The following is a 57,671-nucleotide window of genomic DNA, read 5'->3' as shown; positions in this document are numbered from 1 at the left end:
GGCGATGGGAGCTGCGGCGGCGACCCCGGCACCGACCGAGGTCAGTGTGGCGGCCCCGAGTGCGAGGCCGATCATCGTGGATCTGAGAACCCGCATGGTCCTACTCCTCCTGCTTGGTGATCTTGGACCTGACGGAGGCTAGGAGCACTCTCTCGGGACCCCTACCGAACTCGACTCGAAGCCCGGAGGGGGCCTGCTGCGGCGGCACGGCCAGTTCATCGGATCCGCCTGGTCCTCGTCCCAGACCGGTGCGGGACTCCCTGTGTACGGCTCGACGGGAGATCGCGGGCCTCGCGCAGCTCGCGGAGGTGCTCGCTGAGCGCTTCCCTGGCGGCCATCCGGGCCCCTCGTCCCGCCGGCCGGTCCCGCAGAACCGGCGACAGCGGCGCAGGAGGGGTGGGCCCGTTGCCGGTGCTCGCGCGCATCCGGCCGATCTGTACGGCGCGGATCTCGCCGAGGCGTCCCTGCCAGGGGCGCAGGCGGGCGCCGATGACCCGCAGGGGATCCCGGGCACCGGTGGTGACCGGTCCACGCGGTCGGTCGGGATGGTCGGGGTGGTGTTCGAGTGCGTGGCGCAGCCCAGCGACGGTCGCGCCGGCCTCCCACCACGGCTTGAGCAGCGACCGGGCACGCCAGATGTCGATCGTGCCCCGTTGTCGGCCTCCTAGGCCGAGAAGCGTGAGCAGGGTGAGGGTGGCCCGGTTCCTTGCACCGGGGGTGTCGGGGACGTTGTAGGGATGCCACTTGCTTGCTTTGGTGAGGCTAGACCGTCTGCCGCCCGACAAGGGCTTAAGACTCACGTAAGAAGTGGGGAGGTCGCCACTTTCATCCACAGTGGTCTGAGCTGGGTGTTCGTGTGCGTGGTCGGTCGGGGTGGTGAGCTGGGGGAGGGGGCTGTGGGTGACCAGGGCGTAGGTCGGTGTGCGGCCGGTGTCGGTGCCGAGGAACTCGGCGCTGGCCCCGGCTTCGACGACAACGAGCAAGCCGCGGTCGCGGGCCCAGGCCAGGACGCGGGACACGGTGCGGGCGGCGCGGCCGCCGGCGGCGCCGAGGCGGTCGGTGGTGAGCCCGGTGATCAGGCCGGTGTCCCAGTCCATGTGGCAGACCAGGCGGCGCAGGATCGCCGACCAGCTCGCGCGCTTGTCCGAGCGCCACTCCTCGTCGTCGACGAGGCGGGCGATGTAGCCGAGGGCCTCGGGCTGGGAGGTCAGCACCCGCCACTCGCGGTCGATGAAGTTGCGCCACCCGGGGTGCGGGGTGAACCCGCGGGCGTGTCGGGCGCGGGCGCGGGTGACACCGCGGGCGCGCGCTCGGGCGGTGGGCGGCAGAGCGCGGCTCGGGCGCCCGGGACCGCTGGATGAGCCTGAGGTCGAGCGCGCGGCGCGGCCGCGCGGCGCGCGACGAGGTGCGGCAGTGCGGCGGATGCCGAAGTCGCCGGCGGGCGGTTGCGCGCCGAGGGGGAGCTGGTGGAGCAGGCAGAGGTCGGAGGTGGGGCCGGAGGCCAGGGTGAACGCGCCGTGCTCGTAGCAGCAGATGCAGAACCCGGTCTCCGCCGCTGGTGAGCGGCGGTTTTCCGGGCACGACGAATTCGCCCCGTGTCTAAGGTGGTTGGCTCCCGGCCCAGGATGTATCCTGGACACGCGAAAGCGCCCCTTCTTCGCAGGTGGGGTAACGGCCCCGGTTCGCCGGGGCTACGGCATCAGGCGGGTGCAGGTCCGGCTGACGCGAGAACGATCCGAGGCGGTCTCCTGGCAGGGAGACCGTCTCGTTCTTTTAGGAGGCCTTGGTCAGGGGCTGCTCCGGGCGGTTGTACTGAACCGGGATCTGGCCCGGAATCTCGTTGCGGTAGCGCAGGCCCAGGTGGATCAGTGAGCCGGCGACGAGCGAGATGCTGCGGTCGCGTTCCCGGGCGATCTCGCGGACGACCTGGTCGTCGGTGAGGGGGATCCGGGCGGTGAAGTCTGTCGACTCGCTGGTGGGGACACGAAGAGGCAACTCGTCTGGGAGCTCGTCGACGTGCTGGAGCCCGATGTTGATGAGCTTCGCGGCAGTCTCGGAGACGTACCAGCCGAGGTTGGTGGCCAGCGTCTTGAGCGCAAGATCGTCGGCCAGCAGTACCCGTGGAAGAACCACTGCACGCGGGCCCTTCGACGGGCGCCCTGTTGGTCTTCTCGCCATGGCGGTGATCCTGCCCGGTTTTCTGAAACCAGAACAGCGCGACACGCCCGCCATCTTTCAGAAATTCTGACACCGGACCGGTGCAACATCAGGGCAGTGCGTCGGCCCTGGGGTGAGCGCCGCAAGCGTCGGCGGCAACGGACCTGTCAGCGCGGTCGCAGGCGTCGCTAGTGAAGGCGGGGTTGCTCGCCGCCTGCACCAGCGGCCGTTGCTACAGCTGCATCACGGCAGCGGCCGGGTGCTCTATCTCGGGTGCCTTCACGCCAGCGGGCGGCATCCCAGGACCGACATCTTGCACGAGTCCTCGAGGGCGGGGGTCAGCCCCTCGGTGTCAGATCCTCACCGCCGAGTCCGACCAGCGTGGCCGGCAGCGGTGGGCGGCCTGCGGGGTCAGCTGCGACAGGGTCGGATGGGTTCCGGCCGTACATCGAGGTCCAGGGGGTCCGGTACTGCACCGCGTGTTCGCCGTGGCCGTCGGTGGGGTGCCAGGTCGACACCGAGACCACCAGCGCCCCGCAGCTGCTGCAGGCACCGATCGCGGCCGACATGCGTTCGCCCGGGCGTAGCGGCTCGGCGAGGTGGCTCCACTCGATCGGCTCGAGGTCAGCCGGGTCTGCTCCGCTCGGCGCGATCGGGCCGGAGCCGATCAGGCCGTGGACCTGCGCGCCGGGGTGAGTGCAAGTGCTCATCGGGGTGCTCCTCGTCGTGGTGTCTTTCCCCGAGCCAGGGAGGTCGTTCCCCGGCGTTCCTGGGCGGTCTGGCGGGCAGGCCGCCCGTGGCCGGCTCCCCGGCCCGCGTTGTCGGGATGGGTCCTGCCTTGGTTGTGCTGATGTCCGCACGGTTCTACTTGGCTTCGGGTCGTCGGTGCAGCTCAGGTGCGGCGCCACCACCAGGGGAGTGACGGGTCGGCGGTGGGATTGTTCAGGGTCTTGTCCAGGAACCGGGCGTCGAGCTGGGCGATCTGGCGGCGGAGCGATGCGCGACGATGCCGAGGTAGGGCGTGCAGGGCCTGCTCGAGGACGTCTCGGCTGAACGGGCCGATGAACTGGACCCAGTCGTTGTTCTCTCGCTGGAGCGTGGAACGTGGCTTGAGGGTGACGCGACGCCACGAGAGAAGATCGGTGCGGACGCTGCCCGAGGTGAGCCGTGGTCGGTCGAGTCGGTCGAGCGCCCGGCTGGTCGAGAGCGAGACACCGCGTATCACAGTCGGGCGCGGCTCACGCTGGTTTCTCGCCCGTACCTGGGCTGGGCGCCTACGCGGCATGGGTTACGTCCGCGGAGGTGGTGTACGGGTTCGTCGCTGGTGAGCGGCGTGGCGTCGTGACGTGAGACGGCCACCGCGTGATCTTTCTCGAGTACCGACCAAGGAACTCCAGGAAGGACCACCACGATGGCCGCACCACACAGTGTGGACCCTGCCCAGCTTGTCGAGGAGTTCGCCTCGGCGGGTGTGTCGCCGGATCTGTTGCAGACGATGATCGCGACGACGGCGAACGCGTTGATGTCGTCGCAGGCCGATCAGCAGTGCGGGGCCGGCTATGGCGAGCGCAGCAGCGAGCGGACGAACCAGCGCAACGGCTACCGGGCCCGGGAGTGGGACACCCGAGCGGGCACGATCGAGTTGGCGGTGCCGAAGCTGCGCCAGGGCTCCTATTTCCCGGACTGGCTGCTGACCCACCGCCGCCGCGCCGAGCAGGCCCTGGTCACCGTCGTGGCCACGGCCTACCTACTCGGTGTCTCCACCCGGCGGGTGGAGAAGCTGGCCGAACAACTCGGGGTGAAGTCGCTGTCGCGTTCGCAGGTCAGCGAGATGGCCACCCACCTCGACGGGCAGGTCGCCGCGTTCCGCGAGCGCCCGCTCGACCAGGGCCCGTACACGTTCGTGTGGGTCGACGCGCTCACGGTGAAGGTCCGCGAAGACGGCCGGGTGGTCAACGTGCACGCGCTGCTCGCGACCGGGGTGAACGCCGACGGGCACCGCGAGATCCTCGGCCTGGATGTGGCCTCCAGCGAGGACGGAGCGGGCTGGTTGGCGTTCCTGCGCGGTCTGGTCGCCCGCGGCCTGTCCGGGGTCCAGCTCGTCATCTCCGACGCCCATCCCGGCTTGGTGGCGGCGATCGCCTCGGCGTTGCCGGGTGCGGCGTGGCAGCGGTGTCGCACCCACTACCTGCGTAACCTGCTCTCCCGTGTTCCGAAGTCGGCGCAGCCGCATGTCGCTACGCAGGTGCGCACGATCTTCGACCAGCCCGACGCCGACGCCGTCACAGCCCAGTACGGACGCGTGGTCGACACTCTCACCGCGCGCTGGCCCGACGCAGCCGAGCACCTCGACAACGCCCGCGATGAGCTGCTGGCGTTCACCGCATATCCGCGCGAGGTCTGGCGCCAGATCTGGTCGAACAACCCTCAAGAGCGACTGAACAAGGAGATCCGCCGTCGCACCGACGTGGTCGGGATCTTCCCCGGCCGCGACTCCCTGATCCGCCTCGTCGGCGCCGTCCTGGCCGAACAGAGTGATGAGTGGACCGAGAACCGCCGCTACATGGGCCTCGATCTACTGGCCCGCTCACGCATCCGCATCGTCACCACCGAAGCCGCACCGACCGGCAGCGAGGCACTCATGACAACCGAGGCAATAACCGCCTAGAATCCCGAACCAAGATCACGCGGAGTCGATCTCATACACCACTCCGCCGGACGTGACCGCGGCATGGACCTTACGGATCGGAGCCATGCCTCCAGCCTCCAGCCTCCCAGGATCCGGCAGTCGGGAGGAAGGTCAGGGGAGTCTGCCCTGTTCAGGGCCGTCTCCCGCGGGCGGATCTGCCTCGTTTCGGTCGTCGTGGGCGGCGCACCTGGTCACTTCCACCTGTGCGGCTGAGACACGCGATAATCTCCCGTTATCTGACCTATCCCGCGGCCACGGGCGCAGGTCCATGTCCAGGGAGGGCCCCGAATGAGCGTGGAGAAGGCCATCGACGCCCACCCGGGCACCGACATGGGCCCCGGTGCGGGCGCCGCGGCCGAGCCCAGGGTCGAGCTCGACACCGCGCTCGACACCGCGGTGCTGCCCGGTGGCGTCGCGGCCGCGTCCGCCCGTGCCGCGTCGCTGGCCGCGCTGGCCGCCCGCGCCGACGCCCACGCCACCGCCGCGCGGGCGCCGCGCACCCGCGCCGCCTATGCGGGGGACTGGGCGCACTTCTCCCGCTGGTGTGCCGCAGCGGGGCTACCGGCGTTGCCGGCGGCGGTGGACACCGTGCGGCTGTACCTGGCCGACCTCGAGGCCACCCGCACCGCGGACGGACAGGCGGTGTTCTCCCCGGCCACGATGGGCCGGCGCCTGGCCGCGATCGCCGCCGCCCACCACGACGCCGGCCACCCGTCCCCGACCCGCGACCCAGCCGTCGGTGCGGTGCTCACCGGGATCCGCCGCACCCGCGCCCACGCCACACACCAGATGCGCCCGCTCCTGCTGGAGGACCTGCGCACCGTGCTCGCGGACATGGAGTTCGGGACGTGGCCGGCCGGGTTGATCGGCGCCCGCGACGCCGCCGCGCTGCTGATCGGATTCACCGGTGCGCTGCGGCGCAGCGAGCTCGCCGCCCTCACCGTCGCCGACGTGTCTTTCCACCCGGTCGACGGGCTGCACGTGCACATCGCCCGGTCCAAGACCGACCAGACCAGTCGCGGCGCGACCGTGGTGCTGCCCTACGGCGCCCGGGCCGGGACCTGCCCGCCGTGCGCAGTGCTGCGCTGGATGGGGCTGCTCGCCGCCGCCCCGCACGGTCGCCCGGCACTGATGCGCGCGGTCCTGGCCACCCCGTCCTGGCCCGACCTGGGCCACCTGTTCCCGCACCCCGAACCCACCGCCGACAGCGCTGACGACAGCGCTGACGGCGTCGGCGCCTTCTCACCGGTCGACGCCGGCGCGGCGGGGTCTCCCGGGCAGACAGCCCGGTCGTTCCGGGCCCCGGTGCCTGCGCTGGCGGGGCACACACCGCTGCTGCGGGCGATCCGCCGCGGCGGCGCCCTCATCGACACACCGATGACCGGCGACGCCCTGCACGCCATGGTCCGTCGCCGCGCCGACGCCGCAGGCCTGCCGGGCCCGATCGGCTTCCATTCACTGCGCGCCGGGTTCGTCACCACCGCCCGCCGCAACGGCGCCGACCACCGTTCGGTGCGCCGCCAGACCCGCCACACCAGCGACGCCATGATCGAGACCTACGACCGCGACCACGCCCCGCTCGTGGGCAATGCCGTGACCCGGCTGGGCTTGTGAGCACTCGAGTCCGACGGCGAGCTGCTCCACAAGGCGTATCCGCACGGGCCTAGGGCGTGTCTCCGAAATAGGTGGGTCGGGGTGCGCGATGCTGTAGCGGTGTCGCGCACTGCGGTCCTGACCGACGTTCAGTGGGCCCGGCTGGCCCCGCTCCTGCCCTCGTCGGAGGGTCGTCGCGGGCGCCCGTTTCGAGACAACCGTCGAGTACTCGAGGGCATCATCTACCGATACCGGTGCGGCCTGGCCTGGCGGGATGTCCCGTCCGAGTTCGGGCCGTGGCAGACGTTGTGGAAGCGGCACCGCCGCTACTCCGGCGATGGCACCTGGGACCACGTTCTCGCGGCTCTGCTGACCGACGCCGACACCGCCGGGATCGTGGACTGGGCGGTCAGTGTGGACTCCACGATCCTCCGCGCCCACCAACACGCCGCGACCCTGGCCCGCGACACAGGGGGCAGGATCGAATTACACGAATCTGCTCGCCGAGCCCGGCGATCACGCCTTGGGTCGGTCTCGCGGCGGGCTGTCGACGAAGATCCACCAGCTCGTCGATGGTCACGGCCGGCCGCTGGTGGTCCTGCTCGGACCGGGCCAAGGCGGGGACTCGCCGATGTTCCCGCACCTGATGGCGCATCTGAGCATCGCGCGAGCGGGCCCGGGACGTCCCCGAACACGGCCGGAACGACTGCGCGCTGACAAGGCCTACTCCTCGCGCGCGATCCGCCGCCATCTACGCGAGCGGCGGATCGTCGCCGTCATTCCCGAGCCCGCCGACCAGCAAGGACACCGCAAACGGCGAGGGGCACGCGGCGGCCGCCCGCCCGCGTTCGACCGCGCCGATTACCGCAATCGCAACGTCGTCGAACGCGGGTTCTGCCACGTCAAGCAGTGGCGCGGGCTGGCCACCCGTTACGACAAGCTCGCGCTGACCTTCCGCGGCGGCGCCGTCCTGAAGGCGATCGTCACCTGGCTCCGCGCTTTAGGAGACACGCCCTAGGTTGAATTCGGTCAGGCCCGCCACCAGCAGGAATGCTGAAACGAACGCCGAGACTTCTCCCACGGTGGTCGGCGAGACGAACCGGGCTGCGAGTACCCAGCTCAACATCCCCGCGCCAGCGCTAAGCGCCGCGCTGATCGACAGTGCCAGCCCATCGGACCAGGAACGGTCTGGTCTGGAGGCGCCATCGGCATCCGACACTAGTCGTGGCATCGGTGCACTCCGCCACACCTCGCCGGTCGACGGTGTCGCCGCTCGGCGAACCGATGCTCTCGGCCAACATGTGCGGCTCGGTCCGGCGCCCGGCAATCGGCCACGTACCTTCTGCGGAGGGGATGAGGGAGCCTGCTTGTGGCTCTTCGTCGGAGCTGGACGGAAGTCACGTGTCGGCGTCGCTCACGTGCGAGAAGGCCTGCTGACGCCGGCCGTAGGCATGGGCCCAAAGCCGACCGCGATGATGAGCGCGGATATGACTGCGGCGTGCCGCCGCAGGGCCGTCATCACGCGGCTCGTACCGGGCCGCGTCCGCGGGGTTGGTTGTGTACAAGATCCCTCCGCGTGATGAGAAGCCAATCGGCGATTGTGCGCGGGGTAGAACCGTGGTCCATTCGCCACGGTTGCTGCTGTCCGGTCGATGAATCACTCCGGCGTGTCTGGTGACGATCCGTAACGAAGCGGCCGCTTACGGCTCTGCCAGGTACCGCTGTACTGTCCGGGCCACTTCGCCGGGTTCGGTGAAGACCACCGGCGAGGCCACTCGGCGTACTGATCCGTCGGGTCGCAGGACGTAACTGGTTGGGATGGCATTGGGCACCTGGAGGGCGGCCCACAGCGTGCCGCGCGTGTCGACGACCGAGGGGTAGCGGGCGTCGAGATCGGCGAGCAGGCCCAGGGCCGAGGTGGCGTCGTCGCGTACATCGATGCCTACCACGGGCACCGCGCCGGGTAGCTCGGCGTAGGCGTTGAGCACCGGGATCTCCTCGCGGCAGGGTGTGCACCAGGACGCCCACACGTTGAGGAGCGCCGGTCGCCCTGCCAGCGCAGCGGCCAGGTCGACCGTGCCGGGAGTACCGAGACACGGGACCGTGATGTCGGCCAGCGGCCCCCCGGGCGGCGGCCCGACGTCCCCTGGCGTCGGACATGGTGCCAGGTCCGCCCGGGAGCGTAGTGGAGCCAGCTCGGCGTCGGGCGGCATCGCGATGAACGGCTTTTCGCCCGTCACCCGCCACTGTGACGTCTGCGGGTCGCCGGATGCGGGGTCGCTGTCCTGCGGCCACAACGCCACGATCCCGACGATCGCCAGCACGACGACGACAATCGTCCACAGCAGCTCCGAGCGCACGCCGGTCCGCAGCATCTCAACTCCCGAAACCCAGCGGCGCCCCGGAAGAAGGCTGCACCGGCACCGCTGTCCGCGGCTGTGGGCGCTGGCCGGCGAGCACCGCACGGGCCGGCAGCGGGTAGGTCGTCGGTCCGACAGCTTTCGCGACGATGGTGGCGGCCGGATCGATCACGAAGGTCTCCGGCACGCCGAAGATCCCGCTGTCGCGGGTGGCGCGCGGGCCGGGGTCAGTCACATAGCGGTAGTCGTCCCCGCCGCGCCCCCTCGCATCCAGGAACGCCACCGCCGAGTCCGGGCCGTCCTGGTAGTCGATTCCGACGAGCGTGACCCCGGCGTCGCGGTCCTGTTCGGCCACGCTGACCGACGCGGAGTGCTCCTCTTCCCACCACGAGGCCCAGAAGTTGCAAAGGACGACGCGACTGCGCAGCTCGCTGAGAGAAGGTGTGCCGTCTCTCTCGATGTACAGCAGCGTCACCGTTGGTGCCGGCCGGCCAGCGCGGGCATGGATCCGGTCTCGCGCGGCGCAACGCGTGCGAGCACGTGGAACTTGCTGGACGGGCGTCCCCCCGACCGGCGGACACGCATGATCGGTCGTCCCGCGCGCAGTGCGGCCAGCGCTCGTTCGACCCGGTCGAGTACGGCCGTCCTGGTCCGATCATCGGTGCCGACAGGTTCGATCGTCACCGTTCCGAGGAGGTCGGACGCCGAGCCGTACCACTCGTCCGCCCAGCTCACGATGAGCCGCGGGTTGCGTCCGGTCCGCTCCTCACCGATTGTCCGGTGGTCGAACCCGAGCATCGCCAGGATGGGGTCGTCGATGAGCGTGTCGATGATCTGCTGGTGCACGGTCTGGGGAGAAGTGGTCACTCCGCGTCTCCGGGTAGTTCCTCTGCAGCGGCTGCTCCGCCATCCTCGGTACCGGAGGCTAGGAGGCGTCGTGCAGCGGAAGTGCAACCGAAGTTAAAGCGACGGTAAAAATTATCGGGTGGTCGCGAGAGAGTGCGCCGTACCCGGTTCTTCTCAGTAACATCACAGTTCGATGGGCGATAGTTGTGCCATGAACCCGTCGCCGACTCCCTCCCCAGACCGGGTGGCGGCGGGTCCGGCTCCCTTCGAGGTCTAGGATCTGGCGTGCGCATCCTCAGTGGCCCGGTCGGCCGGTCGATCGCATTGCTGGCGGGGCTGAGCGTGTTGCTGGGGGTGGTGGTCGCTGGGATGGCCTTCCCGGTGGTCGGCGGCCTCGGGATCCTGTCGAACGAGGCAGGTGACAGCGTCACGTCCAGCTCGGCCGACCTGGTGAACAACCCGGCGCCGCTGACGACCACGGTCACCGACTCCGACGGGCGCCCGCTGGCCTATCTGTTCGACCAGAACCGCACCGAGGTGGCCAACGACCAGATCTCGCCGACGATGAAGGCGGCGATCCTGGCGATCGAGGACCGCCGGTTCTACGAGCACCAGGGCGTCGACTGGCAGGGCACGCTGCGTGCGGTCGTCGCGAACTCGACGTCCGGGGATGTCGTGCAGGGCGCGTCGACGCTGACCCAGCAGTACGTCAAGAACTACATGCTCTACGTCGACGCCCAGACCGAGGCCGAGCGGCTCAAGGCGACCGAGCAGACCCCCGCCCGGAAGCTGAAGGAGGCGCGGATCGCGCTGCAGCTGGAGCGCCAGCTGTCCAAGGACGAGATCCTCAACCGCTACCTCAACATCGTCTTCCTGGGCAACGGCAGCTACGGCATCGCGGCGGGCGCCCGGACCTACTTCAACACCACGCCGGACAAGCTGACAGTGCCGCAGGCCGCGTTGCTGGCCGGCATGGTCCGCTCGACGACCCAGTTCGACCCGGTGCAGAACCCGGAGACCGCGACCGAGCGGCGCAACCTGGTGATCGAGCAGATGCGCCAGCAGGGCATGATCGACGACGCCCAGGCCCGCCAGGCGACGGCCGCGCCGCTCGGCATCGCGGACCCGCTGGTCCGGATCCCGAACGGCTGCATCGGTGCCGGTGACACCGGCTTCTTCTGCAAATACGTCGTCCAGTACCTCACCGAGGCGGGCTTCTCCGAGGAACAGATCAACCGGGGCGGCTACACGATCCGGACGACGCTGGACCGGCGGGCGATGGGCGAGGTCAAACGGGCACTCGACGCGGAGGTCCCGCCGCGGACCCCGAACGTCGCGAACGTGATGTCGCTGGTGCAGCCCGGTCAGGACGCGCACCGGGTGCTGGCGATGGGGTCGAGCCGGACGTTCGGCCTCGACGCCGACGCCGAGGAGACCAGCTTCGGCCTGCCGTATCAGCCGGTGAACCTGGGTGCCGGCTCCACGTACAAGATCTTCACCGCAGCCACCGCGCTGGAGAAGGGGCTCGGCATCAACTACTCGATGCAGGTGCCTCCCTCCGGCTACGCCTCGCCGATCTACGTCGACGGCAGCGGACGCCCGATCCCGGTCGCCAACGCCAGCGAGGGCCTGCCGCCACGCATGAGCATGACCGACGCGCTCGCGCAGTCGCCGAACACCGCGTTCATCAAGCTCGAGGAGTCCACCGGGGTCCCGGACGTCGTCGACATGGCGGTCCGCCTCGGGCTGAAGTCGCTGGCCACGACGCCGTTCGTGGACCCGGGAACGGGTGAGCGCACCGACCGCTCGATCGCCGAGGTGATCAAGCAGCAGCGGCTGGCGTCGTTCACGCTCGGTGTCACCCCGACGTCGGTGCTGGAGCTGGCGAACGTCGGCGCGACGCTGTTCTCGCAGGGCAAGTGGTGCCCGCCCACGCCGATCGACTCGATCACCGACGCGAACGGGAAGGACGTCCCGATCACCGAGGAGCCCTGCCAACAGGCGGTCGACCCCGGCCTGGCGAACACCCTGGTGACCGGGATGAGCCAGGACGACATCTCCGGGACCTCGGCGGCCGCGGCCCAGGCGGCCGGCTGGACCCGGCCGATGGCGGGCAAGACCGGCACGACCCAGCAGAACAAGTCGGCGGCGTTCGTCGGGGCGATCCCGGAGATGTCCGGTGCTGTGATCACCTTCGACAACTCGAACTCCCCGCGCCCGCTGTGCGACGGCGGCAACGGGCCGTTCGCCTGCGGCGAGGGCAACATCTTCGGTGGCAAGACGCCCGCCCGGACCTGGTACGGAGCGGTGATGCCGCTGGTCGCGGGCACGCCGCCGTCCCCGCTGCCGCCGACCGACCCCCGCTACCTCGACGGTGGCGCGGAGTCCCGGATCCCGGACGTCGTCGGCCGCTCCGTCTCCGACGCCCGCGGCGAGCTCGAAGGAGCCGGCTGGCAGGTGACGACCCGGACGGTCGACAACCGGGCCGCCGAGGGGACCGTCATCGGGCAGGAGCCACGCGGCGCGGCGCTGCCGGGTGAGCCGGTGACGCTGCAGGTCAGCAGCGGCACGGTGCCCGCCCCTCCGCCGCCTCCCGGCTCGCCACCCGCGGTCGGACCCCCCGCCGGGCCACCGCCACCGGAGGAAGGCGCGACCGGCGGTGACGGTGGCTGATCAGCCGGTCGTCTTCGCGGTGGAGCCCGGGTCGTTCGAGCCCTCGGCAGAACCGGCCCTGGACCGGCTCGGTAGCAGCAGGGTCACCGGCGACGAGGTTGTGCCGACGGTGAGCCGCCCGCCCTCGCTCTCGGCGAGGCGGCGTGCCAGTGGCAGACCCATGCCGCGTCCGACGCCCCGATTCGTGAGGGCGGAGCTCGGGACCCCGGGGCCCTGGTCGCCGACGTCGATCGCGATCGCGTTCTCGCCGACCTCGCGAGCGGAGATCGACACATCCCCGGCTCCGTGCAGGAGCGCGTTATCGAGCAAGACACCGAGGATCTGCCGGACGGCGGCAGACGAGGCGTCGAGCTCGGGCAGGGAGCCCGGGAGTAGGGAGGAGAACGAGCGGCCGTCCCGCGTCAGGCGCGGGCGCCACTCGTCGTCGAACTCGGAGAACAGGCGTGGGAGGTCGGCCGGCGCCGAGGTCGTCTGCCGTTCACGCGCCAGGGCGAGGAGCTCGTCGATCGTCCGCTCGAGCCGGTCGATCGACCCCAGCCCGTACTCGATCTGCGGTCTCGTCATGGGCTCCGCCGCGTCGAGTGCGGACTCCAGTCGCAGCCGCAGACCCGCGAGCGGGGTTCGGAGTTGATGGGAGGCCTCCGCCGAGAACGCGCGTTCGCGGGCGAGGAGGTCGTCGAGCCGGCATGCGGTACGGCTCAGGGCTCCGCTCACCCGGTCGGTCTCCGCGATGCCGCTGCGCTTCGGGCTGATGCCGAAGTCCCCATCGCCCAACCGGTCCGCGTCGTCGACCAGTCGGTCGAGAGGTCGGGACAGGCGCAGCGCCAGGCGGCGAGCGAGCAGCCATGTCGACACCAGCACGACCGCGGCCAGAGCCGCCATCCCCAGCCAGATCGGCATCACGGATGCGTAGACCTGTGACGAGGGCGCGGTGGCGCGGACAACACCGACGATGTCGTGTAGGCCGCTGACCGGGACGGCCACGACAAGGTCGTCGGCAGGCGGCAGCCCGGTGCGCCCACCGAGGACGTAGTCCACCGCGGCGTCACCCTCCGAGGGGCCTGCTCCGAGGAGCAGTGCGCCGTCGGCGTCGTAGAGCGCCACGGCAGCGTCACTGGGGCCGTCCGGAAGCGCGCGCGGCACGCGGTCATGGGCCATGTCGCTCTGCACGCTGCGCGCCGCGAACCCGGCCAGCCGCTGCAGGGACGAGTGTTCCTCGGAAACAGCGAACTCGGCCAGGCCGATGGCCAGCGGTATCCCGAACAGCGCGACGGCGAACGTCGCGGTGATAAGGGCCAGTCCCACGACCCGCGACCTCATCGATCCGTCCCTTCGCCGCCGTTCGGTGGCCACTCCAGGCGGTAGCCATGTCCCCGCAGGGTCGTGATGCGGGGTGCCCGGTGCGCGGAGAAGGACGCCAGGAGCCTGCGCAGATTGCCGACGTGGACGTCGAGTGTCTTGGTCGGGCCGATCCAGTGCTCGTCCCACACGTCCGACATGAGTTGGTGACGGCTGAGCGCCGTGCCGGGTTCCCTCGCCATGCGAGCGAGCAGGTCGAACTCCTTGTTCCGCAGCTCGACGCCTGTGTGCCCGATCGACACGCGCCGACCGCTGAGGTCGATCCGCAGGTCACCGAGTTCGATGACCGGGGTCGTGGCCTTCGGTTCCGACCGGCGAAGGTGCGCGCGGACCCGGGCCAGGAGTTCTGCGAGACGGACGGGTTTGGTCAGGTAGTCGTCGGCGCCGGCTTCCAGACCGACGATCACGTCCATCTCCGCGGTTCGGGCGGTGAGGATGACGATGATCGCCTGGGGGAGGACCGTCCGCATCCGGCGGCACACCTCGGTCCCGTCGATATCGGGCAGGCCAAGGTCGACCAGGATCAGGTCGAAGGGGACCTCGGCCACTGCCCTCAGCGCCGTCGCGCCGTCGGTGCGCCACACGGTGTCGAAGCCGTGGCTCCGCAGGTTGGTCTGCAGGAGGCCTCCGATCGTATGGTCGTCCTCCACCACGAGCACCCGTACCGACGCGGCATTGGCTCGCACGTTCACGGCGTTGTCCATCGACGGTCCTTCGATAGGTGACCTGCCGCGACGATGAAGACGGTGACGTAGACGCCGACGGCCCCGAGGAGGACGAGCGCGGAATTCCACAGGTCGGTGGCCGGGCCGACGCCACTGACCGCGACAACGGCGCCTGCCCCGAGCGCCGCGGTCGCCGCAGCGAGAGCCGGTCGGAGCAGCGCTCCGGCGGCTCCTCGGAGCGGTCGCCGTCCCGTGGTTCGCACGATGAGCCGGGCGGTGCAGACCAGCCCGACCGTGTAGGCGAGCGAGAAGGCCGCGCCCAGCCCCACCACGACGTCCCCGGCGGGCAGCAGAAGCGATGCCAGAACGGCCAGCAGCGACTGGATCAGGGCGATCACGATCTGCACCATCGCCGGGCCCCGGGTGTTCTCCCACGCGTGCAGGGTCCGGACCAGCACGAACTGGAACGAGTAGATCACGACGGCCGGCGCGAAGGTCGCCAGCACCATGCCCATGAACCACGTGTCGGGCCCCGGGTTGCCGGGGAACAGCAGTCGAGTGATCAGCGGCGCGGTGATCAGCAGTGCGAACGCCACGGGCAGGAGCAGCCGACCCGACCGCACCAGGGCATCCGTTGCCGCACGGGCAACGCTGTCGACGTCGTGCTCGACGGCTGCGCGGGCCATGCGCGGAAAGGCTGCCGTGACAACGGAGACCGCGATGATCGCGTGCGGGACCAACATGATCATGTTGGCGTTGGTGTACTGCGCCAGGCCGGCCGCGTGGTCGGCGGTGTCTGCCGCGGCCGCGCCGGCCGCATTCGCGACGATCGCGGTGATCGAGTACGCGATCTGGTTGGCGGCGACGAAAAGGACGGTCCAGCCGGCGAGCCGCAGGGAACGGCCGATTCCCGCTGCCGCGACGTCTCTGCGCGGCCGGACGCGAACACCTGCCGCGCGCAGCGCCGGCAGGAGGACCAGGACCTGGACCAGTACGCCTGCGGTGGCGCCGCCGGCGATGGCGAGGGCCTCGCCGGGCGATACCGTCTCCGCCGCGTTTGCGTCCGGCCCAGTGGCGATCCCACCCAGGAACAGGAACGGGACCGCGGCGGCGATCCCGACGACGTTGTTCGCGACCGGGGCCCACATCATCGGACCGGGCCGGTCCCGGGCCAGGAGCACCTGACTGAGCACCGCGAAGATCCCGTAAAGCGGAATCTGCGGCAGGCACCACGCCAGGAACGCGGCGAGGAGAGCGGTGTCCCGCGGCGGCCAGGCGCCGCCCGTGTAGAGACGGGCGATCCACGGGGCCAGCAGCACCCCGATGACCGTCGCAGGAAGCAGGACGAGCAGGGTAACGCTGAGAAGGCGGCCGGCGAACGCGTCACCCTCCTGCCGCCCGTTCGCGGCGGCCCGGATCAGCTGCGGGACGAACACGCTGCTGATCGCACCGCCGGCCAGCAGGGTGTAGACGATCGAGGGGAGCGTGTTGGCCAGGGTCAGCGCGTTGCCCACCACGTGGAGCCCGAAGGCCGCGGCCCAGATGGACGCGCGGACGAACCCCAGGACCCGGGACAGGGCGGTGGCGACGGCGAGCCCCGACACCCGCTCTCCGCAGGTGACAGCCCCACCTGTCCGCGCGACGGAAGCCCTCACCGGGTCACCGCCCGGGCAGCCGGCTTGCCCGGAGTGATCCCGACGTGCACGTGGTCGCGGTGGACCGCGTCGGTGAAGAACCCGGTCCCGTCGACACGGATCGGCCCGCCGACCTCGGTCGCCCCGGCCTCGCCGGCGGCCGTCATCACGGCCTCGAGGCGGCGGTCGTCGCGGAGCTCCTCGACCGGCACGCCGTCGATCGCCCTGATGTCGAACGCTCGACCGACCGCATGGTTGGACAACCGGCTGGTTGGATAGACCGTGCCCGGGTGACCGGTGGCCGCGACCTGCACGTCGATCCTGGCACGAGCTCCGAGCCGCTGCAGGACACCCAGGATCGGGTCGCCGACACGACGCTCGACGATGTCGGCCCGCACCGGCTCAGGCAGGACGAGGGCGGGGTCCCCGAGCACAGCGCGTCCGAGAGCGGTCGGCCCACCGGCGCGGGCCGGTGCGAGAGGCGGGCGAGGGGGAGCGACCGATGCCGTGACCTCCCACCGGCCCTCGAGCAGGACGAGCCGGACGTCGAGCACCAGCTGTCGCACACCGTCGTGCCCGGTGTCGCCCCAACTCTGCTCGGCGAGCACGATCACGCTCGCCGTGGTTGCGGTGAGGCCACCCTGTTGCGCGAACACGACCTGTGTCCGTGCGCGGGGGGTGGGGAGATCGACCAGTTGCGGTGCGACGGCGCCAAGGGCTGCGGGGTAGCCGGCCGCGACGACGCGATCGCTGGCGGCGGTGGGCTGGGTCTCGTCCCAGCTGCCGACCGCCTCGACGAAGGCGACGGCGGTCTCCTTCGACAGGTCCCCGCGGCTGGTGCGCGGAGTCGCCACGTCGTCGGCGGCAGGGGCGGCGGCCGGTGCAGGCGTCGGCGCCCCGGTATCGAGGCGTGGTGAGGCCGGCGCGGCGCCGGCACATCCGGCGGTGACGAGGACAAGCAGCACGAGCGCCGCGGCCGGGAGCAGCCGGTCGTGCGTCGTGCTCCGTGCAGCGGAAGTCACGCACGATCCGTCGTGGCTAGACAACGCCCGAAGTGCGCGACCGGCACGCCGTCGCGGGTCTGACTCCGGTAGATCCAGGTCCAGCCGGTGTGTTCGTAGAACCGCACGGCGGAGTCCGGTTCCGTCGAGGTCACCAGTTCGACCCAGGGAATCCCGAGGCTCGTGCAACGGTCGAGGTAGATCTCGATCAGCCGCCGTCCGACGCCAGTTCCGCGGGTCCCCGGATCGACGGCGACGGCGGTCAGCTCACCGGTCGGTTCCTCGCGCTCGTGTGGTTGCGCGGTGGGCGTGCCCGAGCGTCCCCGCCAGAGGCGGGCGGCGTAGGTCGTCGCTCGACAGCGCAGGAACGTGGCGAGAAGCTGCGGGCGGGCCACGAGAGCGAAGAGGCCGTGTCGGATGAGTGCTCCCCGGTGGCGCCGCAGCAATTCGCGCCGGAACGCGCGGCGATCCGTGGTACCGACCAGGAACCCGACGACCGTTTCGGCGCTGGCGTCGTCGCTGCGCTTGATCGCAACGAGGCCGATGGCGTGGGGGCTGTCGAGGAAGGCGGCCTGCCAGCGCGCGACGAAACCCGTGCCGAGGCGCGGGAAGAAGCCGATCGGCAGGTGTGCGACATGCAGGCCGGCCATTGCGGACAGGTCGTAGGTCGTCGCGGTACGGACGAACACACGCGGACGGCGTCCGGCGGGCCGGGGAGGGCCGTTCGGTGCGGTGGGAACGGGAAGTGTCGCTGCGGATGCGCGATGCCGACACGTCGAGATGACGCCCATGACAGAACTCCAGGCGGGAAGCTCCGGAACACCGGAGACGGGGGTGATCGGGCCATGGGCCGCCCGAACACCCGTGCGAGATGTCTCGGCGAGGTCAGGCGGCGAGCGCCGACACCGGGGGGCCTCGTCGGGCGACGTCGCGGACGATCGACCACTGGGGCACGGGCAGTGCCGGTTCGTAGCCGACCAGGCGCGGCGAGCGGACCGGCCGCTTGGGCGTCGAGGCGATGCGCCGGATCAGCGCGACCAGCAAGGGACGTAGGGCAGCAACGAGGCTGCCGAGCTGCTGAACCTGGGTGACGGCGACGACGATCAGTGCCCCCAGGACGACGTGCACGACCGAAAGCGACATCTCCCCGGAGTGGTCCGTGATCGGCGGGACCAGCTTGGTCGAGGCGTGCAACGCCGGCTGCGCCACGACAGCGCCGTTGACCATGGCCAGCAGTCCCTCGTACCGACGTGCGGTGACCAGGCGCGCGAGCGCGACCGATGCCGCGACCACGCCGACCGTCGCAGCGTGCACGGGGTGTTCACCGGCCGCGAGGTCCATCCCGATCGCGAGGACGGCGGTCGCGAGGGCGGCCACGAGCAGCGCCCGCGGCGAGGAAGGACGTGCGTCGGCCAGCACGACACTCCTTCCCTCAACCGGACCGAGTGGCATCACTCGGACGTTTTCACGGTAGCGCAGGGCAGCAATTGATCCGGCGCAGGCACAGATCGGCGATCGACCGCGCCGCTGGACGTACGACCTACCTCTTGTGGACGCGACCTGGCGATCCTGTGTCAGTCAATGGGTGGCTATGGCTTCTTGGTTCGGCACACGTCGCGTGCCGCCATCCGCTCGTAGTGTGACGGCCCGCAACAACCGATCACTGCAACATCAAGTAGGACGATGAGCTAACGAATTGAGCCCGACGCGCAGGCCTGGTTCCAGGAGCTGCAGATCGGCGACAAGGTCCAGGCCACCACCGCCTCGGTCGAAACGGGGAACGGGACGGTCGTTGCATGCTGGCTGAGGCGCCGCCGGCTCGTGCGCTGTGACAGACCGGCGGGACGAGGTCTTCAGACGGGGACGGGGCACCACGCGCGTACCGGACGACTTCACGCCGAGCCACTGGCGAGCTCAATCGGCGGGCGCGGCAGCCTTCACGATCGTGCGGGGCAGAACGGGGCGCACGCGTCGACCTCACACGTCGCGACGCCGCCGTGGTCGGCCACGATGTACTCGACCAGCACGAGGTGGTCATTCACGCCGCCGAGAACCCGGTGACGGGTCACTGGTCGCGGCCTTTCCACCCTGCCGCGCCACGCAGCACCACTCGCGCGCCGTCGAGCAGGACCGCGCCGAACAACGCCCAGATCAGCGGGGCCAGTGGCGCGAACGCGGTCCGGGTGCGCATCAGCCGCGCGGCGCGGTGGTGCGCCACCGCCGCACCGCCCCAGCCGAGCAGCCCGGCCGCGACCAGGCCGATAGCCCGGGCGCTTCGGCCGCGTCCGGATCGGCCCGGCGCCCGCGCCACCCGCCGGACCCGCAGCCCGCACACCACGGCAACCGGCCCGGCCAGCGACATCGCCGCGTGCGCCAGCCCGCCCCCGGCCAGCACGAGCACCGACCGTTCGGTCGCGGCCACCAGCGTCTTGCGGAACGACGCCCAGCCGGCGCCGAAAGGGTCCAGCCCGCTGGTGGTGACCAGGCCGCCGGCGTCGACCAGCCTGGTGCGGCCGCCGTCGTCGCGCACCCGGGTGGCCAGCAGCACGTCCTCGGTCCGGCGATCCCGCAGCGCCGCCCAGCCACCGACCGCGGCGAACCGGTCGCGGCGCACCAGTAGGCACTGCCCGATCGCGAACGCCCTGCGTGCCCGGCCCTGCGGGTCGGCGTGTTCGCCGATGAACACGATCCCGGTCGGCATCAGCAGCGACCACGCCGCCGACCCGCCCGGCGGCGGGGTGCCGGCCGCGGAGACCAGGTCCGCGTCGTGCCGCACCGCGGTGGCTCGCAGCCGGCCCAGCAGCTCGGGCGCGAGCTGCGTGTCGGCGTCGACGAACAGCAGCCACTCCGGTGGCGCAGTCTCGGACCGGTCCCGCGCGACGCGGTCGGCATCCAACCCGGTCTGCATCGCCGCGACCTTCCCGGACCAGCCGGGCGGCGGACCCTCGCCGCGCACGACCGTCACCCGCGGGTCGTCGTCTGCGCGCCGGGCCGCGATCTGCCCGGTGCCATCGGATGAGTCGTCGTCGAGCACGACTATCCGCACATCCGGCACGGTCTGCGCGCGCAGCGCATCGACGCAGGCCCCGATCCGGGGCGCCTCGTCCCGAGCCGGGACGACGATTGTCACCGAGCCGTCCTCGTCGCCCGCCGCCCCGACGAGGGGGGTGATCCGGCGCACTCGCTCGACCGTGCGCGTGCCGCGCCACGCCGTCGCCAGCGAGGCCGCGATCAGGAGGAAATGTCCACACCCACCCAGCACGAGCGTGATCGTCGCGCACCAAGGTTGGCGGGCGACGGACGGGCTGTTGGCCACGCTTGGGTGACGGTGACGGTGGCGGCCCCGGGCCGGCCGAACACAGGTAGAAATTCGGACAAGGCGGACGACGTGACGACGCGAGGGGTGTCGATGAAGGTTCTGGTCCTCGGCGGCGACGGCTACCTGGGGTGGCCAACAGCGCTGCACCTGTCCGACTGCGGCCATGAGGTGGCGGTGCTGGACAACGGGGCACGCCGCGGCTACGACGACGAGCTCGGCGTCACGAGCCTGGTCCCGATCCGCGGGCTCGACGAGCGCGTCACCGCCTGGGAAGAGCTCTCCGGTGCCCGGCTGGGTGTCTATCACGGCGATCTGCTCGACGCGGAGTACGTCCGCGCCACCCTCGCCGAGTTCCGCCCCGATGCGGTCGTGCACTTCGCCGAGCAGCGCTCCGCGCCGTACTCGATGCTGGACCGCGCCCACGCCGTCTACACCCAGCACAACAACGTCGTCGGCACGCTGAACCTGCTCTACGGGATCGCCGAGACCGACCCGGACATCCACCTGGTCAAGCTCGGGACCTTGGGCGAGTACGGCACCCCGAACATCGACATCGAGGAGGGGTGGCTGACCGTCGAGCACAACGGGCGCAGCGACCGGGTGCTGTTCCCGAAGCGACCGGGCAGCTTCTATCACCTGTCCAAGGTCCACGACAGCCACAACATCGAGTTCGCCTGCCGCGCCTGGGACCTGCGGGCCACCGACCTCAACCAAGGCGTGGTCTACGGCCACCACACCGCGCAGACCGGCCGTGACCCGCGGCTGGCGACCCGCTTCGACTACGACGCCGTGTTCGGCACCGTGCTCAACCGGTTCATCATCCAGGCCGTGCTCGGCGAACCACTGACCGTCTACGGCTCCGGCGGTCAGACCCGCGGCGTGATCGACATACGCGACACCGTCGACTGCGTGCGGCTCGCCGTCGAGAACCCCGCCGAGCGCGGCGAGTTCCGGGTGTTCAACCAGCTCACCGAGTCGTTCTCGGTCGGCGAGCTGGCCAAACTCGTCGCCGATACACACCCCTGCACCGAGATCACGCACCTGGACAACCCACGGGTGGAAGCCGACCAGCACCACTACAACGTCGTCTCCACCGGCCTCGCCGAGCTGGGCCTGCGCCCGCACCTGCTCGCCGACACCCTGATCACCTCGATGTTCGAGCTGGTCGAGCGGCATGCCGGCCGGGTGAACCGCGCCGCGCTGCTGCCGGCCACGCAGTGGCGCCTGCCCGGACGATGACGTCGGGGCGACAGTGGCCCGGGCCACTGAACACGCCGGTGGGGCTATCGGCGGTGCACGCACCCGTCGCCGGACCCGCCGTGATCGGGTCCGCCACCGCTTCTCACGGACGCCACTGCAGCGACGAGAAATGAACGACGGGCGGTACCCATCCTGGAGCGGACGTCCCGCGTTGAGCACTCGCGGTCGAGGCGGTTGCCGTGCTCGTAGTCGCATCGGCCCGCCCGTGCTGCGGCGCGGTGGCGGTGGCGGCCGCCCCCAGTGGGCCGCGGATGTCGCCAGACCAGGCCATCCAGCGGGTGCAGCGTGCACCATCAGGACGAAGCGATAGCTATCGGCAGGTATACGCTAAGTGACGATCTTTCGTCGAAACGGGTACCGCATTCACCAATGGGGGGTCTTCGTCATGAAGCGGCGGGGGTCAGCCATCCACCGTGGTCGTCGACCTGCTGGCGCCTACGCCTCAGACGCCGCACTCTCTAACCGCTCTGACCTGCAGTGTTGGTTGAGACATCGATGGTCGTGTCCATAGCCGCGCCCCGATAGGACGTCGTGCACGAGTTGTGTGATGACGCACCAACGCTGGGATGCGCGGACGAGCCTGCCGATGACGCTGGTACGGTTCGGCTACTGTGAGCAACCTCGTCGGCGTGCTGGGGACACGGGTGCCAAGATCCGGTGCCCGCCGCGCCGTGGTACTCCTCGCCCTGTCGATGGTCATGCTGATCTGTGGGCTACACCTGCTCTTGCCGGTCCACGGCCCTGAGCTCGTCGCCGGTGAATCCTCGACGCAGCTGACAGGGTCGCAGGCGTCCGCAGGCGTCGCGGCTGACCAGTCGGCCGACCACCGAGACCAGATCGGTGCCGAGCGCCCCGCCGCTCCGCATTCGCATCCTGATGCTCCTGTGTGCCATCAGGACGGAGCCCACGACGAGTCGACTCTCACTGCTCGCGCTGACCGTCCCGTCCCACCGGACGTCTGCGCCGGAGCGGGCGTCGAGATCCGCGTAGCGGCCGCGATGCGGGCACCGCCGCGGATACACCGCGCAGTCAAGACCACGCCCGCTCGAGCAGAGGGTGGGCGTCACCACTTAGTCCTGGCACAGATCTCGCGGACGTAGAGGCCTCGGCGACCACGGACCAGATCCCGGTCGTCGTTCTCGCGCCCCTACATCGCTCCCTGGCGGTGCGGCACATGCCCGCGCCCGAATGAGGTCTGTCATGTCCACTCCTTTCACGACTCTTCCCGCCGATGCCCCCGGCGTCGCTGCGCGACGTTGCTTCCAGCTGACCGACGTCGTCGGCTCCACACCGACGGTGTGGATCGACGCACCCTTCAGCGCTGCCGGACGGGGGTTCTGGGCCAAGCTGGAAGGCACCAACCCCGGCGGGATCAAGGACCGCCCTGCCCTGCATATGGTCGAGCAGGCCCGTCAACGCGGTGATCTCGAGCCGGGCGGGCGGATCGTCGAGTCCACCAGCGGCACCCTCGGTCTCGGCCTCGCCCTGGCCGGAATCGCGTTCGGGCACCCCGTCACGCTGGTGTCCGACCCGGGCATGGAACCGCTGATGTATCGGCTCCTGTGTGCCTACGGTGCCGAGGTGGTGACCGTGCAGAGCCCGGCGGCGTGCGGTGGGTGGCAGCAGGCCCGCCGCGACCGCGTCGCCGAGGTGCTCGACCAGCACCCCGGCTCGTGGTGCCCTGACCAGTACAACAATCCCGACAACGTGAGCGCTTACGCGCCGCTCGCCGACGAACTGCACGCCCAGCTCGGAAACATCGATGTGCTCGTCTGCTCGGTCGGCACCGGAGGCCACTCGGCGGGCATCTCCCGCGCGCTCCACCAGCACCTGCCCGACCTGGAGGTCGTCGGGGTCGACACGGTCGGGTCGACGATCTTCGGTCAGCCCGCACGACCGCGCCTGATGCGGGGGCTCGGCTCGAGCATCCATCCCCGCAACGTCGACCACAGCATCTTTAGCGAGGTGCACTGGGTCGGCGCGGACGAGGCAGTCTCGGCGTGCCGGGCGATGGCCAGCGCCAGCTACTCCAGCGGAGGCTGGAGCGTCGGCGCCGTCGGCATGGTGGCCGGTTGGCTGGCCCGGACCCGGCCGGAGGGCACCCGGATCGCTGCGGTCTTCCCCGACGGCCCGCAGCGCTACTTCGACACCGTCTACAACGACGAGTTCTGCGCGGCGAAGGGGATCACCGTCGGTGCCCCTCCGCTGCACGACCCGGACGAGATCGACCGGCCCGACGCGGTCGAGGTCCACCGCTGGACCCGCTGTGCCACCGTGCTCCGGCCTGCAGGACGCGAGAGCTGATGCGGGTACTCGACAGATACCGGTCGTTCGACCGGCCGGTCCAGCTGCTGCTGCTCAACCAGCTGACCATCAACCTCGGCTTCTACATGCTCATCCCGTACCTGGCCGACCACCTGTCCCAGGGGCTCGGGCTCTCGGTGCTGATGGTCGGCTTGATCCTCGGGGTACGGAACTTCTCCCAGCAGGGCATGTTCCTGGTCGGGGGCAGCCTGGCCGACCGGTTCGGCTACAAGCCGATGATCGTGGCCGGCTGCGCCTTGCGCACCGGCGGATTCGCGCTGATCGGCCTGGTCGACAACGTCCCGGCCCTGGTCGTGGCCTCGGCCGCGACCGGATTCGCCGGGGCGCTGTTCAACCCGGCCGTGCGCGCCTACATCGCCCATGACACCGGTGAGCGGCGCGTCGAGGCGTTCGCCCTGTTCAGCATCTTCTACCAGGCGGGCATCCTGATCGGCCCGATCGTCGGACTGGCACTGACCGGCATCGGCTTCGCCGTCACCTGCCTGGTCGCCGCCGCCGTGTTCGCCGTGCTCACGGTGCTGCAGATCCGGGCCCTGCCGGCCCGCCGCGGTGACGGCGGCGGCGACGCCGATCGGCGCCCGGTCCTCGCGCAGTGGCGCGACGTCGCCACGACCCGGGGCTTCCTGCCCTTCTCGGTCGCGATGATCGGCACCTACGTCTTGTCGTATCAGGTGTATCTGGCGCTGCCGTTGCACGCCCGAACCCTGGCCGGCGACGGGAACCTGGGCACGGCGTTGGTGACGGCGTTGTATGTCGTGTCCGGCGGGGTCACCATCGCGGCCCAGATGAAGGTCACCGCCTGGTGTCGTGCGCGGTGGGGGCCGGCGGGCTCGCTGAGCCGGGGCCTGGTCGTGCTCGGCGTGGCCTTCGTGCCGCTGCTCGCCGCCGACGGGTTGCTGGTCGCGCTGCCCGACGTCAGCGCGGTGACCGCGACGGTGCTGGGGGTGACGGCGTTGCTGTCGACCGCGGCGCTGCTCGCGATCGGGACCGCCGTGGTCCTGCCGTTCGAGATGGACACCATCGTCGGGCTCGCTCGCAACCGGCTCGTCGCCACCCACTACGGCTTCTACAACACCGTGTGCGGGGTCGGCATCCTGCTCGGCAACGCGGGGACGGGCTGGGCGATCGACCTGGCCCGCTCGCTCGGCGCCCCCTACGCGCCGTGGTTGGTGTTACTGGTGATCGGGCTGCTGTGCGGGTTCGCCCTCGCGGTGCTGTATCGGCGCGGACTGCTCACCGCACCCGCCGAGGACACCCAAGCAGCGCAGAGCGAACCGGATGGCGACCCCCCGACCACCCAACTGTGGGCGGTCGGCCAGCACGACGACAGCCCGACCCGCCCGCTACCGGCCATCCGTGCTGCCCAGCAGCAGCCGGATCCCACGCCGGTGGAGACGACGCGGCCGCTGGCCGACCTGCCTGGGGCCGCCCGACGATGGTGACCCCCGCACGAGCGGACAAGCCCAGCCGTCCGCGACGACCACCGAGCGGCGCGTCCGTCATGGGGCGGTGAACGGCGTCGGACACGCCGCCGTGGCGTTGCGGCGGCTGGGTGTTCGGCTGCTCGCGGTCGGTGTTGTCGTGGGGGTCCTCGCCGCGGGGCTGGTGTTGGTCCGGATCGCGATGGGGCACTTCCTCACCCCGGTAGCGATCAGGCCGGGGTGCCTGCCCCCTGCCGCGGCCGTGCCCATCTCCGCGACCGGCCCCAGCGGACTCGGCGCCGAGCAACTGGCCAACGCCGCAACCATCGTCGCGGTGGGCCGGGACCGCGCGGTCCCGGAGCGGGCTGTGTGGATCGCCGTGGCCACCGCGATGCAGGAGTCCGGCCTGCGCAACCTCGACTACGGCGACCGTGACTCGCTCGGGCTGTTCCAGCAACGCCCGTCGATGGGCTGGGGCTCGGCCGAGCAGGTCACCGATCCCCGGTACTCGGCCGCGATCTTCTACGACCGCCTGCTGCAGATCCCCGGATGGGCCGACATGGAGCTGTGGGAGGCCGCCCAGGCGGTCCAACGCTCGGCGTTCCCGACCGCCTACGCCAAATGGGAGGACACCGCCGCGAACGTGCTCACCGAGGTCGGTGACGGGGCGGCGCGAACCACCGGGGCACGCACGATCGCGGACGGCGGCAGCTGCGCCGACCCCTCGAGTGCGGTGATCGGCGACGACCCGCGGCCGCGCCCAGCCGGCTGCACCGAGGACGACCCCACCACCCGGGGCTGTGTGACCCCCACGACGCGGTTCGCACTGGAGCAGGTGCGGACCGCCTTCGGCGCGCTCAGCGAGACCACGTATCTGACCTCGACACGCTGCTTCGCCGACCGCCCGGCGAACCCGACCAGCGATCACCCCCTCGGGAAGGGGTGCGACCTGTTCCCCGGACCCGCCGGCAGCTTCGCCTCCGGCCGCGACGTCGACGACGGCTGGGTGATCGCCGAGTGGTTCCGGCGCAACGCCGTCGCCCTCGACGTCTCCTACGTCATCTGGCAGGGTCAGATCTGGCTACGGCCCCAGGCAGGTTCCGGTCGGTGGAGCGACTACACCGGGGGCGGGGTGTACGACCCCGCCGACCCGGTGGGCGGGCACTACGATCACATTCACGTGTCGTTCCGCCGCTAGCCGACCCACTGCTCAGGCGATGCGCGCCAGCGTGGCGCCGCCGTCGGTCGACCGGTGGATGCCGTCGTTGGTCACGATCGTCAACCGGCCCCCGGGCTCGGCGGTGATGGCCTGCGGCGGGCTCTCGGTACCGGCACGCCGCTGCCAGGTCGCGCCCCGGTCGGTGCTGGCGTGCACCGTTCCGTCCGGCCCGATCCCGTACACCGCGCCGTCGCCCGCCCACGACACGAAAGCCAACAGCGGGCTACCGGTGACGTCGCGGAAGGTGGAGCCACCGTCCTGGCTGGCGGCCACCCCGTTCTCGGTCGTGGCCAGTACCCGGGTCCCGTCGGAGGGGTCCACGGCGATGTCGAGGGCATCCAGCGCGGCGCGCTCCTGCCAGGTGCGACCGCCGTCGCTGCTGACCATCAGCAGGCCGCGGGTGGCGTCGAGCCCGACAACCGAGGTGCCGGCGGCGTCGAGAGAGTGGAAGTCGACCTGGCCCTGCAGGCTCACGGGCTCCCACGTCGTGCCCGCATCAGTGCTGCGGACGAGCCCGACCGGGTTCGGGGTGCCGGCGTCGTCGGGGGCGGGGTGTCCGCTGGCGAGGAAGGTGCGGGGCCCGGCGACGGTGAACCCCATCAGGTCCGGCCCCGCGGTCTCCGGTGGGTCCTGGCGAGGAACCAGTGTCCCGTCGGGGGCGAGGGCGAACAGCCCGTAGTGGCCGGCAACGACCACGCTGCCGCCCGCAGGGTCGACGCCCACTCCGTGTACGTGTCCGACCGGGGCGAAAAGATCTGCGGTGGTGGTGTTGGCGGCGGTGTCCGAGGTGTCGGACGCACTCCCTGCGCCACAGCCGGCCAGCACGAGGACGGTGCCGGCGGCAAGGAAGGCGTGGGCCCGGCGCGGTCGGACTCTGCGCTGGGGGAGACCTGTGCGGTGTGCGGGCGATCTGTTGACCATGGGACGGAGGATTACCTTTCTGCGGGGCGCGGGGATCCGACGATGCGTCCGCGACGTCGGGCTGCGGGGAGCCAAGCGACGGCGACGGCGGCGGCCGCAAGGATGATGTAGGGGCCGTCGCCGAGACGGGTGTACGGGGTGAGGCCGGTGCGCAACGTGACGGGCTCGCGCAGCAGCGCCGGATCACCGAGGGGCGACAGTGCGCGGACTGTCCCGTCGGGGTCGACAACGGCCGAGTAGCCAGTGGGTGCGGCTTGGATGACGCTGCGTGCGCTTTCCAGCGCGCGCAGGCGTGCCGCGGCGACTTCGATCGAGGGGACGTCGTCGGTGACATACGACGAGGCATTGGTCGGGACCAGGACGAGTTCGCCACCGGCACGGACCGCTTCCCGCACCCGGTCGGCGAACAGCACCTCGTAGGAGATGACGACTCCGAGCCTGCGGCCGGCGACGTCGAGAGCCGCCGTGCCGTCGCCCACGATGGCGTCCCGGGGGACCAACGCCGTCAGATCGGTGACCTTCTCCAGCAAGGCCCGACCGGGGATGTACTCGCCGAACGGCACACGATGTTCCTTCTCGTAGCGCCCGGTCTGCTGGCCGCGGGCGTCCCACAGCAGCGCGGCATTGCGGAACCCGCTGCCCTGCGTCTCCGTCACACCGGCGATGACCGGGGCGGCGAGCCGCCGAGCCAGTTCGGCGACGGCTCGGTCGTTCGGTCCGCCGATCACCGGCCCGCGGGAGGTGATCACGTTCTCCGGGAACAACACGAGGTCGGGAGATGCGGTGATGTCGCGGGCAACAGCCAGGTGCCGGTCGGTGGTGTCCTGCGGATCGGTGAAGACCGCCCGCAGCCCCCGCGGGCCCCCGCCCTGCACGATCGCGGTGTCCAGCCGGCCTGTGGCGGTGGTCGTGGCGGCGGCGACGGCGGCCCCGACCGGTGGGATGGCGACACTTCCGGCGAGGGTCGCGGCGAGAACGACGACCCGCTGTCGACCGGTGGCCGTGATTGTGGCCGCGAGCCCGGCCCCTGCAGCGGCGGCGAGCCCGGTGACCAGTAGTGACCCACCCACGGGGGCCGCATCGGCAAAGGGGCCGTCGAGCTGGCTGAGCACCAGCGCGGGGAGCGGGAATCCGCTGAAGGGGAACGCAGTCTGAGCGGCGTCGAGCAACATCAGCAACGCCGGCACCGCCCACCACCCGTGCCATGGGCGTCCCGGCGTCGATCCCGGCACGGCGCAGGCCACCGCGACGAGCAACGCCGTCTCGACAACCGTGACGGCCAGATAGCCGGCCACAGCGAAGTCGGACAACCAGTACAGCGACGAACTGAACCACACCAGACCGGTCGCCGCGCCGATGCCGGCGCGCTGGCGAAGCGTGCGACCTCGAAGCGCCAGAACCCACATCGCGACACCGAGTGCTACCAGTGGCCACCAGCCTCGAGGTGGAGCTGCTGCCGCGAAGGCGGCGCCTGCCGCGATCGCCAAGACGAAGCTTGCCCGGAGACCGAGCCGGCCCCGCCCGCGCCGTGGCGTCGTTTCTGTGCCTGATGCCCTCTCGTGTCCTGACGCCGGAGAGTGCGGCGCAGGCTGTCGTGGGCACCGGTCTCGGTTCGTCACGAGCCGGCTGCCAGGAGTGGGTGGCCTGCGTCCTGCCAGGCTTGCATCCCGCCGGCCAGGTCGGTGAGGTTGCGGTAGCCGAGCGTGGCCAGTGTCGTCGCAGCGGCCGCGCTCATCGTTCCGGTCCGGCAGTACACGGCCAGCGCAGCGGCTCGATCTGCCGGCAGCTCCGCGACCCGCTCGCCGATCTGGTCGAACGGGATCGAGGCGTCGGTGCCGGCGATGGAGCCGTCGTCGGGCGTGTGCACGTTGACGACCACGACGCCGTCTCTGTCCACCAGTTCGGCGAACTGCGCGGCATCGACGAGCCGCACCGGGGACGCCGCAGCGCCGGTGGAGACGGTGGCAGCGCTCGGTGCTGCGGCCTCACGGGCTGTCGGGGTGCTGGCGCAGGCGGCAAGCAGGACAAGCGCGGCGAGAGCGATCGTTGCGGGACGCACGAGGCCGAGGCCGGGTCGACAGGTCATCGCGGTGCTGGCTCCAGTGGGCGCGGCGGCTCGGTCGAGGGAAACGAGACCCTCTTGTGGTCCTATGTATCGTAGGAGATGCCGTGATGGCGATGCCGCGCACTGCACCCCCCTCCGCGGTAGCGCACATCGGCACCGCCCGGTGCGGAGGGCGGACCGGTGGGCATCGGCCCACTGGTCCGTTCCCGCTGGCCCGCGCTGTCTCACCGGTTGCGGACGTGGTCGCACGGCGAACCGTGCCGTACGAGGCACCAGTGGCACCCGCTGCGCTGCTGGCGCGGTTCGACGCGCTCGCGGCGTCGTTGCCACCGGGGGAGACGAGGCAACCCGGCTTGTTCACTGGTACGTCGCGTTGGAGCAGGTGGCGGCGCTTGCGATCTCACTCGGCAGCCAGACGTGCAGGTGGAAGGGGGCCAGGGTCTGATCGTCCACCCCTCGACGGCGTCGAGATCGACGAGCTGACCGTCGCCGTCGAGCATCGAAGTTCTGTCCGTCGATCGTGAAGGCCATCCCCATCGGGCCAGAACCCGTTGTTCCCATTCTCTGGTGCCCAACACACGACAACGCCTGCCTGCTCCGGGACCACCCTTCGATGAGGCAGGACAGCGGGCGGCGTCTCTCTCAACGAAGCGGCCCCACACCTGGGCTCGATGCTCTTCCAGTCACGGCGAGGGTCTCGTCGCGGACGGGGTCGATACCGATGACCCGGTGGCCGGCCGTCCGACCTCGCTTGCCCACGCGACACACGATGACCCAGTCAGTCGCGATCACCCCTCGACGCGCCCCGGCGCGAAGGCCCGGAGCACAGTCGTCACGATCAGCTCCGCAGCATCGGAAGGGTGGATTTTCGCCCTTCCGACCTCGTCGGCAGCACCGTGGATGAGCCGATGCAGAACCGCGACCATCCAGGAGATGGGGAGGTCATCGCTGAACACACCGTCAGCTTGTCCTCGTTCGAGCACGCGTACAGGACGCTCGGCCAACCTCTCATGGAGCTGATGGATCCGCTCTGAGGCCAGTTCCTTCTCTGCGGCGGCGACAAGACTGAGGGAGCGACCGGTGTGCTCCCAACTGGCGCGGATGTAGCGCGCCAGTGCTTCCCGCGGTGGACCTTGAAGATCGACCGACTTCAGGGCGACATCCACCTGCTCGAGTACGTGCACGACAGCGGCATCGACGAGTTCCGCCCGCGAAGGGAAGTGCCCGTAGACGGTCACCCGGCCGACCCCGGCCTCCTTCGCGACGTCGGCCACGCTCGCCTCCGGGCGTCGCCCTAGGCAGTCCGCCGCTGCCTCGACGATCGCATCGATGTTGCGGCGAGCGTCCGCTCGCCGGGGTCCACCCGAGGCCATCTGCTCTGAGCCAGCTCCCATGAGCTCGAACATACCTGTTTGACTTAGAACGGCAATTAGGTAACTCTGACAGCACTGTACGAGTTAAGGAGTTGCCATGCCCGACTCGACCGGCACGCCGCCGGATTCCAGAGTGGTCGCACACACCGGACGCTGGCGGACGCTGGCGTTGCTCGGCGTTGCTCAGTTCATGCTGATCGTCGATGTCACCGTCGTGGCGATCGCGCTACCCCACATGGGTGCCGACCTGGGCCTGTCCCGCGACGCGCTGACATGGGTGACGAGCGCCTACACGCTTACGTTCGGCGGTCTGATGGTGCTCGGAGGACGCGTTGCGGACCTCATCGGACCACGCCGGCTCGTCCTCGCCGGTCTTGCGGTGTTCACGATCGCGTCGCTGACCGCCGGTATCGCCGATGGGTCGGCGATGTTGATTGTCAGTCGGATCGCGCAGGGCGTCGGCGCAGCCATGCTTTCGCCGGCGGCGCTGTCGTCGGTCGTGCGACTGTTCGACGGCGAGGAGCGGAACAAGGCCCTCGGTATCTGGTCTGCCATGGGCGGCGCCGGCGGCGCGGTCGGAGTGCTGCTCGGCGGAGTCCTGACCGGCGGGCCGGGATGGCCGTGGATCTTCTTTGTGAACATCCCCGTCGGCGCGGTGATCCTCGTCCTTCTGATCCGCATGCTCCCGGCGTTGCCCGGGGTCCCGGTGCAGGAGCGCCAGGGAGTCGACGTTCTGGGTGCCGTGCTGATCACCGGTGGGACCGGCCTGGTCATCTACGCTCTGATCGGGGCCGGTGATCGGGGCTGGCTCGCCCCCGTCACGGTCGGCCTCGTCGTCGCGGGCGCAGCACTGTATGCGGCCTTCGTCGTCTGGCAACGACGGGTTCGATCCCCGCTCATGGATGTCGAGCTGATGACCCGCCGCTCGGTGGGGTCGGGGACCTTCGTGATCCTGATGGCCACGGCCCTCATGGTCGCCATCTTCTTCCTCGGCTCCTTCTACCTGCAGGACGCGATGGGCCACAGCGCGCTCACGACCGGCCTCCTGTTCCTGCCGGTCGCCGGTGCGACGATGCTCGGCGCCAACCTCGCAGGATGGGTCATGGCGCGCGTCGGCGGCCGGGCACTGGCGCTCGGCGGGTTACTTCTCGCCGCACTCGGGCTGGCCGTCCCCGCGCTGTGGGCGGGGACGCTCAGCATGGTGCTCGGGCTGAGCGCAGCCGCTGCGGGGATCGGCTCGCTGTTCCTCGTCGCCTCGGCGACGGCACTGGGGCAGGTCGAGCCGGAGAAGTCGGGCGTCGCGTCCGGCATCGTCAGCACCTTTCACGAGTTCGGAGCGTCTATCGGCACCGCCGTGGTCTCGAGCATCGCGGCAGCAAGTCTCATGACCGGCTCGGGCGAGGGGTTCGGCAGAGCCTTCGGCGTAGCGGCCGTGATCGCACTGGGCGCCGGCGTCGTCGCGACATGCTGGATCCCGGCACGCGTTCGCACGAGCAGGACGACCGATTGAGGCGGCCGGATCAACCCTGGTGCCGCGACGGCACCGCGGGCTCCGTGGCTGGCTCGCCCCGGCCGGAATCAGGATGATGCTGAGGTTCCGCCGCTTCCCCGGGAACCTGGGGGAAGCTCAGTCGATCCACCGGCTCGTTCTCGCGGTGCGCCGGAGAGCGGGTCTTGGTCGCGACCGGGAGCAGCAGCGTCATCGTCGACGGGACGGTACCGACGGTGAGTCGTCCGCCTTCGCTTTCGGCGAGTCGACGGGCCAGCGGCAAGCCCATACCGTTCCCGACGTGTCCGTCCGTGAGAGCGGCCGTCGGGACACCGGACCCTTCGTCGCTGATCTCGACCGCGATCGCGCTCTCTCCCAGCTCGTGGACGGAGACCGACACCGCCCCTGCACCGTGGAAGTAGGCGTTGTCGAGAAGAACACCGACGATCTGGCGGACGGCGGCCGACGACGCGTCCGGCCGCGGAAGAGAATCCGGCAGCCGGATCGAGAACCTTCGGCTCTCCCGGGCGAGGCGAGAACGCCACTCCTCGTCGAACTCGGCGAGCAGCGCGGAGAGATCGGCCGGTGCTGAGGTCGTCTGACGTTCGCGTGCCAGTACCAGGAGCTCGTCGATCGTGCGCTCGAGCCGGTCGATCGAACCCAGACCGTCCGCGATCTCTGCGATCGTCATGCGCTCGGGCCGGTCGAGTGCGGACTCCAATCGGAGCCGCAGGCCTGCCAGGGGCGTGCGTAGTTGATGAGAGGCTTCCGCTGAGAACGCTCTCTCGCGCGCGACGAGGTCGTCGAGCCGCCGCGCGGTTCGGCTGAGGGCGGCGCTCGCCCGGTCGGTCTCCGCGATACCGGTCGAATCCGGGATGATACCGAAATCCCCGTCTCCCAGCCGGTCCGCGTCGTCGACCAGGCGCTCGAGCGGACGGGACAGACGGATCGCCAGCCGTCGCGCGAGTAGCCACGCTGACACCAGCACGACAGCGGCGAGGCCCGCCATTCCCAGCCAGATGGGGACCAGGGCGCCGTAGACTTGAGACGGCGGTGTGGACGTACGAACCACACCGATGATGTCGCCCGTGTCGCTGACCGGGACCGCGACGGTCAGGTCCTCGACCGGCGGTGGGCCGGTGCGGTCGCCGAGGACGTAGTCGACCGGCGCGTCGCCGTGCGCGGGACCGTCACCGAGCAGCAGCGTCCCCTCGTCGTCGTAGAGGGCGATCGCGGCATCGCCGGGGCCGTCCGGCAGGCGTCTCGGCACGAGATCGTCGGTCATGTCCTCCTGCACCGTGCGAGCGGCGAACCCCGCGAGACGCTGCAGTGAGGAGCGCTCCTCCGCCACCGAAAACTCGGCCAGTCCGATGACCAGCGGTATCCCGAACAGCGCCACCGCGAAGGCCGCAGCGATGACAGCGAGTGCCACGATCCGCGACCTCATCGATCGGACCCTCCGCTGTCGGGCAGCGGCATCGCCAGGCGATAGCCGTGCCCGCGCGGTCCTGTGATGGTGGAACCCGATACGGCGGGACGGCGCGAATCCTGCGCAGGACCCCGACCTGACCGTTGAATTACTCGGCTAGTGTGCACTGGTCAGCCATCGCAGCGAGCACCTCCCGCGGCCCCGTGTAGGGATCACGGCCGTGGGCAGTGCGGATGTTGTCGACGACCAGGAGGTCACCGCTCTGCCAGGGCTGGCGGACGGCGTTGGCGGAGTATGCCTGCATGATGTGGGATATGAGGTCCCAGCCGATGGGGGTGCCGTCCCCGAAGCAGGTGGTGGCAGGTAGCCCGTCGGGCCCGAGCAGGTCGCGCAACTCCTTGGCTGTTTCAGGGCCGAAGACCCACTCGCTGTAGTAGGCGATCTCGTTGAACCAGCAGCGCACTCCCGTGATCGGGTGCCGGACGACGGCCGGGCGGCGTTGCCGGGTGCGGAGCTGCCCGCCGCGGCGCCACTCGAAGTCGATGGAGTGTGCTCGGCAGTAGTCCTCGACGCCGTGTCGGTCACCGATGCCGAAGGCCTCCGACCAGGACGGACCGACGTCGCCGTTGTAGGTGCGCACCAGCATCCATCCCTCACGCTCACAACGCTTCACCAGACTCGCGGGCAAGGCTGCGAGCACGGTGGAGGAGTCGACGAGGACTGTGGCCCCGCCGAGGACGGGCGGGGACAGGCAGACGAACATCATCGAAGCGGGGAACCAGTCGCGGTACGACAGCTCGTGGTGCGGGCACATCGGGATCCCGTGTGGCCATCGCGTCGTCGAGTAGACGCGGTCGGTGTAGGGCACCCGCGGTGCGAAGGCCTCACGCTCGGCCATCAGGTCGTCGGCGAGCATCCGTACCACGTCGCCGGCCAGGATCGGGTCATACAGGCCCAGACCGCGGACCAGCACTGCGCCGTGGTCGACCACGGCCGCACGGAGCGCTCGCCTCGTTTCGAATGCCCACTGCAACGGGTCGTCCGGGTCGACCTGCAGGAGAGCAGGCGTGCCGGGGCGGCATTCGACCTGGAGCTCCACGTTCTGGGGAGGCCGGGATGAGAAGGACATGTCGACTCCCCATGGTGCGCGGTCGGCGCTCATGTCGACGCCGGGATGGATCTGGTGGGTAGCTCGCGGGCCGGGTTGGCGCCCCAGGTCTCGCCCGCGGGGACTTCCTCGCCCTTCATGAGGAACGAATCGGCCTCGATCACGGCGTCATCGCCGATGGTGATGCCGTAGTGCACGAAGGCGCCGATCCCGAGCGTGACCCGCGACCCGATGACGGTGTAGTCGGACTTGAACGCACCGTCTTCCTGCGAGTGGTTCTGGACGATGCTGCGCTCATTGAGCGTGCAGTCGTCACCGAAGCTGATGAATGGTCGCTCGACGAACGCGGCGCCGTCGTCGAACAGGCGCGCGCCGACCCGCATGCCGAGCATGCGCAACAGCAGCCCCTTGAACGGGGTGCCGTTGAACAACAGCAGGTAGCTGGGAGCGGGGACCTTCCAGAACCGTTCGTGCCCCCAGAAGATCGGCTCGTAGATCGAGCACCCCTTCGGCGCCCGCAGGAGCAGTCGCCGCACCGACCGGTCGACCGCGGTGAACCACCCGACGGTGAGCACGGTGATCAGCATTTGGGCGACCAGGATTTCGGCAGCGCCGAGCGTGACCTCCCAGATCGCGATCCCGGGGACCAGCAGTGCGATCCCGAAGAAGTAGAGCCAGCGCACGATCAGGTGCAGCGCGATCGTGACGGCGTTGTGCCGATTCTTGCCACGGAGCGCGCGCCGCAGTCCCTGCTCGCCGAGCTCGAGTTGTGCGTCCCGGGCGACCGTGCGCGGAATCTCGAAGCTCGGAGAACCGAGCAGGCCGACGTCCTGTCGGACCGGGCCGTCGAGGGGGATCATGACCTTGGTGCCGAGCAGGCAGTTGTTCCCGACCCTGCCCTGCGACGGGTAGACGATCCGGTTGCCGAAGAAGCTGTTCGTACCGATCGTGGTCTGCGACAGGCGGAAGGACGTGTGCGAGTACTCCGCGTTGACGATCGAGAGGTCGTCGGCGACGACGGTGCCGGTGCCGATCCTGGTGAGATACGGCGACTCGTGCTTGATCAGCATCCCGAAGTTGTTGCCGGTCTGCACCAGTGGCCGGAGCTTGTAGCCCACGGCCCGGAGGTAGTGCGGGATCGCGGAGCTGTCCCCGAGCAGCATCGTGAACGTGATGCTGTTGGTCAGCAACGCGACGGTCTGGTGCAGGAAGTAGTGCACTCCGTAGAGCGGGTAGACCCGGTCCGGTCGGACGGCGGACGCCATCAGGCGCGGAACGGTGATCATCACCAGGAACGCAAGCAGCAGGACGCCGAAGAACAGGACGAAACTCAGAGCGAGAATCTCGGCGTAGAAGTACCAGTGGACGAACGCCTCCGGGCCGGGGAACAGCAGCGCCGTCAGCTGTGGGATCTCGCGCAACAGCAGCGCGATACCGCCCAGTGCCAGCGGCACGGCGACACCCAGGACGAGGATCAGCTGCACCAGCGTGTAGAGGATCTTCCGGGTCGGTCCGCACCTGGCGGGCGGGACGGTCGAGTAGTTCACGCCGGCGGGGCGGGCCGGTGATCCGTGCCAACGCTCGCCGGCGGGGACCAGCTGGCCGCTCAGCAATGCGGAGGTGTGTCCGAGCTGGCCGCCATCGTCGATGCGGGTGCCGAGTTCGAGCACGGTGGCTTCTCCGACGAACACATCGGCGCCCAGGGTGACCGACCCGATCTCGATCAGACCGTCGCGGGCGCGGTAGCCAGAGAACATCGCGTCCTTGCGGATCACCGTGCGGTCACCGATGGACAGCAGGTCGGTGCACACCGGCATGGACTGGGCGAACAGCGCCACGTCGCGGCCGATCCGGGCGCCGAGCGCACGGAGGTAGAGCACGTAGAGCGGTGAGCCGCGGAACAGGACCAGCGGGTTCATCCGCACCAGCGTCTTGACGATCCAGAATCGGACGTAGCCCAGGCTCCAGACCCGGATCGTGCGGGGCTTCCACCGACCGATCAGCACCCACTTCACCACGATCGGGAACAGGCACAGGAACGCGAAGCTCGCAGCGCCGACGACGACCGCCCGCGTGTAGAGATCGAGCAGGGTCGGCGACACGACAAACCACTCGTAACCCACGTACAACACCAACGCCATGAGATAGGACCAGCCCACGGCGAACGCGACCTGGAGCGCGCCGCACAGGACATATCCCGCGGTGCCGACCCGGCGGACCGAGGCCCACCGGTCGAGCACGACGGCCGGCTCCTCCGGCGGAGTCGACGCGGTGAGATCACCTCGTGCGGCCGGGGCGAGCGAGGCGGCCAGGCCGACGAGCGTCGGAGTGGCGTAGACGTTCTCCATCGACAGCGTCGGCAGCCGGGGGTCCTTGCGGACGCGGGCGCAGAACTTCGCCATCGTCAGGGAGTCGGCGCCCAGGTCGTCGAAGAAGTTCGCCTCGTCCGGCACCTCCTCTCGTTCCACCACCGCGGCGAGGACCTCGCCGAGCTGCACCGCCAGTTCCTGCGCCGCTTGTGCGGTCCCGTCGGCGGCGGGGGCCACGGCCGCCGCCAGGTCCGTCAGAGTCGGATGACTGTAGACGTCCTGTATCGACAGCGTCGGCAACTCGGGGTCCTTGCGGACGCGGGCGCAGAACTTGGCCATGTCCAACGAGTCCGCGCCGAGCTCGAAGAAGTTCGCCTGCGGAGGAACCTCGTCACGGTCGAGTACCGCCGCCAGGATCTCGGCCAACTGTTCCTCTACCACGCCCGGCGACGGCGGCGCCGGTGCCTCAGCCGGTAGTGCGAGAGCGGTGGCGAGGCGTCGCAGTGTCGGGTGCTCGTAGATGTACTGGATCGACACCGACGGTAGGTCCGGGTGTGTGCGTACCCGGGCGCAGAACTTTGTCATCAGCAACGAGTCGGCCCCCAGGTCGTCGAAGAAGTTCGCGTCGACGGGGACCCGTTCGCGGTCCAGCACCCCGGCAAGCACCTCGCCCAGAAGCGCCTCAGCGCCGGTGGGGGCGGTGGGGGCGGTGCCGGCACCCGGTGCGGGGCCAGGGGGCATCGGTACGGCGTGTTCTACCGCCATTGACTTCGTCGTGGGTGCCTCCGGGGCGAGGGCCTCCAGGTTCGGGGGTGCCGGCTCGAAGCGACGGCCACGTGCGGATGCCCCTTCCTCGAGTCGGGCTCGGTACTCGATACGACCGTCGGCGGTGATGCGGCCCAGGTCGCCGGTGCGAAAGATCCGCTGCGACGGATTGCCGGGCACATCCAGCGAGTCGGCAACGAACGCTGCCTGTGCCAGGTCGTCACGGTTGACGTAGCCGCGGGCCAGCCCGACCCCGGCGATCCCGATCTCACCGATCGCACCGCGCGGTAGCGCCGAGCGCGGATCCTCGACGTCCAGCACGACAACGCTGTAGGTCGGCAACGGAACGCCGAGCGAAGGGGGCCGGCCCGGCTCCAGCTCGGTCCAGGTGGTGGTCACGGTTGCTTCGGGCGGACCGTAGGTGCCGATCAGCCGACGTCCGGGACGGCGCCAGCGCCTGATCACCTCCGGTGGGCACGACGCGCTCGACAGCACCAGCCGCAGAGCGAGCAGACGCTCGTCGAGTGCAGCCAGTGTCGCGGCGTCGCTGCGCAGCACCGTCACACATCGCTCACCGAGGAAGCGCCACAACGGCTCTCCCTGCAGGTTCGACCCGGCCGGCGGAGCGACCACCGTGGCTCCGGCGACCCACGGCACCCAGGTTTCCTCCACCACCAGGTCCGACGCCGGTGACTGCCCCTGGAACACCCGGTCACCGGGCACGATGCCATACACCTCGGCTGCCACACGCACGAAGTTGCATACGCTGCTGTGGTCGATCGCCACTCCGTGCGGACGTCCGTCGGTGTCGAAGCTGTAGACGATGTAGGCGACCGGCCCGCCCGGCACGCCGCGTTCAACGTCGAGCAAGCGTCGTGAACTCTGTTCGGCGATGAAGCGCCCGGCGAGGTCGAGCTCGACCACGGTCGTCGCCGTCCGCGCATCGAGTTCAGGGATCCCGGCCGCGACTGTCGAGGTCGTGAGCACCAACTGCGCGCCTGCATCAGCGATGATGGCGACCACGTGGTCGCCATCGAGTCGCACGTCCAGTGGAACGTAGGCGGCACCGACCTTGGCCACGGCGAGCATCGCGACACAGAAATCAGCTGAGCCGCCGAGTAGCAGCGCGACTCTGTCCCCCCGGCCGATGTGGTGCAGTCGCAGGTAGCGGGCCAAGCGGTTTGCCTCGTCGTCCAGCTCCAGATACGAGAGGACACCCTCCGGGGCATCCACGGCCGAGCGGTCGGCGCAACCGAATCGGACCAACCACTCGCACTGCGCCTCAAACAGAGCCTCAAGTCGCTCGGTCGGGTGCGCACGCCTGCCCTGTGGCTCGTCCTGGTCGATCAGGATCCGTCCGGGTTCAGGGCTGCCCGCTTCCAGCCCGGTGGATCCCGACGTGCCGGGACCGCTGCGCAAGCCCGTCCGAACATCATCGTCGGGTGTCCGAATGAGTTGGTCCCAGCGGGTCATTGCGTTTCTCCGGTGCTGTCCCGCGGCACCGCGCCATCAGATTGAGCGACCGGACGTCGGATGCACGGCCCGATCCGTACGCTTTGCACGCCGCTGGGCATTCCGATCCTCGTGTCCGATTCCACTACGATTCTCGGGCGGCCGGTGATCGGATCGGTGGCTCTCACTCGCTGCCGCAAGATCCCTCCGCTCGGACCGGCGAGCCTGGAAGAGCCGAAACGATCTATGACCGGAGCAGCGCAACCGCTACCTCCAACCACCTGCGCCGGGTCCGCCGTGCCGATTCCCCGCGCCTCGATGAACGAGCACACTGCGTTAACACCGCTCGCGCGTCCTCGCGAGTCGCATCGATGACGGCCCGGCCGGCCACTAAGGCGCGTGCGGTACCCCGCAAGGGTCGCCAGCGGCTGGGTGATCTCCGGTTGTCTCCCTGTGCGCACGACGAGAACTCCCCCAACAGGCCGGTGGCGTTTCCGTGCAGCTTCACGAAAAGTGGCGCCGGACTTGCTCGCGCTTCCCGCTGCATCGCGAAGGTCACCATTCTACTGTTGGCCGAGCAAGAGGAAGGTAAAATGATCGCCTGGAAAAGCAAGAGGAGGGTTAACGAAAGGCGATCACATTCGGCCAATTGGTCCTGTCTCGTCCAGGCGTGCCCGGCAGACTGCTCGGCGGAGGCGGCAGATGGCTGTCCGACGTGCCGTCCGACGGACACGCCGCTGCGGCCTCGTCGCCACCCGAGGCCCCGCCTCTTCCGATCGCCGACCCGCGTCGTGGGGTGGGGCTGACTGTCGTGTTGCCGACACACCGCCATAGTGCGAGCTGCGTCGACCGGCTCGGTCCCGGGAGCCGCATCCTGGGCAGGTGCGATGCGCGCGAGGTGGTGCAGCCACTCGGCTGCACCACCTCGTCGTGATGGACCCGATTAGTCCGCGTGTCCTCGGAAGCGGCGCAGTCGCAGGCTGTTGCCGACGACGAAGACGGAGCCGGACGCCATGGCCGCGCCGGCGATCATCGGGTTGAGCAGGCCGACCGCGGCCAGCGGGATGGCGGCGGTGTTGTAGGCGAAGGCCCAGAACAGGTTGGTCTTGATCGTGGTCAGGGTCCTGCGGGAGAGCCGGACCGCGTCGGCGGTGGCGCGGAGGTCGCCGCGGGCCAGGTGTCCGAGGGATACCGCTGCCTCCGGCGAGCCGTCCGCCTACCGTGGACCAGGCCGACCTCCGGCCCTCACGCAAACATTCCGACGCTTCTCAACCACGCTGTCCAGCATCAGGACTGCTGGGTGCAGAGTTCGAAATAGCCGCAAGTGCCTGACCGGCTTCGGTGCCGGCGAACAGCCCACCTGGTCCCCTGTGTCGACGTCGAGGAATGGGGCGCGTGGATCGGTAGGTCGAGTCGGCGTCGCTGGGAGGTCGAGTCGGCGTCGTTGGGCGCGAGCGTCTGCGGCCCTCGGCAGACCTGGGTCGTCGCAGACCCGGGTCCCGATCCCCGGCGTGTTGACCGATGAGCTAGCTTCTACGGAGCGTAGGAGTTCGGACTGCGGAGGGGAAGGAGGCCGGGGTGGCGGCGTACCGCAGGTTTTCCCACCAGCGCGGTGTTGTGAGCGCGCACAGGCGCCAGGTGCGCCCCGCTCTTGCAGCGATTGCGGTCATGGTGGTTCTGCTGTCGACCGGTTGTGGAGTTGGCCGGGACGCGGCCGGGTCGGGGCCGGGACAGGAGTTTCAGTTCGTGGCACCCGGCGGACAGACGCGGATCGCCTACGACCCGCCAGAGAGCCGTCAGCGGATCACCGACCTACGCGGCGAGAGCCTGATGAACCCGGGGACCGAAGTCGGTATCGGGGACTTCCCCGGCAAGGTCCGCGTGATCAATATTTGGGGTTCGTGGTGTGGCCCGTGCCGGGTAGAGGCGCCCGAGCTGCAGGCGGTGCAGGACGCCACGCGTGGCGATGCCGTTGTGCTCGGCATCGATGTTCGCGACGACCGGCAGGCTGCGCTGGACTTCAAAACCGACCGTGGGCTGACCTACGACTCGATCTATGACTTCTCGGGCCGCAGCCTGGCACGGCTCGACGGGTATCCGCGCAACGTGGTGCCCTCGACGATCGTGCTGGACCGCGAGGCTCGGGTGGCGGCGGTGTTCCTGACCCCGGTGTCGAGCTCGGACTTGCTGCCGCTGATCGCCAAGCTGACCGACGAAGCGGGGACAGGCCGTGAACGCTGAATCTCGACCGCTCCCGCGCACTTGTGGAGCGCGTGACTGATGGGTGCGACCACAACTCTCGCGATGTCGGGGCCGTTGGTACTCGCGGTCCTGGTCTCGGTGGCGGCGGGGCTGGTGAGCTTCGCGTCGCCGTGCGTCGTGCCGCTGGTTCCCGGCTATCTCGCCTATCTGGCCGGGTTGGTGGGCGCGCAATCACCGCCGGTGACCTCGGCCGAGGCTCGTGCCCGCGCAGCCGCCCGGCGCACAGGTACCGACGCCGATACCGTACTGGCGCTCGCCGACCCGGGCGCTCCCCGCGCCGCTGCCGGCGACCCGCCCTGGCCGGCGGCGGAGGACACGGCGGGCTCGCCTAGAACACGACCGGTCGACGGCCGCTGGCGTGTTGTCGGCGCGGTCGCACTGTTCATCGCGGGCTTCACCACCGTGTTCACCATCGTCATGGTCGGTGTGGTCTGGCTGTCCGATGTACTGATCGACAACGAGGCCGTGCTGCAGCGCATCGGCGGTGTCGTGATGATCGTGATGGGGCTGGCGTTCGCCGGGCTGATCCCGGCGCTGCAGCGCGAGTACCGCGCGCACTGGGCGCCACGGGCCGGGCTGGCCGGTGCGCCGCTGCTCGGTGCGGTGTTCGGACTCGGCTGGGTGCCCTGCATCGGCCCGACCCTGGCCGGGGTCGTTGCCGTCGCCGCCGGGACCGGGGGCGGCTCGTTGCGCGGGATCGTCCTGATCCTCGCCTACTGTGCCGGGCTGGGGATCCCGTTCGTGCTCATCGCGCTCGGTGCCACCCGCGCCGTTGGCGCGCTGGGTTGGCTGCGCCGGCACACCCGAGCGGTCCAGGTCGCCGGGGGTGTGCTGCTGGTCACGGTCGGTGTGCTGCTGGTGTCCGGGTTGTGGGCACAGTGGCTGGTGAAGCTGCAGGTCTCGATCGCCGGGTTCACCCCGCCCATCTAGAGATGAGCTCACCACCTACCGCGCCCCCGACGCCGCCGCAGACCAGCTCCGGCGGCGAGCCCCCGTCGCGCCCCGGGCCCTTCCGGGCCGGGGCGGCCCTGCTGCGCAACACCTGGCGCGGCCTGACGAGCATGCGCACCGCGCTGGTGCTGCTGTTCCTGCTCGCCGTCGCCGCGCTGCCGGGCGCTCTGTTCCCGCAGCGCTCACTCAACGCGTTCCTCGTCGACGACTTCTACGCCGACTACCCCGCCGCGGCGCCGATCGTCGAAGCACTGGGCGGATTCGAGGTGTTCGCCAGCCCGTGGTTCGCCGCGATCTACCTGCTGCTGATGATCTCGCTGGTGGGGTGCGTGCTGCCCCGCTCGCGGGAGTACTGGCGCGGGATGCGCCAGCCACCCGTAGCGATACCGCGGAACCTGTCTCGGCTGCCGCACCACGTTTCGGGCGCCTCTGTCGAGGCTCCCGAAACGGTGCTCGGGCGCGCCCGCACACTCCTGCGTGGCTGGCGAACAGTCGAACGCAGCGAGGTCGACGGTAGCCGAACGGTGTCCGCCGAGAAGGGCTACCTGCGTGAGACCGGCAACCTGGTCTTCCACCTCAGCCTGATCGGGATCCTGCTCGGTCTGGCCGGGGGCAAGATGTACGGCTACGAGGGTGACGTCATCATCCGCGCGGACGGCACCGAGTTCTGCAACTCCTCCGTCCTCGGCTACGACACGTTCCGGGCCGGGCTGCGCGTCGACGGCACTGACCTCAACCAGTTCTGCGTGCGGGTCGACCGCTTCAACGGCAGCTGGCTGCCGAACGGCCAACCGGCCACCTTCGGCGCAGACGTCGCGTACCAGACCGGAGAAGACCTCCGCAACGGCAGAACCAGCTGGCGCCCGACCGACATCTCGATCAACCAGCCGCTGCGCACCGACGGCGACCGCATCTACCTCACCGGCTACGGCTACGCGCCGGAATTCACCGTCACCTGGCCGGACGGGCAGAGCCGAACCGGGGAGATCCAGTGGCGCCCGGTCGACCTGAGCGGCACCCAGCTCTCCGAGGGCGCGACCAAGTTCGAGCGCCCCGGCGTCACCGACCCGGAAGCCCGGCGCACCACCCAGCTCGCGGTGACCGGCACCTTCGCCCCGACCGGGGCGATCGACCAGCAGGGCCGCCTGGCCTCGGTGCACCCCGACCTGCGCGCACCGACCGCCGACGTCAACGTGCTGCTCGGTGATCTCGGCATCGACGACGGTCGCGGCCAGTCGATCTTCGCCGTGGACCAGCAGCAGATCGACGACGGTGAGCTGCGATCGGTCGCGCAGGACCGGCTCGGTATCGGGGACACCGTGCGGCTGCCGGATGGCACCGTCGTCCGGTTCGATGGCGTCACCCCGTGGGTGAACCTGCAGGTCGGCTACGACCCGGGGCAGGTCTGGGTGCTCATGTTCTCGATGTTGATGGTGGGCGGTCTGTCTCTGTCGCTGTTGATCAAGCGGCGCCGCTTCTGGGTGCGCGTGCAGGCCACCGACGGTGACCCCACGGGCAGCCGGGTCGAGCTCGGCGGCCTGGCTCGCACCGACCGAGCGGGCTACGGCGAGGAGTTCGACCGGCTCTCGACCGAGCTGCTCGCACCGACGCAGAACAAGGACGGTTGACATGCTCGTGGACCCGATCACCGCGATGTGGAGTGACCGCCTGTTCCAGGCGACGCTCGTCGTGCTGCTACTGGCGATGGTATTCACATCGCTGGAGTACGCGTCGCGCCGGATCGCCCGCAGCAGGCGCACGTCGGAAGCACCTGTGGCGGTCGGCGCCCCTGCGGCGGAGGCCGACGGGGAGACTGAGGTCGCGGTCGCCGAGCCGTCCCCAGCGGGCCTCACGCCCGACGGCGGCAAACCGGGTCGGGCCCGCGTCGACCGCTACGGCCGCATCGGCGTTTCGTTGATGATCCTCGCGGCGCTGCTGCACCTCGGGTCGATCGCACTTCGCGGCCTCGCGGCCTACCGCTGGCCGCTCGGCAACATGTACGAGTTCGTCTCGGCACTGTGCATGTTGGCCGTCGCCGCGTGGCTGGTGCTGGTCTACCGGCATCCCGCGATCCGTCCGGCCGGGGTGTTCGTGCTGACGCCGGTCGTTCTGCTGATGTTCCTCGCGGGGACGGTGCTCTATCTCGACGCTGCGCCCGTGGTGCCGGCGTTGCAGTCGTACTGGATCATCATCCACGTCACCACGATCACGCTGGCCTCCGGCATGCTGCTGGTATCCGGCGTCGCGAGCCTGCTGTTCCTGATGAAGCGCAGCGGGAAGCCCGCCGTGCTGGCCGCGAAGCTGCCGTCGGCCGAGACGCTCGACCGGCTCGCCTACCGGGTGACGGTACTCGCCTTCCCGCTCTACACCTTCGCCATCATCGCCGGCGCCGCGTGGGCCGAGGCCGCCTGGGGCCGGTTCTGGGGCTGGGACCCCAAGGAAGTCGTGTCCTTCGTCGCCTGGGTGCTCTACGCCGCCTATCTGCACGCCCGCGCCACGGCCGGGTGGCGGACCACGCGCGCGGCCTGGATCAACACCGCGGGCTTCGCCACAATCGTGTTCAACCTGTTCTTCATCAACATGGTGGTCGCCGGGCTGCACTCCTATGCGGGAGTGTGAGCGACTATCGGGCGAAGATTCACACCTCAAGCTGCACCGCAAGCCACGTCCTCGTCCGGTGCTGGATGGGCTCTCCTCGAGGCGGGCCAATCCCGCCGCCTGGTCGGCCAGGGCCGGAGTGACGACCGCGAACTCACTCGGTCAAGGAGTCGAGGGCTGCGCGCAGGCGTGCGCCAGCGTCTGTGGCGGGGCCTCCTCGCCGAAGCGCTCGAGCGTGCCAGGGGTCACGCCAACCACAGCAACGTACCCCCGCGGGGTATACCAACGTGCGTGCGGTGGAGTATCGCCGTTATGCGCTGAGCCCCGCCGTCGGCGCGGCGGTGCTCACAACTGCCAGCGATGTGAGGTCAACACGAGGAGGCCACGACTGTGATGGGTGAATCAATGATGGGCTGGGGCTGGATCTGGCCGATCTGAAGCGCCCCGGGTTCAGTGGAGGCTGGGTTCTCCCGAGATCGGTGTGTCTCGGTCTGGTTGGTGAGCGTAGTAGTTCTGTTCGTACTCGACCGGCGGCATGTTGCCGATCATGGAGTGCAGCCGGTGAGTGTTGAACCAGTGCACCCAGCTCGCGGTGGCCAGCTCGAGATCGTCGACTGAGCGGATCGGTCCGTCACGACCGATGCACTCGGTCTTGTAGAGCCCGATCACCGACTCGGCCATCGCGTTGTCGTAGCTGTCACCGACCGAGCCGATCGAGGCGATCGCGCCGGCCTCGGCGAGGCGGTCGCCATACCGGATGGCGCAGTACTGACTGCCCGCGTCGCTGTGATGGATCAGCCCGTCCAGGCGCCCGTCGGTGGTCTGACCTGCGCTATCACGGGTCCACAACGCCATCTCCAGAGCGTCGAGCGGAAGCTCGGTGGGCATCGAGGCGGCGCAGCGCCATCCGACGATGCGCCGGGAGAACACGTCGGAGACGAACGCGGTGAACACCATCCCCGACCAGGTCGGCACGTAGGTCAGGTCGACCACCCAAAGCCGGTTCGGTGCGGCGGCGGTGAAGTTCCGGTCGACCAGATCAGGCGCGCGTGTGGCCTGCCGGTCGGGCTGGGTGGTCAGCACCGGCTGTCCGCGGCGGACCCCGCGCAGGCCAAGCTGGCGCATCAGCCGCTCCACCGTGCACCGGGCGACCGGACTCCCTGCGGCGCCCGTGACGCCGTCACGGCGCAGCTGGTGCCACATCTTGCGGGCTCCGTACACGCCGCGGCCCTTTGTCCGGTCCCAGAACGTGGCCTCGATCGTCTCGGCCAGGGCGGCGTCGGACAGTGCTCGCCGCGAGGGCGGGCGGGTCTTGGCTGCGTAGTAGCCGCTCGGGGCGATCGTGGCGCCGTGCTGGGTCAACACGGCACAGATCGGCTCGACCCCGAACCGGTCCCGGTGGGCGTCGATGTAGTCGACGATCACCGCAGTCGGCGGTCGAGCTCCGCCGAGGCGAAAAACGCCGAGGCGGTCTTGAGGATCTCGTTCGCCCGCCGCAGCTCGGCGTTCTCCCGACGCAGCCGGGTCAACTCGTCGCGGTCACTGGTCGTGGTCCCAGGCGCCAGCCCGTCGTCGATATCGGCCTGCTTGCACCAGCCCCGCAGCGTATCGGGCAGGATCCCCAGCTGCGGCCCGATCCGCTTGCAGGCGGCGTTGACCGACAGGCCGGGCTCCTGCTGTCGTGCTTCCCGGACCATGCGCTTGGCCCGCTCACGCATCTCGTCGTTGAACTTCCTCGGTGCCGGCACGAAGACCACCTTCCCGTGGCTTCAGAACCTCCACCAGACCCGGGGCGCTTCAATCCTCCTGCTGCTCGGGGTGTCACTGCTGGTTTATGGAACGGCACAGCTGGCTCGCGGGCGCGGCTCCTCCGGATCCGTGGTCGGTCCCGGTGCTTCCCTCGAGGCTGGGGTCACGGCCCGGCAGATCCTCGACGAGCGCTACGCGCGCGGCGAGATCGATGACGAGGAGTATCGGCGTCGCCGGGATGAGCTGACATGAACGCAGGCAGGGCGCAACCCGGGTGTGCTCGCCAGCCGCAACGGCAGGCTGGCCGTGGAGTTGACTACCGCGGCTGGCCGCGACCCTGGGTGGACAACCCACCGCAGCGCTGGGCTACAACGGCTCGTCGCCGGCCCGACTCTGCGGTTACGGCCGGGCGACGAGCTCGCCGTACGGCCCATTAACCATCTCGATCAGCTCACCGATCTGCACACGCACGGGCTGCGTGTGTCTCCGCAGGCCAACTGGGGTAATCCCTTCGTGCGGGTCGAGCCCGTTCCTCGTTCGCCTACCCTCTATCGGATTCCTGCCGATCTGAATCGTCCTGGGGAGTGGAGAGGCTCTGATCTGGCAAGGAGACTGGACCAGTGCCTGCACCTCGAAAGTTCGATGCGGAGACGCGTGAGCGCGCTGTGCGCCTGTACGCCGACCGTCTGCGTGATCACGGTGAGTCCAAGCTGGCTGCGCGCCGGCACGTGGGTGAGTTGTTGGGGATCAATCCGGCGACGATCCGGAATTGGGTCGAGGCCGAAGAGGGCCCGTCAGTGACGGCGGCACCGGTGGGTGCGGGCGTCGATGCTGAGGAAGTGCGGCGGCTGCGGCAGGAGAATGCGGAGTTGCGGCGGGCGAACGAGATCCTGAAGACGGAGAGCGCGTTTTTCGCCCAGGCGGAGCTCGACCGCAAACTTCGCTGATCTGTGAGTACGTTGGCGGTCACCGTGACCGTTTCGGAGTCGAGCCGATTTGCGCCGTCCTGAGCGAGTACGGGGTGCAGATCGCTCCGAGTACCTACTACAAGTGGCGGGTGTGTCCGGTGCGGCCGACTGAACTCGAGGAAGCGTACCTGGTGAACGCGATCGTCGATCTGTTCCGGAAGAACAAGCGAGTGTACGGGGTACGGAAGTTGTGGCGTGCCGCCCGCCGCGCCGGCTTGGACGTCGGACGGGACCAGGTCGGCCGACTGATGCGGATCGCGGGCGTTCAAGGGGTGCGGCGCGGGTCGCACCGGGTGGCAACCACGACCCGAGACCCGCGGGCACCGCGACACCCTGATCTGGTCGGACGCGGCTGGAGCACGCCGACGCGGCCGGATGCGATCTGGGTCGCGGATTTCACGTATGTGTGGACCGCGGCCGGTTTCTGTTATGTGTCGTTCGTGACTGACGTGTACTCGCGTCGAATTCTCGGATGGAAGGTGTCGACGGCGAAGACGACACCACTGGTGCAGGGCGCGCTCGGTCAGGCATTGGCGACCCGACGTCGCGAGTCGGCCGAGTTCACCGCTGACGGCTTGATTCATCATTCGGATGCGGGATCGCAAGGCGGATTCAACTGGTCGTCGCAACACCTCGATCATGGAGGTGTTCGGCAGTGGCGACGAAGGACTGGATCGCGAAGACGAGCGAGGTGCCCGAAGGGGCTAGACGTCAGTGGCGGGCGGATCGGGCGTTGCGGCCCCCGATGCGTTCGCCTGGGCGGCCCGAGCCCTCGCGTGCGGTGCAGCGGCAGTTCTGGCGGTTGATCGCGACGGGCATCACCTCAGCCGAGGCGGCGCTGAAGGTGGGCGTGTCTGTGCCGGTCGGCGCACGGTGGTTTCGCCACGCTGGCGGTATGCCTCCGATCTCACTGGCCGAGCCCAGCGGCCGCTACTTGTCCTTCGAGGAGCGTGAGGAGATCGCGATCCTGCACGCCAAGAACACGGGAGTGCGCGAGATCGGCCGGGCGATCGGGCGTGACCCGGGGACCGTCTCTCGCGAGCTGCGTCGCAACGCGGCCACCCGGGGAGGGAAGGCGGAGTACCGAGCGCTGGTGGCGCAGTGGAAGGCCCAGCAGGCAGCGAAACGACCGAAGACCGCGAAGCTCGCGAGCAACGACGAGCTGCGGGAGTACGTGCAGGAGCGGCTCGCTGGGGGCGTGCGCCGGCCGGACGGCAGCATCGTCGTTGGGCCGGAGCCGCCAGCATGGAAGGGGCTGAACAAGCCGCATCGGCAGGATCGGCGGTGGGCGACCGCGTGGAGTCCGGAGCAGATCTCGCACCGTTTGAAGGTCGATTTCCCGGATGATGAGTCCATGCGCATCAGCCACGAGGCGATCTACCAGTCGCTGTTCATCCAGGGCCGTGGCGCGCTCAAACGCGAACTCGTCGCCTGCCTGCGAACAGGACGTGCGCTGCGGCAGCCGCGGGCTCGCGCGCAGAATCGCCCGCAAGGACACGTCACCGCCGATGTCGTGTTCTCGAAGCGCCCCGCAGAGGCGGCGGACCGTGCTGTTCCCGGGCATTGGGAAGGCGACTTGATCATCGGCACCGGTCGCTCCGCCATCGGCACGATCGTAGAACGCAAGAGCCGCTCGACCCTGCTGGTGCACTTGCCGCGGCTGAACGGCTGGGGTGAGACCCCGCCGGTCAAGAACGGTCCCGCGCTGGGCGGATACGGCGCCGCGGCGATGAACGCCGCCCTGACCATGTCGATGACGACGCTGCCCGAACAGCTCCGCCAGACGCTCACCTGGGATCGCGGCAAGGAGCTCTCCGGACACGCCCAGTTCGCGCTCGAGACAGGCACGAAGGTGTTCTTCGCCGACCCCCACTCACCCTGGCAGCGGCCGACGAACGAGAACACCAACGGGCTTCTGCGGCAGTACTTCCCGAAGGGCACAGATCTCTCGCGCTGGTCCGCCGAAGATCTCGAAGCCGTCGCCCTCGCGCTCAACAACAGGCCCCGCAAGAGCCTCGACTGGAAGACCCCCGCCGAAGTGTTCGAAGAGCAGCTACGCTCACTCCAACAACCCGGTGTTGCAACGACCGGTTGAACCCAGGCAATATACTGCACTGGCGTTTACCGAGGAACTTCGCGAGGCGGGTATCGCCGGCTCGATCGGGACGGTCGGTGATGCGCTCGACAACGCGTTGATGGAGTCGACGATCGGTCTGTACAAGACCGAGCTGGTCGGACCGTACGCGGTCGACCGGAACTGGGACGGACTGCGCGAGCTCGAACGCGAGACAGCCGAGTGGGTTCGATGGTACAACCATGAGCGACTTCACTCATCCATCGATTACGATTCGCCTATCGAACGTGAAATGCTGTACGCTGACACGATCGCCCAACGGGGCGTGGCGGCCTGAACCTCAGCCTCTCGCGAACCCAGGACGGTTCACCTCAGCGGTAGGGTTGGGGCGGTCGAGCTTCACGAAAGATCTGATGCTCCAGCTCTGTTAGGTGCTCGGTTAGCTCAACCGTTGTGTCGAGCAGCACGGCAGTGCGTACCTGATCGTGAGTCCAGCCTGCGGCGAGTGCGCACTCGATAAACATCATCTCCTGCTGTTGAGCCAGACGACGCGAGCTGTCGATGAACCACGGCCACAGGCGTAGCGCTTCAGCCGATTCCGTTCCGGGTGGCCCTCGTCGAATGGCCAGGCGCGCGGCGAGGACGACCGCGACCTGTGGATCGACATGCTGTGCTACGTCGATGCCAACTTCGGCGACGATCCAATGCCACAGGTCCGCAGGTACATTTCCCGGTCGACGTGGCAACGAGTCCGCATCCTCGAGCACAGACACCTCCGAAACAACAGGATCAGCGGGCCACAATCATTTGATACCGCCTCGGATACTCAAACGAGCGACTGCACGGACGGGGGTACCACATCCAGCGGTTCGGCACCCGGTCGCCGACGTTGGGCGGTAGCCCCCCAATCGCGGATCGTCGAATCGGGCGCGTTCGACATCTGCGTGCTGACGACTGCCGCGGTCGATAGCGTGGCTGGCGGGGACCGTCGGCGTTCGACAATTTGTTAGCTCGGGGGCGATGACGCCGGGACGGGTTGCGCCTCGCCTGCTCCTACGGCTCGGCATGGATCAGACGACCAGCAGGCCGCCCGCGACGGTGACCGCCACGGCGCTTGCCACGACAATGATGGCACGGCCGTATCGGGTGTTCCGCGGTAGTGATCGCAGGGGAAACACGAGCTGGCGTGCGAGTAGGTAGGCCGCAAGTGTGGCGACGAACAGGGCGCCGACCGGCGCCGGTCGTGCTGACCAAGCCACTGTTGCGGCCGCCAGTCCGATCCCGGCAGCGGCGCTTGCTTCGATCAACTGCGCAGGGACTCGCCGCATCCCGAGGCGGCGATCAGAGGACCACAGACCCCAGCGCGACGCTGTCGGTCGCCCAGCGCAGCAGCCCCCGAACCAGCATCCGAGCCGGCCGATGCCTGCACCGATGACGAGGGCGGGAGCGCTCAGATCGAGGACAGCGAGGACCGGCACTTCGCCGACGACACTACCGATGATCATCGTTGCCATCGCGGCGAGCACGAACCCCTGCAGGCACATGCCCGTCCATCGAGCCGGCCCTGTGCGTGGCCGATCTCGGTGTTCGACCAGATAGTAGACCTTGGCGCCGACGAGCCCGACGAAGCAGGCGAGCAACGACGTGCTCAGCACCGCCACCATCGGCAAACCGCTGCGCAGCACCAACGCCGACTGCAGCCCCAGGGCCACGACCGCACCGAGCCCAACCAGCCCCGGCCAGGAGCCCAAGCGTGTCCCGGGCGCCTTCGCCGAGACGACCGGGGCGTAGCCCGTGCGGCCGGACGCTGTGGCGGACGAGGCCCGTCGCAGGTCTGCGGGCCCCGCGACGATGGAGGCTGTCACGTCCCATTCACCGGAAGGGATGTTCTCGACACGGCGGGTGAGCGTGATGGGCCCGGCGCTGGGCAGGACCGGGTCGATGACGTCGTGTGTGGTGAAGGTGTCTGGCGCCCCGGCGGTCGAGGAGCGGTGAACACCGTCGAACTGGACCGTGACCGGTCCGGGCGCACCGCTGGACGGGGCGCGGAAGGTGTAGCTCAGGCCCAACGACTGAGGGTCTGTGTCATGCAGTTCTTCGCACCCGACTCTCGTGACCTCGAGCGCGCTGGGCCCGCGGCTCGGACTGCCGTCGTCGACGTCGAGTGCGGCCGCTCCTGACGCGCTGGCGGCCTCGACACCACTGCCGTCGGTCACCTTCGGCGCTGCTACTGGACGGCGGCGCGGGCCACCTGTCGACGGTCGGGCCGAGCTGATCAGCTCCGACGACGGAGCAACGCTGCCAGATTGGAAGCCAGGAGCCAGGTCGACCGCCGTCGCCCCAGCGCGACCGGACTGCTTCGCCCGCCGAGCGGCACGACGCTTCTGTTTACGTCCCATGCTGATCATGCCTCCAAGCCCCAACTCCTACGCACCATAGTAGCTGGAGGTGCACTTGGGCGTGAGAGCGGAGAAGTCGAGGGCGTTGACCAGGGCGTGGCGCCGAGTACCTGCTCGAAGACTGCATCGTTCGGGCCGACCCGCCTGCAGGGCGCCGCGACGCGATCTACTACGCTCCGTAGGATACGCTGGCATGGGCACACCATTTCGATGCGCTGCCGAGGGGCGGTGCTGCCCGCGTTGCCGGCACCGACCACAGTGCACACAGAGGAGTACTCGGCGATGGACGCGGCCGACATGCCGTCGAAGGATCCTGCGGACTGTCCACGGAGACAGCCAGGCCAGGGGGCTCGGCGATGAACCACGACGCCGGGAGCAACGGTCGGCGCAGTGCTACCACCTGGAGTCGCCGGCGATTCTTGGGCACCACCGGCGGTGTTGGAGCGGGCCTGCTACTGACCGGCTGTGGCGAGTCGGTGGCGAGCCCCCGAACCGTCGCGCTGACCGATCGCATCGGCCCGGGCGGTCTAGAGGTCGAGGCTACCGAGCAGGCGCGGCGAGCCACGGCTGGCCGAACTCTGGCACGCACCCTTCAGGCGCAGCCCAGCACGGTCGACATCGGCGGACGCACGGTGTCGACGTGGACCTACAACGGCGCTCTGCCCGGCCCGGAGATCCGTGCTCGGGTGGGAGATACGCTGAAGGTGCGCCTGGAGAACCAGCTGCCCCAGCCGACAACCGTCCACTGGCACGGTATTGCCCTGCGCAATGACATGGATGGCGTCCCCGTGTTGACCCAGCCCGAGATTCCCCCCGGCGGCTCGTTCGAGTATCTCTTCACGCTGCCTCATGCGGGTACCTACATGTTCCACCCGCACGTCGGTACCCAGCTCGACCGTGGGTTGTATGCGCCACTCATCATCGACGACCCGGCTGAGCCCGGGGACTATGACCTCGAGCACGTCGTGATCTTCGACGATTGGATTGACGGCACGGGACAAGATCCTGACCAGGTTCTGGCCGGGCTGCTCCGCAACGGCATGGGCGGGATGGGGGGAATGGGTGGGGACCATGGTGGGATGCAGATGCCGACGTCGTCCGTCCTCGGCGGGGATGCCGGCGACACCACCTATCCGCACTACGTCGCCAACGGCCGCACACGTTCCGCGCCGACCACCCTCGACGTCCGTCCCGGTCAACGTGTGCGCTTCCGGATGATCAATATGGGCGGCGACACGGCTTTCCGTGTCGGTGTCCCTGGCGCTCCAATGACGGTGACCCACACCGACGGATTTCCCGTTGCCCCTACCGACGTCGAGGCAGTGGTGATCGGAATGGGCGAGCGAATCGACGCTGTCGTCACCATTCCCGAGGCCCCGGCTGTGCTGATCGGGATCGCCGAAGGCAAGAACGACCATGCTGCGGTGAGGCTGTCGACTCCGCAGAAATCGCCGGTGGACACCGAAGCTGCGGCCTCCGCACTGATGTCCCGGTCAGCGGTTCTGTCACAGACCTTCGCTTCCGCCGAGCCGGTGACGCTACAGCGGCGCTCGCCCGATGTGGTGCACGATCTGGTGTTGGCCGGCCCCGGGGACCTCTACGATTGGACGATCAACGGAGAGCGATACGATCCGGCTCGCGGCCTGCCGATCTCAAGTGGCCAACGTGTGCGCCTTCGCATGGTCAACACGACCACGATGTTCCATCCGATGCATCTGCATGGACACACCTTCCAAGTGGTCGGCCCCGACGGCCGGGGTCCCCGAAAAGACACTGTGTTGGTGCTACCCAACCAGACTGTCGAGGTGGACTTCGATGCGGACAATCCCGGTCAGTGGCTGACGCACTGCCACAATATCTACCACGGAGAAGCAGGCATGATGACCGTCGTCTCTTACGTCGCCTGACTGGACCGTGAGTACCTCGGCAGGCACGTGCAAGTTCCAGCCTGCCCATTCGTTCATCAAGGAAAAAAACTTGGTTCCGGGTACTGCTCGCCGAGCAACCACCATGGGTTGCCGAGCGTCATAGCAACTGAGCCCCTACTCCTGGTCTCAGAAAAGAGGGATCCATGACGCGCCACTTTCGTAACGGCACCAAGTTGATGGCGCTCGCCGCCACTGCCGCGGCTGCGCTCGCGGTGGTGGTGACTGCAGGTAGCGCCGGCGCCGATGCGGCGCCCGACTCGAACACCGCGGCTGCCCAGGCACATCAAGAGCCTGCCGCCCCTGGTACGCCGTGTTCGGTCTCGACCCGCGCCTGCGTCGATCTCGAATCACAACAGGCCTGGCTCATCGGTGACGGGAAGGTGATCCGCGGGCCGGTACGCATCGCTACCGGTGGTGCTGGACAGGAATCGCCAATCGGGCACTCGTTCCGGGTGTACCGCAAGGAAAAGGACCACGTAAGCGGCGAGTTCAACGGTCCGGACGGCCGTCCTGCACCGATGCCGTTCTCGGTGTTCTTCGCAGACGGTGGCGTCGCCTTCCACGGTGGAGACCGTTCCCGGTCATCTGCGGGATGCATCAAACTCGAGCTCGGGGACGCCGAGGCCTGGTTCAATGAGTTGCAGACCGGGGACAAGGTGCAAGTGGTCAACGCGTCCGAGGAGAACAAGGAGCGTGCACGGGCGCGCCAAACCGCAGGAGTCTGACCAGAGTAGCCGCACCATTCCTGGGGAGCGCCTTCCACGTCCGTAGGACGGACAAATCGTCGGCTGCCCGAAACGGACAGCCGACGGTCGTGCCCGTATAAACCGTACGCCCCGCGGCCGTCCGACACGTGTTACGTCAGCTATGACGGCTCGATCAGTGCTGTCCGGTCAGACACCGTGCTGACCGGGCAGTACCGGTCCATACGCGTGTCTATCTGGTTCGAGGGGAGTCACCCGGACCCCGGGCCCGTGCCTGTTCCAACGCATTGTCGGGTCAGCGATCCCGCCTGCGCGATCGTCGGGTGCTCATGACACTTCAGCCCAGCAATCGATAAAAGGCGGCTGCGTTAACGGTGCGCACGGGAGCGCCGAGAACGGCGCCTCAACACGGCTACCGACCAGATTGCTCCGAATAGAACCACCACAGCAATCCCGGCTCCACGTAGATCAATATCAGCCAGGAAGGTGAGAGTTTCGGTGGAAGCGTCAAGCTGGTCACGAAGCAGGCCGGCCAGTACGATGGTTCCCACGACAAGAGCCACGACGACCGAGAGCACCGTCACGGTCAAATTGTAGGCGAGTTTCCGCATCGGATCTGTGAACGACCAGCCGTAGGCCCGAGCCATGAATGTGCCGTCCGCGGTGTCGCACAGAGTCATACCAGCGGCGAATAGGACAGGTAGCACCAGAATCGCGTACCACGGCACCGTCCAGGCTGCGGTGCCAGCGGCGAGCACCAAGAGCGCAACCTGGGATGCGGTATCGAATCCCAGCCCCATGAGTAGTCCGACTGGATAAAGCTGCCGTGGCGAGCGGATCCGATCGATCACGCCGCCGAGCAAGGGAGCTACGAGGCCCCGGTGACGGAGGTGCTCCTCCAGTCGGTTGTCTTCGAGCCGGCCCCGGCGCGCAGCCCTGTACATGCGGGCGATGCGGATCGCTGCGCTGAGGTTGGTCACGCCGAGGAGAATCAGAAAGACCGCAGCGGCGACCGTGCCGATGAACTCGAAGGTCGCGATCGTGCTGGAGCCGCCGTCCTGAACGGCACCGCCGATCCCACGCAGGCCGAAGGCAAGCGCAATGCTCAAGCCGAACACGACGCTCGAGTGGCCCAGCGCGAACCAGAACCCGGCGGTCTCGGCGCGCCGACCGTCCCCAACGAGTTTGCGTGTGGTGTTGTCGATCACCGCGATGTGATCGGCGTCGAAGGCATGTCGAACGCCGAGCAAGTAGGCGGTGAGTCCCACCCCGATATCGAACACTCCCTCCGATCCGAGGCTGAGGTTCTGCGGAACCACCGCGACGATCAGCACCCCCCACCCCACCAGGTGGAGACCTCCCACCACGTAGACGGAACCGAGAAGTGAACCCCGCGCCCGGCGCGGTGCTGCAACGGCCCACCGGCCACCCTGCGTGTCGGTCATGCCTGCAAGCATGAGCCATCATTGGGCTATTGCAAGGCACATGCGTCTGCGGCCTGGGCGTCCGGAGGGGCCGCAGGCGTGAGGACGAATCGCACCACCCGCTCGCCGACGTCCCTTCGGAGTCGGTGCGGTGGTGGTCGCTAGCATGTGGGGGTCAGTCGGCCCAGTCGCCGACGATCCAGGGCAGGGAGCGTGGTGTGACGACGTCGATTCTGCTGGTCGCCGGAGCCCTGCTGACCGCCACGTTCGCACCACGTGTTCTGACGCGTCTGGAGTCGACCAACAGCGACCCGCTGTGCTTGCTGTGGCTGTGGTGGTCGATGGTCCTCGGCAACCTCACCAGCGCCGGTCTCGCAGTCGCCGTGCTGCTCATACCGGGCCATGCCGGGCCCGCACCGGTGATGTGGTTGGTCGAGCAGTGCCGCATGATCTTGCGCCTGACCAGTGCACACCAGGACACGGGCGTGGGGATCGGCCTGCTGGGGGCGCTGACACTTCTCACCTTCCGCTTTGGGCAGCGCGTCCGGCGCGGGACCGTGGCCAGCCGCGATCGCTCGACCACGACCATGCAGACGCTCGATCTGCTCGGACATCGTGAGCATGATGTGTTGTGGGTGAAACATGCCGGCGCGGTTGCTTTCAGCGTGGGTGGTCGGGCCAATGCGATTGTTGCGACCACGGGGCTACGCACCAGGTTGACAGTGGCTGAGGTCGATGCGGTACTGGAACACGAGCGGGCGCACCTGGCGGGCCGCCACCACCTGCACGTCGTTCTCGCCGACGCCGTGGGAGCCGTCGCCCGATTCGTGCCGCTGTATCGGCAACTACCCGTCGCGGTCAGGCGTCTGGTCGAGTTGGTCGCAGACGAGGAGGCCGCCCGGGTCAGCGGGCGGTCCGTCCTGCGGGGCGCGCTGCTGAAGGTCGCCGCCGCATCGGCGATGGCAGCACCGCCACGAGCGCTGTACGCGTCGGAGACGGCCGTGGAAGCTCGATTGCGACGCCTGTCGTCGAATCCTCGGCAGCGCAGTTGGGTGCTACGAACAGCAGGTCGGGTCACCGTGGCCGTCGGTGGCGTGGCGTCATCGACGGTCGCTGCTGGCGTTACCACGGTGGCGCTGCTTCTCGCCTGTGTGTGGGGCGTCTAGCGGTGGCCTATGGAGC

General features: G+C 69.3%; 45 protein-coding genes, 3 pseudogenes and 2 other annotated features (1 of these 50 cut by a window edge). Of the genes and pseudogenes, 21 read left to right on the top strand and 27 right to left on the bottom strand.

What is annotated here, in order from left to right; all coding sequences use genetic code 11:
* From DMP15_RS28220 to DMP15_RS28200, 5 genes are all read right to left on the bottom strand, one after another.
* A protein-coding gene (locus tag DMP15_RS28220; RefSeq protein WP_281010704.1) for a hypothetical protein crosses the window boundary here: on the bottom strand, positions 1-96 show its start. 177 nt of this gene lie to the left of the window's left edge; only the first 96 of its 273 coding nucleotides appear in the window; the start codon lies at positions 94-96; its stop codon lies beyond the left edge, outside the window.
* 119 nt (positions 97-215) lie between these two features.
* Positions 216-1,214 (bottom strand): hypothetical protein, encoded by a 999-nt coding sequence (locus tag DMP15_RS28215; RefSeq protein WP_337826759.1) that lies wholly within the window; start codon positions 1,212-1,214, stop codon positions 216-218.
* Positions 1,215-1,773: 559 nt separating this feature from the next.
* Entirely contained in the window at positions 1,774-2,133 is a 360-nt protein-coding gene (locus tag DMP15_RS28210; RefSeq protein ID WP_075313129.1) for a hypothetical protein, read from the bottom strand.
* 362 nt (positions 2,134-2,495) lie between these two features.
* Positions 2,496-2,867 (bottom strand): hypothetical protein, encoded by a 372-nt coding sequence (locus DMP15_RS28205; RefSeq protein ID WP_100877196.1) that lies wholly within the window; start codon positions 2,865-2,867, stop codon positions 2,496-2,498.
* Positions 2,868-3,049: 182 nt separating this feature from the next.
* On the bottom strand, positions 3,050-3,382 hold the full coding sequence (locus tag DMP15_RS28200; protein WP_100877195.1) for a hypothetical protein: 333 nt from the start codon (positions 3,380-3,382) through the stop codon (positions 3,050-3,052).
* A 186-nt stretch (positions 3,383-3,568) separates the two neighbouring features.
* On the opposite strand from DMP15_RS28200, the gene DMP15_RS28195 reads away from it, so the two are divergent.
* The 3 genes from DMP15_RS28195 to DMP15_RS28185 all read left to right on the top strand — a co-directional run bounded on the left by DMP15_RS28195 (position 3,569) and on the right by DMP15_RS28185 (position 7,457).
* The gene (locus tag DMP15_RS28195) at positions 3,569-4,825 is read left to right on the top strand and encodes an IS256 family transposase (RefSeq protein WP_337826758.1); all 1,257 of its coding nucleotides are present in this window, start codon (positions 3,569-3,571) and stop codon (positions 4,823-4,825) included.
* Positions 4,826-5,134: 309 nt separating this feature from the next.
* A complete protein-coding gene (locus DMP15_RS28190) occupies positions 5,135-6,460 on the top strand; it encodes an integrase (protein WP_179763269.1) in 1,326 nt (441 codons plus the stop codon).
* Positions 6,461-6,541: 81 nt separating this feature from the next.
* Positions 6,542-7,457, top strand: a protein-coding gene (locus DMP15_RS28185) for an IS5 family transposase (protein WP_376772685.1) whose coding sequence is annotated in 2 segments (ribosomal slippage) — positions 6,542-6,954 and positions 6,953-7,457 — 918 coding nt in all. Because the reading frame shifts where the segments join, the coding sequence is not laid out codon by codon here.
* A gap of 682 nt (positions 7,458-8,139) precedes the next feature.
* Here DMP15_RS28185 and DMP15_RS28180 read toward each other — a convergent pair.
* The 3 genes from DMP15_RS28180 to DMP15_RS28170 are packed head-to-tail and all read right to left on the bottom strand — an operon-like array spanning position 8,140 to position 9,666.
* Entirely contained in the window at positions 8,140-8,814 is a 675-nt protein-coding gene (locus DMP15_RS28180; RefSeq protein WP_179763268.1) for a TlpA family protein disulfide reductase, read from the bottom strand.
* A gap of 1 nt (position 8,815) precedes the next feature.
* Positions 8,816-9,274, bottom strand: a complete 459-nt coding sequence (locus DMP15_RS28175) for a TlpA family protein disulfide reductase (RefSeq protein ID WP_253066769.1) — start codon at positions 9,272-9,274, stop codon at positions 8,816-8,818.
* Positions 9,271-9,666: a hypothetical protein gene (locus DMP15_RS28170; RefSeq protein WP_253066768.1), complete on the bottom strand. Its 396-nt coding sequence runs from the start codon at positions 9,664-9,666 to the stop codon at positions 9,271-9,273. The genes DMP15_RS28175 and DMP15_RS28170 overlap by 4 nt, the downstream gene beginning before the upstream one ends.
* 264 nt (positions 9,667-9,930) lie before the next feature.
* Between DMP15_RS28170 and DMP15_RS28165 the strand changes: the two genes are divergently transcribed.
* The gene (locus DMP15_RS28165) at positions 9,931-12,318 is read left to right on the top strand and encodes a penicillin-binding protein (protein WP_337826757.1); all 2,388 of its coding nucleotides are present in this window, start codon (positions 9,931-9,933) and stop codon (positions 12,316-12,318) included.
* On the opposite strand, the gene DMP15_RS28160 is transcribed toward DMP15_RS28165, so the two are convergent.
* The 7 genes from DMP15_RS28160 to DMP15_RS28130 form a co-directional block, all read right to left on the bottom strand.
* Positions 12,319-13,623 carry a sensor histidine kinase gene (locus DMP15_RS28160; protein ID WP_337826756.1) on the bottom strand — a complete coding sequence of 435 codons (1,305 nt, stop codon included), beginning with the start codon at positions 13,621-13,623 and terminating at the stop codon, positions 12,319-12,321.
* A gap of 11 nt (positions 13,624-13,634) precedes the next feature.
* Positions 13,635-14,381 carry a response regulator transcription factor gene (locus tag DMP15_RS28155; protein WP_337826755.1) on the bottom strand — a complete coding sequence of 249 codons (747 nt, stop codon included), beginning with the start codon at positions 14,379-14,381 and terminating at the stop codon, positions 13,635-13,637.
* The gene (gene murJ / locus DMP15_RS28150; protein ID WP_337826754.1) at positions 14,366-15,946 is read right to left on the bottom strand and encodes a murein biosynthesis integral membrane protein MurJ; all 1,581 of its coding nucleotides are present in this window, start codon (positions 15,944-15,946) and stop codon (positions 14,366-14,368) included. Before murJ ends, DMP15_RS28155 begins: the two co-directional genes overlap by 16 nt.
* A gap of 47 nt (positions 15,947-15,993) precedes the next feature.
* Positions 15,994-16,998, bottom strand: coding sequence for a hypothetical protein (locus DMP15_RS28145; protein ID WP_337826753.1), 1,005 nt, complete (start codon positions 16,996-16,998; stop codon positions 15,994-15,996).
* Positions 16,995-17,666: a GNAT family N-acetyltransferase gene (locus DMP15_RS28140; RefSeq protein WP_337826752.1), complete on the bottom strand. Its 672-nt coding sequence runs from the start codon at positions 17,664-17,666 to the stop codon at positions 16,995-16,997. Before DMP15_RS28140 ends, DMP15_RS28145 begins: the two co-directional genes overlap by 4 nt.
* A 196-nt stretch (positions 17,667-17,862) precedes the next feature.
* Positions 17,863-18,396, bottom strand: coding sequence for a hypothetical protein (locus DMP15_RS28135; RefSeq protein WP_337826751.1), 534 nt, complete (start codon positions 18,394-18,396; stop codon positions 17,863-17,865).
* A 646-nt stretch (positions 18,397-19,042) separates the two neighbouring features.
* Complete coding sequence (locus DMP15_RS28130) at positions 19,043-20,293, bottom strand: glycosyltransferase family 2 protein (RefSeq protein WP_337826750.1); 1,251 nt, start codon at positions 20,291-20,293, stop codon at positions 19,043-19,045.
* A gap of 93 nt (positions 20,294-20,386) precedes the next feature.
* Between DMP15_RS28130 and DMP15_RS28125 the strand changes: the two genes are divergently transcribed.
* The 4 genes from DMP15_RS28125 (at position 20,387) to DMP15_RS28110 (ending at position 26,500) form a co-directional block, all read left to right on the top strand.
* Complete coding sequence (locus DMP15_RS28125) at positions 20,387-21,535, top strand: NAD-dependent epimerase/dehydratase family protein (RefSeq protein ID WP_337826749.1); 1,149 nt, start codon at positions 20,387-20,389, stop codon at positions 21,533-21,535.
* A gap of 1,221 nt (positions 21,536-22,756) precedes the next feature.
* Positions 22,757-23,860 (top strand): PLP-dependent cysteine synthase family protein, encoded by a 1,104-nt coding sequence (locus tag DMP15_RS28120; RefSeq protein WP_443217711.1) that lies wholly within the window; start codon positions 22,757-22,759, stop codon positions 23,858-23,860.
* Positions 23,860-25,323: an MDR family MFS transporter gene (locus DMP15_RS28115; RefSeq protein ID WP_337826748.1), complete on the top strand. Its 1,464-nt coding sequence runs from the start codon at positions 23,860-23,862 to the stop codon at positions 25,321-25,323. The genes DMP15_RS28120 and DMP15_RS28115 overlap by 1 nt, the downstream gene beginning before the upstream one ends.
* A gap of 67 nt (positions 25,324-25,390) precedes the next feature.
* Positions 25,391-26,500 carry a hypothetical protein gene (locus tag DMP15_RS28110; RefSeq protein WP_281010818.1) on the top strand — a complete coding sequence of 370 codons (1,110 nt, stop codon included), beginning with the start codon at positions 25,391-25,393 and terminating at the stop codon, positions 26,498-26,500.
* Positions 26,501-26,512: 12 nt separating this feature from the next.
* Here the strand turns inward: DMP15_RS28110 and DMP15_RS28105 are convergent, their stop codons facing one another.
* The 4 genes from DMP15_RS28105 to DMP15_RS28090 all read right to left on the bottom strand — a co-directional run bounded on the left by DMP15_RS28105 (position 26,513) and on the right by DMP15_RS28090 (position 30,880).
* Positions 26,513-27,442, bottom strand: coding sequence for a F510_1955 family glycosylhydrolase (locus DMP15_RS28105; RefSeq protein ID WP_337826747.1), 930 nt, complete (start codon positions 27,440-27,442; stop codon positions 26,513-26,515).
* An 11-nt stretch (positions 27,443-27,453) separates the two neighbouring features.
* Complete coding sequence (lnt, locus tag DMP15_RS28100; protein WP_337826746.1) at positions 27,454-29,061, bottom strand: apolipoprotein N-acyltransferase; 1,608 nt, start codon at positions 29,059-29,061, stop codon at positions 27,454-27,456.
* Positions 29,058-29,528 (bottom strand): rhodanese-like domain-containing protein, encoded by a 471-nt coding sequence (locus DMP15_RS28095; RefSeq protein WP_093354633.1) that lies wholly within the window; start codon positions 29,526-29,528, stop codon positions 29,058-29,060. Before DMP15_RS28095 ends, lnt begins: the two co-directional genes overlap by 4 nt.
* Before the next feature lie 767 nt (positions 29,529-30,295).
* Positions 30,296-30,880, bottom strand: coding sequence for a TetR/AcrR family transcriptional regulator (locus tag DMP15_RS28090; RefSeq protein ID WP_337826855.1), 585 nt, complete (start codon positions 30,878-30,880; stop codon positions 30,296-30,298).
* Between the two features lie 97 nt (positions 30,881-30,977).
* On the opposite strand from DMP15_RS28090, the gene DMP15_RS28085 reads away from it, so the two are divergent.
* Positions 30,978-32,390: an MFS transporter gene (locus DMP15_RS28085; protein WP_281010820.1), complete on the top strand. Its 1,413-nt coding sequence runs from the start codon at positions 30,978-30,980 to the stop codon at positions 32,388-32,390.
* Between the two features lie 10 nt (positions 32,391-32,400).
* Here the strand turns inward: DMP15_RS28085 and DMP15_RS28080 are convergent, their stop codons facing one another.
* The 4 genes and pseudogenes from DMP15_RS28080 to DMP15_RS28065 form a co-directional block, all read right to left on the bottom strand.
* Complete coding sequence (locus tag DMP15_RS28080) at positions 32,401-33,801, bottom strand: sensor histidine kinase (protein WP_337826745.1); 1,401 nt, start codon at positions 33,799-33,801, stop codon at positions 32,401-32,403.
* A gap of 145 nt (positions 33,802-33,946) precedes the next feature.
* Positions 33,947-34,960 carry a TauD/TfdA family dioxygenase gene (locus DMP15_RS28075; RefSeq protein WP_337826744.1) on the bottom strand — a complete coding sequence of 338 codons (1,014 nt, stop codon included), beginning with the start codon at positions 34,958-34,960 and terminating at the stop codon, positions 33,947-33,949.
* Entirely contained in the window at positions 34,957-39,453 is a 4,497-nt protein-coding gene (locus DMP15_RS28070) for a Pls/PosA family non-ribosomal peptide synthetase (protein ID WP_337826743.1), read from the bottom strand. The genes DMP15_RS28075 and DMP15_RS28070 overlap by 4 nt, the downstream gene beginning before the upstream one ends.
* A 922-nt stretch (positions 39,454-40,375) precedes the next feature.
* Positions 40,376-40,609 (bottom strand): annotated as a pseudogene (locus DMP15_RS28065) (heavy metal translocating P-type ATPase); the annotation flags it as partial.
* 491 nt (positions 40,610-41,100) lie between these two features.
* On the opposite strand from DMP15_RS28065, the gene DMP15_RS28060 reads away from it, so the two are divergent.
* Genes DMP15_RS28060 through ccsB form a run of 4 tightly spaced genes read left to right on the top strand, consistent with a single transcriptional unit; the run spans position 41,101 to position 45,264 of the window.
* On the top strand, positions 41,101-41,673 hold the full coding sequence (locus DMP15_RS28060; RefSeq protein ID WP_179763288.1) for a TlpA family protein disulfide reductase: 573 nt from the start codon (positions 41,101-41,103) through the stop codon (positions 41,671-41,673).
* A 39-nt stretch (positions 41,674-41,712) separates the two neighbouring features.
* Positions 41,713-42,624: a cytochrome c biogenesis CcdA family protein gene (locus DMP15_RS28055; protein ID WP_246354006.1), complete on the top strand. Its 912-nt coding sequence runs from the start codon at positions 41,713-41,715 to the stop codon at positions 42,622-42,624.
* 2 nt (positions 42,625-42,626) lie between these two features.
* Positions 42,627-44,273: a cytochrome c biogenesis protein ResB gene (gene resB / locus DMP15_RS28050; RefSeq protein WP_179763251.1), complete on the top strand. Its 1,647-nt coding sequence runs from the start codon at positions 42,627-42,629 to the stop codon at positions 44,271-44,273.
* A gap of 1 nt (position 44,274) precedes the next feature.
* Complete coding sequence (gene ccsB, locus DMP15_RS28045; protein ID WP_179763250.1) at positions 44,275-45,264, top strand: c-type cytochrome biogenesis protein CcsB; 990 nt, start codon at positions 44,275-44,277, stop codon at positions 45,262-45,264.
* A 429-nt stretch (positions 45,265-45,693) separates the two neighbouring features.
* Here the strand turns inward: ccsB and DMP15_RS28040 are convergent.
* Positions 45,694-46,961, bottom strand: a protein-coding gene (locus DMP15_RS28040) for an IS3 family transposase (RefSeq protein WP_337826854.1) whose coding sequence is annotated in 2 segments (ribosomal slippage) — positions 45,694-46,694 and positions 46,694-46,961 — 1,269 coding nt in all. Because the reading frame shifts where the segments join, the coding sequence is not laid out codon by codon here.
* Positions 46,576-46,707, bottom strand: a sequence feature (AL1L pseudoknot). Its footprint overlaps the gene before it by 132 nt.
* A gap of 7 nt (positions 46,962-46,968) precedes the next feature.
* Here DMP15_RS28040 and DMP15_RS28035 point away from each other — a divergent pair.
* The 5 genes and pseudogenes from DMP15_RS28035 to DMP15_RS28020 all read left to right on the top strand — a co-directional run.
* The gene (locus DMP15_RS28035; protein WP_337826742.1) at positions 46,969-47,244 is read left to right on the top strand and encodes an SHOCT domain-containing protein; all 276 of its coding nucleotides are present in this window, start codon (positions 46,969-46,971) and stop codon (positions 47,242-47,244) included.
* A 24-nt stretch (positions 47,245-47,268) separates the two neighbouring features.
* Positions 47,269-47,514: pseudogene (locus tag DMP15_RS30450) on the top strand (multicopper oxidase domain-containing protein); the annotation flags it as partial.
* A gap of 98 nt (positions 47,515-47,612) precedes the next feature.
* A protein-coding gene (locus DMP15_RS28030) for an IS3 family transposase (protein WP_337826741.1) occupies positions 47,613-48,766 on the top strand; the annotation gives its coding sequence in 2 pieces (ribosomal slippage) (positions 47,613-47,907 and positions 47,907-48,766; 1,155 coding nt in all).
* Positions 47,897-48,028, top strand: a sequence feature (AL1L pseudoknot). (Overlaps the previous gene by 132 nt.)
* Positions 48,706-50,055, top strand: a complete 1,350-nt coding sequence (locus DMP15_RS28025) for an IS30 family transposase (protein ID WP_443217716.1) — start codon at positions 48,706-48,708, stop codon at positions 50,053-50,055. Before DMP15_RS28030 ends, DMP15_RS28025 begins: the two co-directional genes overlap by 61 nt.
* A 7-nt stretch (positions 50,056-50,062) precedes the next feature.
* A pseudogene (locus tag DMP15_RS28020) lies at positions 50,063-50,371 on the top strand (integrase core domain-containing protein); the annotation flags it as partial.
* A gap of 34 nt (positions 50,372-50,405) precedes the next feature.
* Here the strand turns inward: DMP15_RS28020 and DMP15_RS28015 are convergent.
* Together DMP15_RS28015 and DMP15_RS28010 are read right to left on the bottom strand one after the other, a co-directional pair.
* The gene (locus DMP15_RS28015) at positions 50,406-50,807 is read right to left on the bottom strand and encodes a hypothetical protein (RefSeq protein WP_143105614.1); all 402 of its coding nucleotides are present in this window, start codon (positions 50,805-50,807) and stop codon (positions 50,406-50,408) included.
* Positions 50,808-51,104: 297 nt separating this feature from the next.
* The gene (locus DMP15_RS28010; RefSeq protein WP_253066756.1) at positions 51,105-52,250 is read right to left on the bottom strand and encodes a prolipoprotein diacylglyceryl transferase family protein; all 1,146 of its coding nucleotides are present in this window, start codon (positions 52,248-52,250) and stop codon (positions 51,105-51,107) included.
* A gap of 539 nt (positions 52,251-52,789) precedes the next feature.
* On the opposite strand from DMP15_RS28010, the gene DMP15_RS28005 reads away from it, so the two are divergent.
* Both DMP15_RS28005 and DMP15_RS28000 read left to right on the top strand, forming a co-directional pair.
* Complete coding sequence (locus DMP15_RS28005) at positions 52,790-54,340, top strand: multicopper oxidase family protein (RefSeq protein ID WP_253066755.1); 1,551 nt, start codon at positions 52,790-52,792, stop codon at positions 54,338-54,340.
* Positions 54,341-54,504: 164 nt separating this feature from the next.
* Positions 54,505-55,086: a L,D-transpeptidase gene (locus DMP15_RS28000; protein ID WP_246354005.1), complete on the top strand. Its 582-nt coding sequence runs from the start codon at positions 54,505-54,507 to the stop codon at positions 55,084-55,086.
* A 347-nt stretch (positions 55,087-55,433) separates the two neighbouring features.
* Here the strand turns inward: DMP15_RS28000 and DMP15_RS27995 are convergent, their stop codons facing one another.
* Positions 55,434-56,510, bottom strand: a complete 1,077-nt coding sequence (locus tag DMP15_RS27995) for a HoxN/HupN/NixA family nickel/cobalt transporter (protein WP_253066754.1) — start codon at positions 56,508-56,510, stop codon at positions 55,434-55,436.
* Between the two features lie 197 nt (positions 56,511-56,707).
* Here DMP15_RS27995 and DMP15_RS27990 point away from each other — a divergent pair, with 197 nt between their 5' ends.
* Positions 56,708-57,655 (top strand): M56 family metallopeptidase, encoded by a 948-nt coding sequence (locus tag DMP15_RS27990; RefSeq protein WP_179763242.1) that lies wholly within the window; start codon positions 56,708-56,710, stop codon positions 57,653-57,655.
* Positions 57,656-57,671 lie beyond the last annotated feature (16 nt).

The sequence above is a fragment of the Pseudonocardia sp. UM4_GMWB1 genome (genome assembly GCF_017312155.1).
Lineage (GTDB): Bacteria > Actinomycetota > Actinomycetes > Mycobacteriales > Pseudonocardiaceae > Pseudonocardia > Pseudonocardia alni.
The sequence above is the reverse complement of the archived record's forward strand: the minus strand, read 5'-3'. Positions and strand labels throughout refer to the sequence as shown.

Coding starts and splice junctions, on each gene's coding strand:
- DMP15_RS28205 (WP_100877196.1), bottom strand. CDS start 2,867: ATGAGCACTTGCACTCACCCCGGCGCGCAGGTCCACGGCCTGATCGGC.
- DMP15_RS28195 (WP_337826758.1), top strand. CDS start 3,569: ATGGCCGCACCACACAGTGTGGACCCTGCCCAGCTTGTCGAGGAGTTC.
- DMP15_RS28190 (WP_179763269.1), top strand. CDS start 5,135: ATGAGCGTGGAGAAGGCCATCGACGCCCACCCGGGCACCGACATGGGC.
- DMP15_RS28180 (WP_179763268.1), bottom strand. CDS start 8,814: ATGCTGCGGACCGGCGTGCGCTCGGAGCTGCTGTGGACGATTGTCGTC.
- DMP15_RS28155 (WP_337826755.1), bottom strand. CDS start 14,381: ATGGACAACGCCGTGAACGTGCGAGCCAATGCCGCGTCGGTACGGGTG.
- DMP15_RS28125 (WP_337826749.1), top strand. CDS start 20,387: ATGAAGGTTCTGGTCCTCGGCGGCGACGGCTACCTGGGGTGGCCAACA.
- DMP15_RS28120 (WP_443217711.1), top strand. CDS start 22,757: ATGTCCACTCCTTTCACGACTCTTCCCGCCGATGCCCCCGGCGTCGCT.
- DMP15_RS28115 (WP_337826748.1), top strand. CDS start 23,860: ATGCGGGTACTCGACAGATACCGGTCGTTCGACCGGCCGGTCCAGCTG.
- DMP15_RS28105 (WP_337826747.1), bottom strand. CDS start 27,442: ATGGTCAACAGATCGCCCGCACACCGCACAGGTCTCCCCCAGCGCAGA.
- DMP15_RS28095 (WP_093354633.1), bottom strand. CDS start 29,528: ATGACCTGTCGACCCGGCCTCGGCCTCGTGCGTCCCGCAACGATCGCT.
- DMP15_RS28090 (WP_337826855.1), bottom strand. CDS start 30,880: ATGGCCTCGGGTGGACCCCGGCGAGCGGACGCTCGCCGCAACATCGAT.
- DMP15_RS28085 (WP_281010820.1), top strand. CDS start 30,978: ATGCCCGACTCGACCGGCACGCCGCCGGATTCCAGAGTGGTCGCACAC.
- DMP15_RS28075 (WP_337826744.1), bottom strand. CDS start 34,960: ATGAGCGCCGACCGCGCACCATGGGGAGTCGACATGTCCTTCTCATCC.
- DMP15_RS28070 (WP_337826743.1), bottom strand. CDS start 39,453: ATGACCCGCTGGGACCAACTCATTCGGACACCCGACGATGATGTTCGG.
- DMP15_RS28060 (WP_179763288.1), top strand. CDS start 41,101: ATGGTGGTTCTGCTGTCGACCGGTTGTGGAGTTGGCCGGGACGCGGCC.
- DMP15_RS28055 (WP_246354006.1), top strand. CDS start 41,713: ATGGGTGCGACCACAACTCTCGCGATGTCGGGGCCGTTGGTACTCGCG.
- resB (WP_179763251.1), top strand. CDS start 42,627: ATGAGCTCACCACCTACCGCGCCCCCGACGCCGCCGCAGACCAGCTCC.
- ccsB (WP_179763250.1), top strand. CDS start 44,275: ATGCTCGTGGACCCGATCACCGCGATGTGGAGTGACCGCCTGTTCCAG.
- DMP15_RS28025 (WP_443217716.1), top strand. CDS start 48,706: ATGCGTTCGCCTGGGCGGCCCGAGCCCTCGCGTGCGGTGCAGCGGCAG.
- DMP15_RS28005 (WP_253066755.1), top strand. CDS start 52,790: ATGAACCACGACGCCGGGAGCAACGGTCGGCGCAGTGCTACCACCTGG.
- DMP15_RS28000 (WP_246354005.1), top strand. CDS start 54,505: ATGACGCGCCACTTTCGTAACGGCACCAAGTTGATGGCGCTCGCCGCC.
- DMP15_RS27995 (WP_253066754.1), bottom strand. CDS start 56,510: ATGACCGACACGCAGGGTGGCCGGTGGGCCGTTGCAGCACCGCGCCGG.